55 protein-coding genes (1 of these 55 cut by a window edge) are annotated in these 55,921 nt (G+C 70.4%); 26 read left to right on the forward strand and 29 right to left on the reverse strand.

Annotated elements, in window-relative coordinates:
- Positions 1-55 precede the first annotated feature (55 nt).
- A complete protein-coding gene (locus ACWEIJ_RS21340) occupies positions 56-1,234 on the reverse strand; it encodes an MFS transporter (RefSeq protein WP_449838937.1) in 1,179 nt (392 codons plus the stop codon).
- Between the two features lie 78 nt (positions 1,235-1,312).
- On the opposite strand from ACWEIJ_RS21340, the gene ACWEIJ_RS21345 reads away from it, so the two are divergent.
- Genes ACWEIJ_RS21345 through ACWEIJ_RS21365 form a run of 5 tightly spaced genes read left to right on the forward strand, consistent with a single transcriptional unit; the run spans position 1,313 to position 5,935 of the window.
- Positions 1,313-2,290, forward strand: coding sequence for an ABC transporter substrate-binding protein (locus ACWEIJ_RS21345; RefSeq protein WP_449838938.1), 978 nt, complete (start codon positions 1,313-1,315; stop codon positions 2,288-2,290).
- Entirely contained in the window at positions 2,283-3,344 is a 1,062-nt protein-coding gene (locus ACWEIJ_RS21350; protein ID WP_449838939.1) for a FecCD family ABC transporter permease, read from the forward strand. The genes ACWEIJ_RS21345 and ACWEIJ_RS21350 overlap by 8 nt, the downstream gene beginning before the upstream one ends.
- On the forward strand, positions 3,341-4,096 hold the full coding sequence (locus ACWEIJ_RS21355) for an ABC transporter ATP-binding protein (protein WP_449838940.1): 756 nt from the start codon (positions 3,341-3,343) through the stop codon (positions 4,094-4,096). The genes ACWEIJ_RS21350 and ACWEIJ_RS21355 overlap by 4 nt, the downstream gene beginning before the upstream one ends.
- A gap of 13 nt (positions 4,097-4,109) precedes the next feature.
- Entirely contained in the window at positions 4,110-4,898 is a 789-nt protein-coding gene (locus tag ACWEIJ_RS21360) for a Rossmann-like domain-containing protein (protein ID WP_449838941.1), read from the forward strand.
- A gap of 8 nt (positions 4,899-4,906) precedes the next feature.
- A complete protein-coding gene (locus tag ACWEIJ_RS21365; RefSeq protein WP_449839229.1) occupies positions 4,907-5,935 on the forward strand; it encodes a pyridoxal-phosphate dependent enzyme in 1,029 nt (342 codons plus the stop codon).
- On the opposite strand, the gene ctaD is transcribed toward ACWEIJ_RS21365, so the two are convergent.
- Entirely contained in the window at positions 5,932-7,683 is a 1,752-nt protein-coding gene (ctaD, locus tag ACWEIJ_RS21370) for an aa3-type cytochrome oxidase subunit I (protein WP_449838942.1), read from the reverse strand. The genes ACWEIJ_RS21365 and ctaD overlap by 4 nt on opposite strands.
- Positions 7,684-7,816: 133 nt before the next feature.
- Between ctaD and tal the strand changes: the two genes are divergently transcribed.
- The 3 genes from tal (at position 7,817) to ACWEIJ_RS21385 (ending at position 13,558) form a co-directional block, all read left to right on the forward strand.
- Positions 7,817-8,896, forward strand: a complete 1,080-nt coding sequence (gene tal, locus ACWEIJ_RS21375) for a transaldolase (RefSeq protein WP_449838943.1) — start codon at positions 7,817-7,819, stop codon at positions 8,894-8,896.
- Positions 8,897-8,899: 3 nt separating this feature from the next.
- Complete coding sequence (locus ACWEIJ_RS21380) at positions 8,900-10,732, forward strand: transketolase (RefSeq protein ID WP_449838944.1); 1,833 nt, start codon at positions 8,900-8,902, stop codon at positions 10,730-10,732.
- A 255-nt stretch (positions 10,733-10,987) separates the two neighbouring features.
- Positions 10,988-13,558 (forward strand): ABC transporter substrate-binding protein, encoded by a 2,571-nt coding sequence (locus ACWEIJ_RS21385; RefSeq protein WP_449838945.1) that lies wholly within the window; start codon positions 10,988-10,990, stop codon positions 13,556-13,558.
- A gap of 116 nt (positions 13,559-13,674) precedes the next feature.
- On the opposite strand, the gene tsaA is transcribed toward ACWEIJ_RS21385, so the two are convergent.
- Both tsaA and ACWEIJ_RS21395 read right to left on the reverse strand, forming a co-directional pair.
- A complete protein-coding gene (gene tsaA / locus ACWEIJ_RS21390) occupies positions 13,675-14,070 on the reverse strand; it encodes a tRNA (N6-threonylcarbamoyladenosine(37)-N6)-methyltransferase TrmO (protein WP_449838946.1) in 396 nt (131 codons plus the stop codon).
- A complete protein-coding gene (locus ACWEIJ_RS21395) occupies positions 14,070-15,473 on the reverse strand; it encodes a protein adenylyltransferase SelO (RefSeq protein ID WP_449838947.1) in 1,404 nt (467 codons plus the stop codon). Before ACWEIJ_RS21395 ends, tsaA begins: the two co-directional genes overlap by 1 nt.
- Positions 15,474-15,668: 195 nt before the next feature.
- On the opposite strand from ACWEIJ_RS21395, the gene ACWEIJ_RS21400 reads away from it, so the two are divergent.
- Entirely contained in the window at positions 15,669-16,118 is a 450-nt protein-coding gene (locus tag ACWEIJ_RS21400; protein WP_449838948.1) for a hypothetical protein, read from the forward strand.
- Here ACWEIJ_RS21400 and ACWEIJ_RS21405 read toward each other — a convergent pair.
- Complete coding sequence (locus tag ACWEIJ_RS21405; RefSeq protein ID WP_449838949.1) at positions 16,115-16,849, reverse strand: class I SAM-dependent methyltransferase; 735 nt, start codon at positions 16,847-16,849, stop codon at positions 16,115-16,117. The genes ACWEIJ_RS21400 and ACWEIJ_RS21405 overlap by 4 nt on opposite strands.
- A gap of 77 nt (positions 16,850-16,926) precedes the next feature.
- Between ACWEIJ_RS21405 and ACWEIJ_RS21410 the strand changes: the two genes are divergently transcribed.
- The gene (locus ACWEIJ_RS21410; protein ID WP_449838950.1) at positions 16,927-17,511 is read left to right on the forward strand and encodes a hypothetical protein; all 585 of its coding nucleotides are present in this window, start codon (positions 16,927-16,929) and stop codon (positions 17,509-17,511) included.
- Here the strand turns inward: ACWEIJ_RS21410 and ACWEIJ_RS21415 are convergent, their stop codons facing one another.
- Both ACWEIJ_RS21415 and ACWEIJ_RS21420 read right to left on the reverse strand, forming a co-directional pair.
- Positions 17,512-20,226: a BTAD domain-containing putative transcriptional regulator gene (locus ACWEIJ_RS21415; RefSeq protein ID WP_449838951.1), complete on the reverse strand. Its 2,715-nt coding sequence runs from the start codon at positions 20,224-20,226 to the stop codon at positions 17,512-17,514. It abuts the gene before it with no gap.
- Between the two features lie 121 nt (positions 20,227-20,347).
- Entirely contained in the window at positions 20,348-21,547 is a 1,200-nt protein-coding gene (locus tag ACWEIJ_RS21420) for a cytochrome P450 (protein ID WP_449838952.1), read from the reverse strand.
- Positions 21,548-21,706: 159 nt separating this feature from the next.
- On the opposite strand from ACWEIJ_RS21420, the gene ACWEIJ_RS21425 reads away from it, so the two are divergent.
- Positions 21,707-22,261: a response regulator transcription factor gene (locus ACWEIJ_RS21425; RefSeq protein ID WP_449838953.1), complete on the forward strand. Its 555-nt coding sequence runs from the start codon at positions 21,707-21,709 to the stop codon at positions 22,259-22,261.
- On the opposite strand, the gene ACWEIJ_RS21430 is transcribed toward ACWEIJ_RS21425, so the two are convergent.
- Positions 22,247-22,606 carry an HNH endonuclease gene (locus ACWEIJ_RS21430; protein ID WP_449838954.1) on the reverse strand — a complete coding sequence of 120 codons (360 nt, stop codon included), beginning with the start codon at positions 22,604-22,606 and terminating at the stop codon, positions 22,247-22,249. The two genes, ACWEIJ_RS21425 and ACWEIJ_RS21430, sit on opposite strands and share 15 nt — an antisense overlap.
- Positions 22,590-23,519 (reverse strand): LysR family transcriptional regulator, encoded by a 930-nt coding sequence (locus ACWEIJ_RS21435; protein WP_449838955.1) that lies wholly within the window; start codon positions 23,517-23,519, stop codon positions 22,590-22,592. The genes ACWEIJ_RS21430 and ACWEIJ_RS21435 overlap by 17 nt, the downstream gene beginning before the upstream one ends.
- Before the next feature lie 109 nt (positions 23,520-23,628).
- Here ACWEIJ_RS21435 and ACWEIJ_RS21440 point away from each other — a divergent pair, with 109 nt between their 5' ends.
- Together ACWEIJ_RS21440 and ACWEIJ_RS21445 are read left to right on the forward strand one after the other, a co-directional pair.
- Entirely contained in the window at positions 23,629-24,618 is a 990-nt protein-coding gene (locus ACWEIJ_RS21440) for a TDT family transporter (RefSeq protein WP_449838956.1), read from the forward strand.
- 112 nt (positions 24,619-24,730) lie between these two features.
- Positions 24,731-25,276, forward strand: a complete 546-nt coding sequence (locus tag ACWEIJ_RS21445; protein WP_449838957.1) for a hypothetical protein — start codon at positions 24,731-24,733, stop codon at positions 25,274-25,276.
- Here ACWEIJ_RS21445 and ACWEIJ_RS21450 read toward each other — a convergent pair.
- Positions 25,226-26,077 (reverse strand): alpha/beta fold hydrolase, encoded by an 852-nt coding sequence (locus tag ACWEIJ_RS21450; RefSeq protein WP_449838958.1) that lies wholly within the window; start codon positions 26,075-26,077, stop codon positions 25,226-25,228. The genes ACWEIJ_RS21445 and ACWEIJ_RS21450 overlap by 51 nt on opposite strands.
- A 108-nt stretch (positions 26,078-26,185) precedes the next feature.
- Positions 26,186-27,079 carry an RNA polymerase subunit sigma-70 gene (locus ACWEIJ_RS21455; protein WP_449838959.1) on the reverse strand — a complete coding sequence of 298 codons (894 nt, stop codon included), beginning with the start codon at positions 27,077-27,079 and terminating at the stop codon, positions 26,186-26,188.
- Positions 27,080-27,135: 56 nt separating this feature from the next.
- Between ACWEIJ_RS21455 and ACWEIJ_RS21460 the strand changes: the two genes are divergently transcribed.
- On the forward strand, positions 27,136-27,711 hold the full coding sequence (locus ACWEIJ_RS21460) for a maleylpyruvate isomerase family mycothiol-dependent enzyme (protein ID WP_449838960.1): 576 nt from the start codon (positions 27,136-27,138) through the stop codon (positions 27,709-27,711).
- On the opposite strand, the gene ACWEIJ_RS21465 is transcribed toward ACWEIJ_RS21460, so the two are convergent.
- Positions 27,682-28,158 (reverse strand): MarR family winged helix-turn-helix transcriptional regulator, encoded by a 477-nt coding sequence (locus tag ACWEIJ_RS21465; protein ID WP_449838961.1) that lies wholly within the window; start codon positions 28,156-28,158, stop codon positions 27,682-27,684. The genes ACWEIJ_RS21460 and ACWEIJ_RS21465 overlap by 30 nt on opposite strands.
- 53 nt (positions 28,159-28,211) lie before the next feature.
- On the opposite strand from ACWEIJ_RS21465, the gene ACWEIJ_RS21470 reads away from it, so the two are divergent.
- From ACWEIJ_RS21470 to ACWEIJ_RS21480, 3 genes are all read left to right on the forward strand, one after another.
- Positions 28,212-30,188 (forward strand): MMPL family transporter, encoded by a 1,977-nt coding sequence (locus tag ACWEIJ_RS21470; protein ID WP_449838962.1) that lies wholly within the window; start codon positions 28,212-28,214, stop codon positions 30,186-30,188.
- Positions 30,189-30,203: 15 nt separating this feature from the next.
- Positions 30,204-31,307: a winged helix DNA-binding domain-containing protein gene (locus ACWEIJ_RS21475; protein WP_449838963.1), complete on the forward strand. Its 1,104-nt coding sequence runs from the start codon at positions 30,204-30,206 to the stop codon at positions 31,305-31,307.
- 70 nt (positions 31,308-31,377) lie between these two features.
- Complete coding sequence (locus ACWEIJ_RS21480; protein ID WP_449838964.1) at positions 31,378-32,334, forward strand: zinc metalloprotease; 957 nt, start codon at positions 31,378-31,380, stop codon at positions 32,332-32,334.
- Between the two features lie 43 nt (positions 32,335-32,377).
- Here the strand turns inward: ACWEIJ_RS21480 and ACWEIJ_RS21485 are convergent, their stop codons facing one another.
- The 4 genes from ACWEIJ_RS21485 to ACWEIJ_RS21500 form a co-directional block, all read right to left on the reverse strand.
- Positions 32,378-33,895: a tetratricopeptide repeat protein gene (locus tag ACWEIJ_RS21485; protein ID WP_449838965.1), complete on the reverse strand. Its 1,518-nt coding sequence runs from the start codon at positions 33,893-33,895 to the stop codon at positions 32,378-32,380.
- A gap of 13 nt (positions 33,896-33,908) precedes the next feature.
- Complete coding sequence (locus ACWEIJ_RS21490; protein WP_449838966.1) at positions 33,909-34,613, reverse strand: hypothetical protein; 705 nt, start codon at positions 34,611-34,613, stop codon at positions 33,909-33,911.
- Positions 34,614-34,709: 96 nt separating this feature from the next.
- Complete coding sequence (locus ACWEIJ_RS21495; RefSeq protein ID WP_449838967.1) at positions 34,710-34,865, reverse strand: hypothetical protein; 156 nt, start codon at positions 34,863-34,865, stop codon at positions 34,710-34,712.
- Positions 34,866-34,880: 15 nt separating this feature from the next.
- Positions 34,881-35,480: a uridine kinase gene (locus ACWEIJ_RS21500; RefSeq protein WP_449838968.1), complete on the reverse strand. Its 600-nt coding sequence runs from the start codon at positions 35,478-35,480 to the stop codon at positions 34,881-34,883.
- Positions 35,481-35,607: 127 nt separating this feature from the next.
- Here ACWEIJ_RS21500 and lysA point away from each other — a divergent pair, with 127 nt between their 5' ends.
- Positions 35,608-36,921 (forward strand): diaminopimelate decarboxylase, encoded by a 1,314-nt coding sequence (lysA, locus tag ACWEIJ_RS21505; RefSeq protein WP_449838969.1) that lies wholly within the window; start codon positions 35,608-35,610, stop codon positions 36,919-36,921.
- A gap of 2 nt (positions 36,922-36,923) precedes the next feature.
- Here the strand turns inward: lysA and sph are convergent, their stop codons facing one another.
- The gene (gene sph, locus ACWEIJ_RS21510) at positions 36,924-37,847 is read right to left on the reverse strand and encodes a sphingomyelin phosphodiesterase (protein WP_449838970.1); all 924 of its coding nucleotides are present in this window, start codon (positions 37,845-37,847) and stop codon (positions 36,924-36,926) included.
- 152 nt (positions 37,848-37,999) lie between these two features.
- On the opposite strand from sph, the gene ACWEIJ_RS21515 reads away from it, so the two are divergent.
- On the forward strand, positions 38,000-38,875 hold the full coding sequence (locus tag ACWEIJ_RS21515; RefSeq protein ID WP_449838971.1) for a hypothetical protein: 876 nt from the start codon (positions 38,000-38,002) through the stop codon (positions 38,873-38,875).
- On the opposite strand, the gene ACWEIJ_RS21520 is transcribed toward ACWEIJ_RS21515, so the two are convergent.
- A complete protein-coding gene (locus tag ACWEIJ_RS21520; RefSeq protein WP_449838972.1) occupies positions 38,876-39,463 on the reverse strand; it encodes a bifunctional 4-hydroxy-2-oxoglutarate aldolase/2-dehydro-3-deoxy-phosphogluconate aldolase in 588 nt (195 codons plus the stop codon). It abuts the gene before it with no gap.
- A gap of 83 nt (positions 39,464-39,546) precedes the next feature.
- Here ACWEIJ_RS21520 and ACWEIJ_RS21525 point away from each other — a divergent pair, with 83 nt between their 5' ends.
- The gene (locus ACWEIJ_RS21525) at positions 39,547-40,638 is read left to right on the forward strand and encodes an FAD-dependent oxidoreductase (protein ID WP_449838973.1); all 1,092 of its coding nucleotides are present in this window, start codon (positions 39,547-39,549) and stop codon (positions 40,636-40,638) included.
- Here the strand turns inward: ACWEIJ_RS21525 and ACWEIJ_RS21530 are convergent.
- Positions 40,635-41,702 (reverse strand): ROK family protein, encoded by a 1,068-nt coding sequence (locus tag ACWEIJ_RS21530; RefSeq protein ID WP_449838974.1) that lies wholly within the window; start codon positions 41,700-41,702, stop codon positions 40,635-40,637. The two genes, ACWEIJ_RS21525 and ACWEIJ_RS21530, sit on opposite strands and share 4 nt — an antisense overlap.
- Positions 41,703-41,790: 88 nt before the next feature.
- Between ACWEIJ_RS21530 and ACWEIJ_RS21535 the strand changes: the two genes are divergently transcribed.
- Positions 41,791-42,972 (forward strand): YbiU family protein, encoded by a 1,182-nt coding sequence (locus ACWEIJ_RS21535; RefSeq protein WP_449838975.1) that lies wholly within the window; start codon positions 41,791-41,793, stop codon positions 42,970-42,972.
- Positions 42,973-42,991: 19 nt separating this feature from the next.
- Here the strand turns inward: ACWEIJ_RS21535 and ACWEIJ_RS21540 are convergent, their stop codons facing one another.
- From ACWEIJ_RS21540 to ACWEIJ_RS21565, 6 genes are read right to left on the reverse strand one after another with little or no spacing between them, the layout of a single operon-like run.
- On the reverse strand, positions 42,992-44,242 hold the full coding sequence (locus ACWEIJ_RS21540) for a sensor histidine kinase (protein ID WP_449838976.1): 1,251 nt from the start codon (positions 44,240-44,242) through the stop codon (positions 42,992-42,994).
- Positions 44,239-44,931 carry a response regulator transcription factor gene (locus ACWEIJ_RS21545; RefSeq protein ID WP_449838977.1) on the reverse strand — a complete coding sequence of 231 codons (693 nt, stop codon included), beginning with the start codon at positions 44,929-44,931 and terminating at the stop codon, positions 44,239-44,241. Before ACWEIJ_RS21545 ends, ACWEIJ_RS21540 begins: the two co-directional genes overlap by 4 nt.
- Positions 44,931-45,428 carry a hypothetical protein gene (locus ACWEIJ_RS21550; protein ID WP_449838978.1) on the reverse strand — a complete coding sequence of 166 codons (498 nt, stop codon included), beginning with the start codon at positions 45,426-45,428 and terminating at the stop codon, positions 44,931-44,933. The genes ACWEIJ_RS21545 and ACWEIJ_RS21550 overlap by 1 nt, the downstream gene beginning before the upstream one ends.
- A 12-nt stretch (positions 45,429-45,440) precedes the next feature.
- Positions 45,441-46,634, reverse strand: a complete 1,194-nt coding sequence (locus ACWEIJ_RS21555) for an ABC transporter permease (RefSeq protein ID WP_449838979.1) — start codon at positions 46,632-46,634, stop codon at positions 45,441-45,443.
- Positions 46,631-47,311 (reverse strand): ABC transporter ATP-binding protein, encoded by a 681-nt coding sequence (locus ACWEIJ_RS21560; protein WP_449838980.1) that lies wholly within the window; start codon positions 47,309-47,311, stop codon positions 46,631-46,633. The genes ACWEIJ_RS21555 and ACWEIJ_RS21560 overlap by 4 nt, the downstream gene beginning before the upstream one ends.
- Positions 47,308-48,456 carry an HlyD family efflux transporter periplasmic adaptor subunit gene (locus ACWEIJ_RS21565; RefSeq protein WP_449838981.1) on the reverse strand — a complete coding sequence of 383 codons (1,149 nt, stop codon included), beginning with the start codon at positions 48,454-48,456 and terminating at the stop codon, positions 47,308-47,310. Before ACWEIJ_RS21565 ends, ACWEIJ_RS21560 begins: the two co-directional genes overlap by 4 nt.
- A gap of 134 nt (positions 48,457-48,590) precedes the next feature.
- Here ACWEIJ_RS21565 and ACWEIJ_RS21570 point away from each other — a divergent pair, with 134 nt between their 5' ends.
- Genes ACWEIJ_RS21570 through ACWEIJ_RS21580 form a run of 3 tightly spaced genes read left to right on the forward strand, consistent with a single transcriptional unit; the run spans position 48,591 to position 51,188 of the window.
- On the forward strand, positions 48,591-49,439 hold the full coding sequence (locus tag ACWEIJ_RS21570) for a helix-turn-helix domain-containing protein (protein WP_449838982.1): 849 nt from the start codon (positions 48,591-48,593) through the stop codon (positions 49,437-49,439).
- Positions 49,414-49,587 carry a DUF397 domain-containing protein gene (locus ACWEIJ_RS21575; RefSeq protein WP_449838983.1) on the forward strand — a complete coding sequence of 58 codons (174 nt, stop codon included), beginning with the start codon at positions 49,414-49,416 and terminating at the stop codon, positions 49,585-49,587. Before ACWEIJ_RS21570 ends, ACWEIJ_RS21575 begins: the two co-directional genes overlap by 26 nt.
- Positions 49,588-49,646: 59 nt before the next feature.
- A complete protein-coding gene (locus ACWEIJ_RS21580; RefSeq protein ID WP_449838984.1) occupies positions 49,647-51,188 on the forward strand; it encodes a hypothetical protein in 1,542 nt (513 codons plus the stop codon).
- A 79-nt stretch (positions 51,189-51,267) separates the two neighbouring features.
- Here ACWEIJ_RS21580 and ACWEIJ_RS21585 read toward each other — a convergent pair whose 3' ends face one another.
- The gene (locus tag ACWEIJ_RS21585; protein WP_449838985.1) at positions 51,268-52,047 is read right to left on the reverse strand and encodes a hypothetical protein; all 780 of its coding nucleotides are present in this window, start codon (positions 52,045-52,047) and stop codon (positions 51,268-51,270) included.
- 280 nt (positions 52,048-52,327) lie between these two features.
- Here ACWEIJ_RS21585 and ACWEIJ_RS21590 point away from each other — a divergent pair, with 280 nt between their 5' ends.
- Positions 52,328-52,549 (forward strand): hypothetical protein, encoded by a 222-nt coding sequence (locus tag ACWEIJ_RS21590; protein ID WP_449838986.1) that lies wholly within the window; start codon positions 52,328-52,330, stop codon positions 52,547-52,549.
- Between the two features lies 1 nt (position 52,550).
- Here ACWEIJ_RS21590 and ACWEIJ_RS21595 read toward each other — a convergent pair whose 3' ends face one another.
- Complete coding sequence (locus tag ACWEIJ_RS21595; protein ID WP_449838987.1) at positions 52,551-53,927, reverse strand: FtsW/RodA/SpoVE family cell cycle protein; 1,377 nt, start codon at positions 53,925-53,927, stop codon at positions 52,551-52,553.
- Between the two features lie 280 nt (positions 53,928-54,207).
- Positions 54,208-54,585: a hypothetical protein gene (locus tag ACWEIJ_RS21600; protein ID WP_449838988.1), complete on the reverse strand. Its 378-nt coding sequence runs from the start codon at positions 54,583-54,585 to the stop codon at positions 54,208-54,210.
- 339 nt (positions 54,586-54,924) lie between these two features.
- On the opposite strand from ACWEIJ_RS21600, the gene ACWEIJ_RS21605 reads away from it, so the two are divergent.
- Positions 54,925-55,746, forward strand: a complete 822-nt coding sequence (locus tag ACWEIJ_RS21605) for an RICIN domain-containing protein (protein ID WP_449838989.1) — start codon at positions 54,925-54,927, stop codon at positions 55,744-55,746.
- Positions 55,747-55,748: 2 nt separating this feature from the next.
- Here ACWEIJ_RS21605 and ACWEIJ_RS21610 read toward each other — a convergent pair whose 3' ends face one another.
- Positions 55,749-55,921, reverse strand: the final stretch of a protein-coding gene (locus ACWEIJ_RS21610) for a Na+/H+ antiporter (protein WP_449838990.1). Its footprint extends 1,411 nt past the window's final position; only the last 173 of its 1,584 coding nucleotides appear in the window; the start codon falls outside the window, past its right edge; the stop codon is at positions 55,749-55,751.

Raw genomic sequence — 55,921 nt, forward strand, 5'->3', positions numbered from 1 at the left:
GTGACGGTCGGCAACGTGGGCACGACCGACCAGAGCAGGGTGCGGTTCGGCGACCTCAACGGTGACGGCCGGGACGATCTGATCCGTGTGAACGCCCGAACGCGGCGATGGCAGGGGCGATGAGCGCCAGCCCGACCGGCGCGAGACCGTACGACAGCAGGAAGTCCAAAGAGGACACCCGGGCCAGCTTGGACGGCTCCACCTCGCGCTGCGTCGCGGTGAACCACGGCACGTTGAACAGGTCGATGCCCAGCCCGGCGACCGCGTAGACGGCGATCACGACGAACGGGTGCACCGGCAGCAGCAGCACCAGTGGCGCGAACCCGTACAGCGCCAGGCCGAACAGGCCCGTCCACCCGGCCGCGCGTGGCCGCCACCTGGCCATCAGCACCGCTCCGGCGAGCGCGCCGAGCGTGTAGGCGGTCAGCGCGCCGGCCAGCACGGCTTCGGTGCCGTAGCGGTCGCGGCTGACCAGGGGGAGCACCACGCCGGTGGCCGAGTAGCCGGTGGCGATCACCGCTGACAGCGCGCCCAGGCCTGCCAGGAACCACGGGTGCCTGCGGGCCTCGCGCACGCCGTCGAGGAACTCGGCCACGAATCCCGCACGGTTCGGGGCTTCCGCCTGCGTCACCTGCGCCGTACCACCCGGCGGCACCAGGGCCGCCGCGAGCCACAACAGGCCGATCCCCAGCAGCAGCCCCTGCGTGCTCACCACGAGCGCGAGCAGCGCGGTCAACCCCGGCGCCACCAGCGTCGTCACCCGGATCGACATGGTCATCGCCGCATTGGCCTCCTGTCGCTGCTCCGGCGCGACCACCTCGGCCGTCAGCGCCGAGAACGCGGGCCGGCACGCCCCCTGCCCCGCCCCCATCGCCGCCGCCGCGACCGCCGCGAGCACCAGCGAGTCGCCCACGAACGCGGCGAGCACGGGCGCTGCGACGGCGGAGGTCAGCCCGGACCACAGCACGACCTGGCGGCGCGCGTACCGGTCGGCCAGCACGCCGCTGATCGGCACCGCGGCGAGGAACCCCGTGGTGCGGGCGGCGAGCAGCACGCCCAGTTCGACGGCGGTCAGCGAGCGGGAGAGCACCGCGAGGCCCAGCACGAACGGCAGCGCCCACGTCGCGATGCCCGACGCGGTGGTCGCCGTCCAGAGGCGGAGGAACGCCGTGCTGCGCAATACCGATCGTGCCTTGGCCACCGGACGAGCCGTGTCGTGGACCACGTGCGTCACCTTCCCGGAAGGGCTTGATTTGAAAATGATTGTCGTTACAGTAGCGGACGCCCGACTCGTCACGTTCAGGAGGATCCGATGTCACACCCCGCCCGGCTCGGCCTGGCGCTGGTCGCGGTGCTCACCGCGAGCTGCGCCGCACCGGGAGGCGCACAGGCGCCAACGGCACAGTCGGTGGTGGTGGACAGCTGCGGCAAGCAGCTGACGTTCACCGGCACGCCGCAGCGGGCGGTGGCACTGGACCAGTCGTCCACGGAGACGTTGCTGGCGCTGGGAATGCAGGACCGCATGGCCGGCACGGCGAACATCAAGACCAAGGTGGCGCCGAAGTACGCCGACGCCTACGCGAAGATCCCGGTGCTGTCGCCCAAGATCCTCACCGCCGAGCCGCTCAGGGCGGCCAACCCGGACGTGGTGGTGTCCGGGTTCCGCGAGCTCTTCACCGCCGACCGCGCCGGAACCCGTGACGAGCTGGAAGCCCTTGGCGTGCCGACGTTCGTGAGCGCGGTGAACTGCCCGGACGGCACCACACCGGCGTTCGAGCGGCTGTTCCGCGACTACGAGAACCTCGGAAAGATCTTCGGCGCGACCGAACGGGCGAACCGGCTGGCAACGGAACAACGCGCGACCGTGGCCGAAGTTCAAGCGGTGAAACGGGAACCGGTGAAGGTCGTGTGGGTGTACTCGGTCTTCAAGGGCGTCCCGTACGTGGCCGGCCGGGACGGCATGCCCAGCCAGATCAGCAGGATCGCCGGTGCCGCCAACGTCTTCGACGATCTGCCGCAGGAGTGGCCGGAGGCGTCCTGGGAGGAGATCGCGCGCCGGGATCCGGACGTGATCGTGATCGGTGACCTGTCCGAGCGCGGCAACCTCGGTGACAAGGCGAGCGAGAAGCTCGCGATGATGCGCGAGCACCCGGTCGTGTCGCAGCTGAAAGCGCTGAAGGACAACAAGGTCATCGAGGTGAACGGCATCGAGATGGACCCGTCGGTGCGCACGGTCGACGCCCTGCGCGCGTTCGCCGCCGGACTCGACCGGATCGCCGGCCGTGGCTGAGACCGCCGTCCTCGACGTGGCTGCCGAAAACCCGGTGACTCCCGTTCGACGCGACAAGAGCGTGCTCCTGACCGTGGTGAGTCTCGCGGTTCTGATCGTCTCGCTCGTGCTCGCCGTCGGCATAGGAGTGGCCGCGAGTTGGCCAGAAATTGGCCGCTCGGCAGGCCTGCGCCTCGGTCTGCCGGTGGTGCCGTTGCCACGCCTGCTGGACTCGCTGATCTGGGACCTGCGGCTGCCGCGGGTGCTGCTCGCGGCGCTGGTCGGGGCCGCGCTGGCGGTGTGCGGTGCGGCGCTGCAGAGCGTCACGCGCAACTCGCTCGCCGATCCCTACCTGCTCGGGGTGTCGTCCGGTGCCTCGACCGGTGCCGTGGTCGTCGTGGTGCTCGGGTTCGCCGGCTCGCAGCTCGGCGTGACCGGTGGGGCGCTGGCCGGCGCGCTGGTGGCGTTCGGGCTGCTGATGCTGCTGTTGAGACGAACCGGGCTGGACTCCTCGCGGATCGTGCTGACCGGTGTGGTCGTGGGTCAGCTGTTCGCGGCGCTCACGTCGTTGATCCTGCTGTCGTCCGGGGACGCCGACAGCATCCGCGCGGTCACCAGCTGGCTGCTGGGGTCGCTCGCGTCGGCCCGCTGGACGTCCGTCGCGGTGTGCGCGGTGGTGCTCGCGGTCGGACTGCTCGTGGTGTGGCTGTGCTCGTCGGCGCTGGACGGGTTCGCGTTCGGCGCAGACACCGCGTCCTCGCTGGGCGTCGACGTCCGCACGACGCGGATCGTGCTGCTGGTGGCCACGTCGGTGCTGACCGCGGTGGCGGTCGCGGCGGTGGGCGCGGTCGGGTTCGTCGGGCTGATCGTGCCGCACGGTGTGCGGTTCCTGGTGGGGCCGTTGCACCGCAGGCTGTTGCCGCTGTCGGCGGTGGCCGGCGCGGTGTTCCTGGTCTGGACGGACGCGCTCACCCGCGTGCTCTTCGCGCCGCTGGAGGTGCCGGTGGGCGTGTTCACCGCGCTGCTCGGTGTGCCGCTCTTCCTGCTGGTGCTGCGCAGGAGGGGAGAGCTGTGAGGATCACCGTCGAGCATCTCGGCTGGGGTGTGCCGGGCAAGACGATCGTGGAGGACGTGAGCCTGGCGGTCGGCGAAGGCGAGACCGTGGGGCTGATCGGGCCGAACGGCTCCGGCAAGTCGTCGTTGCTGCGGTGCATCGCGGGTCTGCGCACGCCGACCAGTGGTCTGGTGCGCTACGACGGCGTTGAGATCACGTCGTGGTCCGCCCGCGAACGGGCGCGCAGGCTGGCGTTCGTCGAGCAGACCGCCGACACCGACAGCGATCTGCGCGTGGCCGACGTGGTGATGCTGGGCCGGACCGCCTACCGCTCGCGTTGGCGCGGGCCTGATGCGAACGACCGGTCAATCGTCGAGCAGGCGCTTGACCGGCTCGATCTCGGCGCGTTGGCGGACCGGCCGTGGAAGCAGCTGTCGGGTGGCGAACGGCAACGCACCCACCTGGCCCGCGCGCTCGCGCAACAGACGTCGGGCCTGCTGCTGGACGAGCCGACCAACCATCTCGACGTGCGGCATCAGCTCGACCTGATGGAACTGGCGAGCCGCACGCCGCAGACGGTCGTGGTGGCGCTGCACGACCTCGCACTGGCCGCCCGTTACTGCGACCGGCTGGTGCTGATGCACCGAGGAACGGTCGTCGCGGACGGACCCGCGGAAGAAGTGCTCACCGCGCCACTGCTGCGCGAGGTGTTCGACGTGGACGCCGAGATCGGCCGCGACAGCCTGGGCCACCTGGCTGTCGGCTATCGCTGACAAAGGGGGAGCAATGACCACTGTGGACGATCTGACGACCGAAGTGCTGGCCGGACGGCACGGCCCTGACCCTGCCGAGGTCCCGGCCACGAGCGTGTTCTGGGTGCACCACGGCACGCGGCTGGCCGGCGGGAACGTCACCTACCGCAACCAGTACGTGCTGGCCCGCGTCGGCACGGCGTTCGGGGCGTGCGCGTTCGCGGACGGCGAGGCCGACCCGGCGGTGTGCGCGAACTACTCCGGCGCTCCCGTCGCGCGGCTGCTCACCGAGGCACCGGCACCGGTGCGCGTCGCCGCGCTCGACGCCTACCTCGGGCACGTCCGTCCACATCGGACCGCCGAACGGGTGGTGCTGCCCGCGGGCACCCCGGAGGAGCGGGCGCGGGCCCGTGACGCGGCCGTCGCCGGGCTGCTCGACGTCGAACCGGGCGCCAAGGTCGCGTTGATCGGCGTGGTGAACCCGCTCGTCGCCGCCATCCGCGAGCGCGGCGCCGAGTGCCTGCCGTGCGACCTCCAGCTGCGCACCACCCAGTGGGGCGACCCGGTGACCCCGGACATGCGGGACGTGCTCGGCGTCGCGGACGCCGTCGTCGCCACCGGCATGACGATCGGCAACGGCACGTTCGACGAGATCCTGCGCACCTGCCGGGAAAGGGAGATCCCGCTGGTCGTCTACGCGCAGACCGCGAGCGCCGTCGCCCGTCACTTCCTCGGCGCCGGGGTCACCGCGCTGTCCGCGGAACCGTTCCCGTTCTCGCAGTTCAGCGCCGACGCCACCACCCTGTTCCGCTACCGGACGTGAGAGAAGACGTGGACCACCACATCGCTGACGCGCTCAGCCGCCCTGCCCTGGTGCGCCTCGACTCCCGCACCCTCTGCCTGCGCTTCGAGACGATGAAGGTCGCCTCGGCGCTGGAAGCCGTCCGGTACCTGCTCGAACGCGGCACGATCGCGCACGGGGACACGCTGGTCGACAGCTCCAGCGGCATCTACGCCCACGCCCTGGCGCTCGCGTGCCACCGCTACGGCCTGCACTGCCACATCATCGCCTCCACGACCGTCGACAGGACGCTGCGCACGCAGCTGGAGATCCTCGGCGCCACCGTCGAGCCGATGCCGCCGTGCGCGAGCCTCAAGCTCGACCAGAGCCGCCGGGTGGCACGCGTGCGGGAGATCCTGCGCGACCGCCCGCGGCACCACTGGATGCGCCAGTACCACGACGACGTCCACTACCGCGGCTACCGCCCGATCGCCGACCTCGTCCGGGAACACGTCGACTGCTCAAGGCTCTCCGTCGTGGGCGGCGTCGGCACGGGAGCCTCGACGGGCGCGCTGACCACGTATCTCCGGGAAACCGATCCGGGTGTGGAGCTCGTCGGCGTGCAACCGTTCGACAGCGTCACGTTCGGCAGCGAGCACGTGCACGACCCGGAGATCATCATCGCCGGGATCGGCAGCTCGATCCCGTTCGGCAACGTCGACCACACCCTCTACGACACCGTGCACTGGTTCGGCTTCGACGCGGCACTGGCGGGCGGTGTGGCGCTGCTGCGCGAGCACGCGATCTTCGCCGGGCTCTCCGCCGGCGCCGCCTACCTCGCGGCCAGGTGGGAGCAGCGGCTCGACCCGGACCGCCACGTCGTCGTGCTGGCCCCGGACACCGGTCACCGCTACGTCGACGCGGCCTACTCCCGGCACGCCGAGGCACCGTCGCCGGACGACCTGCGGCCTCTCCAGATCAGCACCTTGGCGGACATGGACCTGCCGTGGTCGCGGATGCACTGGAACCGCGCCGAGGCGCCGCCGAACGCGGCCGTCGCGATGCCGGTGGCGTCCTAGGACTCGCGGTCGGTCGGGGCGAGGGCGTCCTCGGTCGGCTGGTCGGGCGGAGTGTGCTTGCCGCGTCGCGAGAGGGAGAAGTGCGACTCCTCGCGCATCCGCTCGACCATGTGCGGGTAGTGCAGCTCGAACGCGGGCCGTTCCGAGCGGATCCGCGGCAGGTCCAGGAAGTTGTGCCGCGGCGGGGGAGAGGTGGTCGCCCACTCCAGCGAGTTCCCGTAACCCCACGGGTCGTCGCGCCCGGCCGGTTCGCCGTACCGGTAGGAGCGGAACACGTTCCACACGAACGGCAGCACGGACGCGCCGAGCACGAACGCGCTGATCGACGAGATCGTGTTGAGCGTGGTGAACCCGTCGGTCGGCAGGTAGTCGGCGTACCGGCGGGGCATGCCCATGTTGCCGAGCCAGTGCTGGACGAGGAACGTGCCGTGGAAGCCGAGGAACGTGGTCCAGAAGTGCAGCTTGCCCAGCGGTTCGTTGAGCATCCGCCCGGTCATCTTGGGGAACCAGAAGTAGATCCCGGCGTAGGTGGCGAACACGATGGTGCCGAACAGCACGTAGTGGAAGTGCGCGACGACGAAGTACGTGTCGGTGACGTGGAAGTCGATCGGCGGTGAGGCCAGCAGGATGCCGGTCAGGCCGCCGAGCAGGAACGTCACCAGGAACCCGATCGAGAACAGCATCGGCGTCTCGAACGTCAGCTGGCCCCTCCACATCGTGCCGGCCCAGTTGAAGAACTTGATCCCGGTCGGCACCGCGATCAGGAACGTCGTCAGCGAGAAGAACGGCAGCAGCACCGCACCGGTCGCGAACATGTGGTGCGCCCACACCACGACCGACAGCATCGCGATCGCGAACGTCGCGAACACCAGGCCCTTGTAGCCGAACAGCGGTTTGCGGCTGAACACCGGCAGGATCTCGGTGATGATGCCGAAGAACGGCAACGCCACGATGTAGACCTCGGGGTGGCCGAAGAACCAGAACAGGTGCTGCCACAGGATCGCCCCGCCGTTGGCCGGGTCGAACACGTGCGAGCCGAGGTGCCGGTCCGCCGCGAGCGCCAGCAGGGCGGCGGTCAGGATCGGGAACGCCAGCAGGATCAGCACCGCGGTGACCAGGATGTTCCACGTGAAGATCGGCATGCGGAACATCGTCATGCCCGGTGCCCGCAGGCAGACGACCGTGGTGATCATGTTGACCGCGCCGAGGATGGTGCCGAGACCGGACACGACCAGTCCCATGATCCACAGGTCCGGGCCGATGCCGGGGGCGTGCACGGCGCTCGACAGCGGGGTGTAGGCGGTCCAGCCGAAGTCGGCCGCGCCCGCCGGCGTGACGAAGCTGCTCATCACGATCAGGCCGCCGAACAGGAACAACCAGTACGAGAACGCGTTGAGGCGCGGGAACGCGACGTCCGGCGAACCGATCTGCAGCGGCAGGACGTAGTTGGCGAACCCGAACAGGATCGGTGTCGCGTAGAGCAGCAGCATGATCGTGCCGTGCATGGTGAACAGCTGGTTGTACTGCTCGTTCGAGAGGAACTGCAGGCCGGGACGGGCCAGTTCGGCGCGCAGCAGAAGGGCCATCACGCCGCCCGCCATGAAGAAGGCGAACGACGTCACCAGGTAGAGGATCCCGATCTGCTTCGGGTCGGTGGTGCGCAGGAACCCGAGGAACGCGGCGCCCTTGGGACGTCGGCGGGCGACGCCGGGATGCGGTACGACCGGCGTCGGTTTGATGGTCGTCACGGTGGTGACCTGCCTTCGATGGTCGAGGCATGGGCTGTCACACGCGCGGTGTACCCGACGGCCCACCGCCCAAACGGTGTGTCGCTCAGTGCGCCTCGGGTACACGAAAAGTGGCCATCAGAGAGGACCTGCCATGCGCACCGCACTGCACGGTCTGGCCGAGCGCGGCCAGAGCCCGTGGATGGACCAGCTGTCCAGAGACCTGCTGCGGGGAGGTGAGCTGGCCTCCTTGGTCGACGCGGGCGTCCTCGGGGTGACGTCGAACCCGACGATCTTCTCCGACGCCATGAGCGGCGGCGACGCCTACGAGGCCCAGAAGCGCGACCTGCGAGAGGACGACCCGAAGGAGATCTTCCTGGCCCTCGCGACCGAGGACGTTCGCCAGGCCTGCGACCTGCTGGCCGGCAAGGGCACCTCGGAGCGCGACGGCTGGGTGTCGATGGAGGTGGACCCGCGGTTCGCCCACGACACGCAGGCGACGATCGACGAGGCCCGACGGCTGCACGAGCTGATCGACCGGCCGAACCTCTTCGTGAAGATCCCCGGCACTCGGGAAGGCCTGCCGGCGATCGAGGAGGCGATCGCCGCCGGCATCCCGATCAACGTCACCCTGTTGTTCTCGCTGGACCGCCACCGCGAGGCCGCCGAGGCGTACCTGCGCGGCCTGCGCCGGTTGCACGACGGCGGCGGCGACCTGTCGAAGGCCGGGTCCGTGGCGTCGTTCTTCGTGTCCAGAGTGGACACCGAGGCGGACAAGCGCCTGGACGCGTTGCGCGGCCACGAGGTGCTCAAGGGCACCCTGGCGATCGCCAACGCCAAGCTCGCCTACCAGCAGTACCTGGAGATCTTCTCCGGCCAGGCCTGGGAGGAGCTGGCGCGCGCGGGTGCGACGCCGCAGTGGTGCCTGTGGGCGTCCACGTCGACGAAGAACCCGGCGTTCCGCGACACCCGGTACGTCGAGGAGCTGATCGGGCCGGAGACCGTGACCACCATGCCCCGCAAGACGATCGAGGCCTTCCTCGACCACGGCATGGTCGCCGACTCGCTCACCAGGGACGTCGGCGGCGCGCGGCGCGTGCTCGACCGGTTCGCCGAGATCGGCATCAGCTACCGCGACCTCACCGACACCCTCGAACGCGAGGGCGTGCGGAAGTTCGTGGACTCCTACGAGCAGCTCCTCGACCGCCTGACCGCCCAACCAGCCCGGAGGTGACCCTTGCCCGACAACGACTTCCGCCACGAACTCGCCCAGCAGCTCCGGGTCGACTCGGTCCGCGCGAGCGACGCGGGCGGCTCCGGTCATCCGACGTCGTCGATGTCCGCGGCCGACCTGATGGCCGTGCTGCTGCACGGCTACCTGAAGCTCGACTACGCGCACCCGGACAACCCGGCCAACGACCACCTGGTGTTCTCCAAGGGACACGCCTCACCGCTCTACTACGCGATGCTCAAGGCCGCCGGTGCGATCACCGACGAGGAGCTGCTGAGCTTCCGCACGTTCGGCAGCAGGCTCGAAGGCCACCCGACGCCCCGCATCCCGCCGACCGACGTGGCCACCGGCTCGCTCGGCCAGGGCCTGCCGGTCGGCGTCGGCCTCGCGCTGGCCGGCAAGCGCCTCGACCGGCTGCCGTACCGGGTGTGGGTGCTGTGCGGTGACTCGGAGATGGCCGAGGGCTCGATCTGGGAGGCGTTCCAGCACGCCGGCTGGGCCGGGCTCGACAACCTCACCGCGATCATCGACGTGAACCGGCTCGGTCAGACCCGAGAGACGATGCTCGGCTGGGACCTCGACGGCTACGTCGCCCGCGCCGAGGCGTTCGGCTGGAAGGCCATCGCGATCGACGGCCACGACCTCGACGCCGTCGACGCCGCGCTGGCCCAGGCCACCTCCGTGACCGACCGGCCGACCGTGATCATCGCCAAGACGTGCAAGGGCCGCGGCGTGCAGGCGGTCGAGGACCAGCCCGGCAAGCACGGCAAACCCCTGGAGGACCCTGCCGAGGCGATCGAGGAGCTCGGCGGCGCGCGTTCGCTGGCCGTGACGGTCAGGACACCCGCACCGGGCACGCCGCACCGCTTCGCCACCGACGGCGGCACGTTGCCGCGCTGGGAGATCGGCGAGGAGGTCGCGACCCGGCAGGCGTACGGGCGGACGCTGGCGGAGTTGGGCGACCTGCGCGGTGACGTCGTGGTGCTGGACGGCGAGGTGTCGAACTCGACGACGTCCGAGCTGTTCGCCAAGGCGCATCCCGACCGCTACTTCGAGATGTTCATCGCCGAGCAGCAGATGGTCGCCGCCGCGGTGGGCCTGCAGGCCCGCAACTGGGTGCCGTTCGTGTCCACGTTCGGCGCGTTCCTGACGCGTGCGCACGACTTCATCCGCATGGCCGCCGTGTCCCGCGCGGACCTGCGCCTGTGCGGCTCGCACGCCGGGGTGTCGATCGGCGAGGACGGGCCGTCGCAGATGGCGCTGGAGGACATCGCGATGTTCCGCGCCGTCCACGGCAGCACCGTGCTGCACCCGTCCGACGCCAACCAGACCGCCGCGCTGATCGCCGAGATGGCGACGCTGCCCGGCATCTCGTACCTGCGGACGTTGCGGGGCAAGACGCCGGTGCGCACGTCGCCGGACGAGCACATCCGCGTCGGCGGCAGCCGGGTGCTGCGCAACAGCGATCACGACGACCTGACGATCGTGGCCTGCGGGATCACCGTCGGCGAGGCGGAGAAGGCGGCCGGCGTGCTGGACGACGAGGGCATCCGCGCACGGGTGATCGACTGCTACTCGATCAAGCCGATCGACGGGAACACGTTGGTGCAGGCCGCTTCCCAGACGCGAGCCGTGCTGACCGTGGAGGACCACTGGCCCGAGGGCGGGCTGGGGGACGCGGTGCTGGACGCGCTGGCCGCCTGTCCGGACCGGCCGGTCGTGCGGAAGCTCGCGGTGTCGGAGATGCCGGTGTCCGGCAAGCCGGGCGAGCTGCTGCACGCCGCCCACATCGACGCCGAGGCGGTGGTGGAGGCGGCGCGTCAGTTGCTCAAGGACTGAGCGGGCTACAGGGGTTCTGGCATCGGGGGCAACGGATCCGGGTCGGGACCGGGCGGCCGAGGCTGGTCCGGTCCCGGCGGCGGGACGGGTTCTGGTGGTGGCACCGGCTGAGTCATGCCCGCCGGGTACCCACCGTTCGGCGCACTCTCACCAGCGGAGATTCCTCCTGGCCGCGAATTCGCCGGATTCCGCTAATACCCCGAGCATCCCACCCGACAATCGGTCTGTTTGGGACCGGCGGAACGGGGTGGGCAGATGGCGTCCAGGATGGCCTCGCAGGACTGGTACCTCGGTGCGGAGCAGACGCGCGGACTGCACTTCCTGGGCGCGCTGGACCTCCTGGAGCTGCTCGACCACCTGGCGTCCCGGCCGCGCTGGCCCGCGCGGGACGTGCCGCTGCCGATCATCCACCTGCGCCGGCCGCCCGGTGTCGAGAGCCCGCTGGAACCACTGGCCAACCGGCCCGCCACCGCGCACGGGCGCAAGGTGCCCCTCGCCCTGGTCGACGGCGCCGAACCGGAACCGCGCAAGCTGCTCGACGACGCGGTGGGCGGGCTCGCCGAGAAGCGGTTGCGGTTCCCGCACTACGCGCTCGTCGGGTGGCTGCTCGACCTCACGTTGCCCGCCGACGTCCAGGCCGACGACGAACAACGCGAGATCGCCCGCCAGTTCAAGCAGCACCTGCGCCGCCGCGTGCGGATGACCGCCGACGGCGTGCAGGACCTGGCGCAGGACTTCCCGTGGTGGATCCGGCTGGTCATCACCCTGATGCCGCGGCTAGGCCTGGCGCTCATGACGCTGTTGTGGCGGCCGGCGACGTGGGTGGGCGAGCAGTCGTTCGGCGGCAGGTCGCGGCGCGGCCTCTACCGGCTGGCCCGCGCGTTCGTGCGGGAACGGCTCGCCGCGCGTTTTCCGGACGAGGTGAACGACCTGCTGGTGCGCGCGTTCCTGGAGGACCTGAGGCGTTCGCACCGGCGCTGGACGGTGTTCGGCGCGGGCCGCCGGCGCACCGGCTCCCCGTGGCTGCTGATCGACAACGTGTCCCGGGGCGCCGGGCAGTGGCTGGTCGACGCGATCGGCCGCGCCCGCAACACCGTCCACGGTGGACGGTCGTGGCGCACGAACCCGTTGAGCCACCCCGATCCGCTGCTGGTGGTCTCGGCGGACGAGGCGGAGGAGGAACCGGCGACGCACGCGGCGGACGCGCTGCAGGGCTACAAGGACTGGCTGCGGGCCCTGCCGCGGTCCGAGAACTGGGTCATCGCGCTCAACACCGACGCCACCGCGCCCGCGCCAGGAGTGGGCGGTGGCCTCGCCGGTCACCCGTCACTGCGGTTGCGCCGCGCGGTCGCGGCCCCGGTCGTGGTCGCGCTGCTCGCCGGACTGGTCCTCGCCGTGCCGTTCTACAACCACTCGCGCTGCGACCGCTGGTGGTCACTGGCCATCCACGCGCAGCTGGAGCGGGTGGGCGACGAGTGCATCGGGGTGTCGGCGGATCCGTTGCGGCACTTCGTTCCCGACACCGTGCCCGAGGAGGTCCGGCCGGGCCTGGAGGACGTCTACGGCAAGATCATGGCCGAGAACCGCAAGGCCGAAGCCCGCGAGGACGCGATCACGATCGTGTTCCTCAGCGTGCTGACTCCCCGCACCGCCAACAGCTTCGCGGCCCTGGTTGAGGAGCTGCGGGGCGTGTGGGTGGCGCAGAAGACCAGTGACGTGCCGATCCGCCTGCTGCTGGCCAACGGCGGTGAAGGACCGGGCGGCCGGGGCCTCGCGTCCGGCGACCTCGCGGCCGACAAGATCATCGAACTGGCCGCGCGCGACCGCGGCGTGGTCGCGGTGACCGGCCTGTCGATCAGCACCGACACCGCCAAGTCCGTCGTGAAACGGTTGGGCAGCAACGCTTTGCCCGTCATCGGCAGCCTCACGTCCGCCGACGACATGGCGAGCGTCAACGAGTACTACTACCAGGTCGGGCCGAACAACCTGCGCGAGGCGCGGGTCGCCGCCTACTACGCGCAGACGAAGCTCAACGTGACCGACATGGCCATCTTCTACTCCGGTGACCCCACCGACCGCTACAGCCAGAACATGGCCGAGGACGCGCGAACCGCCTTCGCCGAACGGGGAATCGCGGTCAGCCAGTACAAGTCGTACCGGGTCGCGAGCGACGACGAGGGCCTCGCACCGGCCAGCCTCGGACAGGGCGCCTGCCCGGCCGAGGCCAGGCCGGGGTACGCGGTCTTCTACGCCGGCCGCGCGCAGTACCTGGCGGAGTTCCTGCGCGGCATGAACAGCAGGTGCCAGGGCGGCAGCACCCCGCCGGTGCTCGCCAGCGACTCGTCCACCCGGTTCATCCTCGAAGGCACGATGACGCAGTTCCCCAACGTGCGGCTGGACTACCTGTCGTTCGCGAGCCCCGCCGCGTGGACCGACTGCGAGAAGGTGCCGTTCTACAAGAACTACCTCGACGTGTTCCACAAGACGTGCCAGACGTTGAGCGACGGCCGCTCGGCCGCCGCCTACGACGCGATGCAGGTGCTGGCCGAAGGGGTGCGGCAGGTGCGCCGGACCGATCCCGGGGCGCGGGTGCGCGAGGGGCTGCTCGCCGGGATCGGCAGCATCCGGCCGGACAACGCGATCCAGGGCGCGACCGGCAGGATCGGGTTCGGCGCGAGCACGCGGCTGCCGTCCAACAAGGCCGTGATCGTGTTGCAGGGCAAGACGGACACGACCTCGACGCCGCGGTTGCTGTGCGGGGAGCTGCCGTTCCCCGGTGACCTGGTGGTGGCGCCGGACAGCGGCTGCCCGCGCGACCCGCAGTAGGGTCGGCGCAGGCCGGCGCTCGGGGTCGGCTCAGCCGCCCGCGTGCCCCGCGGGTCAGCGGTGGTGTCGCGGCGACCGTCGGCGTGACACCGGCTGCCCGCGCGATCCCCAGCTGGTCAGCGCTCGGAGCCCAGCACCGGCTTCACGTCGACCACCGGCGTGCCGTCGAGCGCCTCCAGGTCACCGACGTGCACCCGCTGCCCGTCGACCGCGAGGATCCGCACCCGGTGCAGGCCGATCGGGTTCGGCCGGTCCTGCGACCGGGTGGAGAACACCCCGGTCCGCGGCCGTTCCGCGTCGTCGCGCGGGTGCACGGCGAGCACGGACCGGTCCGCCCGGTCGAGCCACGTCAGCACGAGCACCTCCTGGCCGGCGGTGAGCTCGGCCATGGCCCGCGCGTACTCCGGCGCGAAGACGATCCAGGACTCCGGCGCGCCCTCGTCGCCCTGCCTGGGCGCGGACGCGCGGTCGGTGAGCGGCGACTCGACGTGGCCGACGGGCTGCAGTTTCATCAGGTTCCGCAGAAGGTCTGGTAGGTGGCGCTGAAGTCCTGCGGCGCGGGCGCGGCGTAGTGCTCCAGCTCTGGGCGTTCCCCGTGAGGCGACGTCACGGCGTCCAGCAACCGTTGCAGCGGCTGGAGGTCACCGGCGGACCCGGCGGCCAGCGCCTCCTCGACGAGGTGGTTGCGAGGAATGTAGACCGGGTTGATCAGCTCCATCGCACCGGCATCCGGTCCGAGCGCGCGCCACCGCTCGATCCACGCGTCGATCCCCGCCAGGTCCAGGAAAAGTGACCGCGCGGGCTCGGCGTCTCCGCGGGCGGCCGCCGCCAGCCGGTGGAAGAACGACGTGAAGTCGACGTGGTTCGCCTGCATCAGCGGGAGCAGGTCCTTCACCAGGGGCTGAACGTCACCGGACACGCCCAGCTTGGCCTGCATCCCGCCAGTCCACGCGCGCTCGAAGTGCCCGTCGAACGTGCCGAGCGCTTCGACCGCCAACGCCACCGCCGCGTCCTCGTCGTCGGCGAACAACGGCAGCAACGCCTCGGCCAGGCGCGCCAGGTTCCACTCGGCGACGACCGGCTGGTTGCCGTAGGCATAGCGGCCGCGGTGGTCGATGGAGCTGTAGACCGTCGCCGGGTCGTAGGCCTCCATGAACGCGCACGGGCCGTAGTCGATGGTCTCGCCGGAGATGGTCATGTTGTCGGTGTTCATCACGCCGTGGATGAAGCCGACGAGCATCCACCGCGCGACCAACGAGGCCTGCGCGGCCACCACCTGCTCGAACAGCTCCAGGTAGGTGCTGCCGGGGTAGTGGCGGGCGATGGCGTGGTCGGCGAGGCGGCGCAGCAGGTCGTGGTCGCCGGTGTTGCGGGCGTACTGGAAACTGCCGACCCGCAGGTGCGAGGACGCGACCCGCGCGAGCACCGCGCCCGGCAGCCGTTCCTCGCGCTGGACGACACCGCCCGTGGCCACGACCGCCAGCGAACGGGTCGTGGGGATGCCGAGCGCGTGCATCGCCTCGCTGAGCACGTATTCGCGCAACATCGGCCCGACCGCGGCCAGCCCGTCGCCGCCGCGAGCGAACGGCGTGCGCCCGGAACCCTTGAGGTGCAGGTCGCGCAGCCTGCCGTCGGTGTCGCGCAGCTCGCCGAGCAGCAGCGCGCGGCCGTCGCCGAGCCTGGGGGAGTAGCCGCCGAACTGGTGTCCCGCGTACGCCTGGGCCACGCCGGGTGCCTCGTTGCCCACCAGGAACCGCAGGCCGTCGGCCCGCAACCAGGCCGGGTCCAGGCCGAGTTCCTTCGCCAGCGGCTCGTTCAGCACGAGCAGGCGCGGTTCGGCGACCCGGGCGGCTTCCCACCGGGCGGCCATCTCCGGCACGGCGGTGGCGAACTCGCTGCTCAGACTGATGCTCACGCCCCAACGTTACCGGCCGTGCCACCTGTTCGAGTGTGATCACGGTCCGCCGGCTACTTCGAACAGGTCTACTTCACCGGCTCTCCACAGCGCCGGTGGCGCTCCGTCCGCGCAGGTCAGGCGCCCGAGACGGCACCGGCATCCCCGTGGCGGCGCGTCTTCGGCGGTCCTGCCGGAAGGCTAGGCTCCCCGGACGTGCGCTACTCCGCCCTCGCGCTGGTCTTCGTTCTGCTCGGCTGCGGTACCTCAGGGACGTCGTCCCTGCCCACGATCACCCCGGCACCGACCTCGGCCTCCTCCTCACCGCTGCCCGGCCTGCAACCCAGGCTCGACGCGGTCGGCACCCTCCTCACGGCCTGCCTGGCCCGCCTGCGGGGAGAGCCGGTCGACCCTGCCGACAACTGCGCCCGCGTGATGCCGGACGTGACAGGCGTGCTCGACGAGGCCGAGAAGCAGTCCGACAAGCTGCCGCCCGTCGGCCGTTCCGCCATCGAGCAGGTGCGCAGGGCGCTCACCGAGATCGGCCCGTGCGAGCCGTGGTTCGCGGCGGGCGGGTCGAGCCCCGACGGTCAGCTGAACGCCCGCTGCGGCAAGGCGTGGGACGAGCTCTTCAAGGGCTACAACGCCTTGCGCAACGCCGCTTAGCGCGCACGACCCGGCAGCGGCCGCAGCTTGAAGATCAGGATGCCCAGGTACCTGTTCATCCACGCCTGCTTGTGCGGGTAACGGCGTGCCGCTTCCTCGCTGAGCTGGGGTTCGGCGGCGGTCTCGATCCACAGTCCCGCCGCGCTGAACACGTTGAGCAGGTCGGACATGGTGTAGGTGCGCTTGGTCAGCGCGATGCGCTCGTTCCAGCCGGTGCGGTAGGTGTAGTCGGTCTTGGAGAAGTACTCCTCGCCCAACGTGGTCCCGTTCCGCTCGGTGCGTTCGAGGGCGTACCGGATCGGCTGGGTCCTGGTCAGCAGGATGAACCCGTCCTGCTTCAACATCCCTCGCGCGGCTCGCAGGGTGTGCACGGGGTCCTCGGCATAGCCGAACGACTGCAGGAACAGGACCCGGTCGAACGTGCGGCCCCTCAGCTGCGGCAACGACTCCGGGTCGGACAGGTCGCCCTGGATGAGCTCGGCACCGGCCGGCGGCGAGGGGATGAAGTTCCCCCCGATGTCGACGCCGGCGGAGGCGACCGCGCCATCGCGGACGAGCTCCGCGAGCTTGCCGCCGTTGCCGCAACCCAGGTCCAGAATCGAGCGTCCGGTGACGTCACCGAGCAGATCGCGCTCGGCCGGCCACTCGACCAGCCGGTCCAGCGAGTCTTCCCGGGCCCGTGCCTGCTCGTAGTCGGGAGCGAGCTCCTGCCACGCCTCACCTGACGTCATGCACGGGAGCGTAGTGCGGCGGCAACCTTCGAGGCCTCCGGATACGTCCTTACGCGGGGACGAGGATCGGGGGAGTCATGCGCGGAGTTGTCCTGCTGGTGTTGCTGCTGCTGGCCGTTGCGTCCTGCGGCAGGAACCAGCCCGAGAGCAGCCACACGTTGCCCTACCTCACGACGGTCACGCCGCCGCCGAACACCACGCCGATGAACGAGCCGTTGGCGGCGGCCGCGCACGTGGTGCAACCGTTGCTGGAGAGGAAGTTCGCGAACACCTACGCCGGGCTGGAGATGCGCAACGACGTGCCGATGCTGGTCGTCCACCGCAAACCGGACCCGAAGCTCGACGCCGAGGTGCGCGAGGTCGCGCCCGGCGTGCGGATCGAGTTCCGCGACGCCAGGTACACGCGCGCCGAGATGAGCGAGCACGTCAGGCGGGTCATGGACGACACCGAGTACTGGAAGGGGCGCGGGATCTCGATCGTGTCCGCCGGTCCGGAGGTCGACGGGTCGGGCGTCCTGGTCGGGGTGGTGGCGCCGCCGCCGGGGAACTTCGCGCGATACCTGGACGAGCACTACCCCGCCATGTCGTTCAAGCTCACCTCGAGCGGTGAGATCAAGGTGGCGCCCTACACCGGTCCTGTACCGGTGTTCCCGACGAAGTAGTCACTCCGGCAGCGGGCCGAACTTCGCCCGCTCCGACTCCACCTCGCCGGGGTTGAGCTCCTCCAGCATCGCGAACCCACGCGCGTACTCCTGCCGCATCCGCGCGAAATCGCCCATTTCACGGCACACGTAGGCGATGCACAGCCGGTCGCGCGCCTCGCGCAGCGAGTTGTTCGTGCGGAGGTGGATCTCCAGCGCCGCCTCGTGGCAGGCGAGTGCGGCCGGGAGGTCGCCCAGGTCCTCGTGCAACCGGCCCAGGTCGCCGAGCGTGGCCGCGTGGATCACCTCGGCGCCCAGGGCGCGGGCGGTCTCGGCGGCCTCGGTGCCGACGGCCAGTGCGTCGCCGAGGCGGTGCATCCGCTTGTAGACGGTGGTCAGGTGGGTCATCGCGAAGACGCGGCCGAGCTGGTTGCCGAGACGGCCGAAGATGGCCAGCGCCCGCAGCAGGTGTTCCTCGGCGGCCTCGGCGTCGCCGGTGCCGCGACCGACATACACGCCGGCCAGGTTGACCAGCGCCTGGCCCTCGCCGTGCGCGTCGGAGATCTCGCGCCACACCGGCAGAGCGCGCTGGAACCAGCGTTCACCCTCGTCGTACGAGCGCTGGACCGAGTGCAGGATGCCGAGGTTGTTGCACAGCACGGCTTCCGCGCGCCGGTTGCCGGACGCGCGGACGGCGTCCAGACCCAGCAGGTACATCGCGATCCCGTCCTCGAAGTGCGCGTCGAACTCGAAGAAGCTCATCAACGCCAGCGGAAGCCGCGCCGCCAGCTCGGCGTTGCCGGTGCCGGACGCGTGCTTGATCGCGGCGATCACGTTGGCGCACTCCTCGCGCAGCCACGCCCGTGCCTCGTCGGCACCCTCGAACGACCGCGGGACCACGTCCGGCTCCGGCTCCGGCAACGGCATCCGCCGCCTGCCGGGGAACAGCAGCCGGTCGGCGGCGTCCGCGCTGTGCAGGTACCAGGACAGCAACCGGTCGACGGCCTGCTCCGGCGACGGTTCGTCCTCCACCGCCTTCTCGTGCGCGTAGGTCCGCAGCAGGTCGTGGAAGCTGTACCGGCGCAACGCGATCTCGTCGACGAGATGGCCCGCGCACAACACGTCGAGCAGCCTGCGCGCGTCCCGCAACGGCAGTCCCGCCAGCGCGGCGGCCGCCCCGAGGGACGGTGCCGGCCCTGGATGCAGGCCGAGCAACCGGAACATCCGCGCCGCCTCGGGCGTCAACGCACGGTAGGACCAGGAGAACGTGGCTCGCACGGCGGTCGTCTCGTCGGCCTCCAGCACGTCCAGCCGTTCGGAGGCGAGCTCCTCGGCCGACGCGGCGAGTGTCCTGTTCGGACTGACGCTCACCCGTTCCGCGGCCACCCGCAACGCCAGCGGCAGCGCGCAGCACAACCGCACGAGCTCGCGGGCGGCCTGAGGTTCCGCGTCGACGCGGTGCCCGATCACCGAGCGCAGCAACGCGAGCGCCTCGGTCTCGGCCAGCACGTCGAGCGTGACCCGGTGCGCGCCGCCGGAGACGACCAGCCCGCTCAACCGGTTGCGGCTCGTCACCAGCACCGCGCTGGACGACCTCCCCGGCAGCAGCGGGCGCACCTGCTCGGCGTTGAAGGCGTTGTCCAGCACCACGAGCACGCGCCGGTCGGCCAGCACGCTGCGGTACGTCGCGGCCAGGTCCTCCGGCAGGTTCTGCTGGTCGGCGCCGAGCCCGGCGAGCAACCGCCGCAGTGCCTCGTCCGGCGGCACCGGCGTGCTGTTCGGCGCGAAGCCCTGCAGGTCGATGAACAGCTGCCCGTCCGGGAACCGGTCCACCAGCAGGTGCGCCACGTGCACGGCCAGCGCGGTCTTGCCGACACCGCCGGTGCCGTCGATCACCGAGATCGCGGCCGTGCCCGGCCCGGACCCGCTCAGCCGCGCGCACAGCTGCGCGATCTCCCCGTCCCTGCCGACGAAACCGATCGTGTCGTGCGTGGTCTGCGCCGGCCGCACGGTCCGCGGAGTCCCTTTGAGGATGCGCTCGTGCTCCTCCTGCAGCTCGGGACCCGGTTCGACACCGAGCTGCGACACCAGCGCCGTCCGGACGTTGCGGAACGCCGCGAGGGCCTCGGCCTGCCGTCCCGACCGGCTCAGCGCGAGCATCAGCAGCCGCACGAGCCGTTCCCGCACGGGATGATCGGCCACGGCACGGGTGAGCGTGTCGACCACCCCGGCGTGCTCGCCGGACTCGATCGCCGCCGCCGCCCAGTCCTCGACCGCGGTCAGCCTGGCCTCCTCCAGCCGGGCGCGCTGCCGTTCGGCGAACGGCCCCGGCACGTCCGCCAACGCCGTACCGCGCCAGATCCGCAGCGCCCGCCGCAGGTCGTCGGACCGTCCACTGTGGCGCAACCGCTCGAACTCGCCGAGGTCGGCCGGCGCGATCAGGCAGGCGTACCCGCTGTCGGTGGTGACGATCAGGCTCCCGGACGCCCGCGCGGGCAGCTCGGGCTCGACCAGCCGCCGCAACGCGCTGATGTAGGTGTGCAGGCTGCCGGAGGCGCTGGACGGCGGGTCGTCGCCCCACACCGCGTCGATCAGCTCGTCGCGCGAGACGGGATGCGGCGAGCGCAGGGCCAGCACGGCGAGCACCGCGCGCTGACGCGGCTGGTAGGGCACGAGGTGCCTGCCGCCGACGGTGATCCGCAGCTCACCGAGTACGTCGACGCGCAGCTCGCCCATGCGGGCAGGGTATGCGCCCGTTCGGCGGGGTGCACCGCCCGCGTGGGCCTGGCGGGTCGGCTCGGCCGCACTCACCGCCGGCTTGGGCCTGGCGGGGCGCAGGCTCGCCTGGTCTGGCGGGTCAGTTCAGCCGGGCCGGCAGCGTCTCCACGGTCCGGCGAGCCACGCTGGCCGAGCTCCACGCCGGCTCACCAGCCGCGGCCAACGTCGGGAACCGGTGCCACAGTCCGGTCACGACGTGCGCCATCTCCGCACGTCCCAGGGTGGTGCCGCAGCAGTTGCCGGTCGTCAGCATCCGGCGCGGATCGCGGCCGGGGTCGAACCGGTCGGGATCGGAGAACACGCGCGGGTCGCGGTTGGCGCCGGCGATCAGCATCCGGACCGGCGCCCCGGCGGGGATCGTCACGCCGCCCAGCGCGACCGGTTCCCTGACCACGCGCGGGATCGGCGGGTAGAGCAGCACGCCGTCGTGCCGCAGGGCCTCGTCGAGGAACCGCTGCACCCGCGCCGGGTCGTCCTCGCACCACGTCCTGTGCTCGGGATGGGCGAGAAACGCCTGGACGGCGCGGTCGATGCCGGAGATCGTGCTCTCGTACCCGGTCATCCACATGATCCACAGGAGCGCGATGAGCAGGTCGTCCTCGTCGTGCGCCTCGGCCAGCCGCGTGACCAGGTCGTCGCGGGGAGCCGCCCGGCGCTTCGCCACCAGCTCGCGGAGGTGGTCGTCGACGGCGTAGCTCGCCCGGTCGGCCGCCAGCACGAGGTCCTCGTCGTCGGACGCCAGGGCTCGCGTCATCAACGAGAAGGCCTCACCGATCCACGCGCGGTCCTCCTCCGGCACGCCGATCCGGTCCGCGAACACGTGTTGGGTGAGCGGCACGGACACCTCGGCGTGCAGGTCGACGGTCTCGCCGGCGACGAGCCGCGGCCCGAGGTCGTCGAAGAGGTTGCCGAGGTGTTCCAGGATCAGCGGCCGCAACCGCGACACCCGCTCGGGCGACATGTCGCGGGCGATCACCGAACGCAGGCGGGCGTAGCAGGGGTGGTTCTTCGCCGTGAGCGCCGAGACGCGCCGGCGCACCGCGGGGTGGCTCCGTTTCCCGTGACCCACCTCACGCCACATCGCCGCCTCGTCCGGTGCCGCGAAGGCGTGCGGGCGTTGCAGGGCGTAGGCGACGTCCTCGTAGCTGCTCAGCAGGTAGAAACCGCAGCTCGTGCGGTGCACGGGGTCGTTTTCGCGCAGCCAGTGCAGGAACGGGTACGGGTCTCGGCGGTGCTCGGGCTTGGCGAGTTCGCCGAGGACGTCGACGATGGCGGACACCGGCAGGCCTCTCAGGTGGCGGGGACCGGGCGACCCTAGGCACACCCCCGCCTCCGTTTGGGGAAAATCGCCCCGGTTGCCGCCGCGCGCTGCCCGATCGGGCAGCGCCGTGGAGACGGCGTGGAGTCTGAATGGAGTCAGCAGCCGAACACTCGGGCCATGGAACGAGTGCGCGTCGGGGTCCACGCGAAGGATTCGGTCACCCGCTGGGGCATCGCGGGCTACCTGCGGCTGCGGCCGGAGGTCCAGGTGCTGGCCGAGCACTCGTCGAGGCACGCGCAGGTCATGCTCGTCGCGGCCGACGGGGCCGGGATGACGGCCGAGCTGCGGGTGATCGCGCAACGGACGTCCGCCCGCGTCGTCCTGATCAGCGACGACCTGCGCGCCCAGGACCTGCCGCGCGTGATCGACCACCGCGTCGTCGCCGTCCTGCCGCGTGCGGATCTCACCTGCGAGAAGCTGGTGTCGGCGGTGCTGGCCGCGCACGAGGGCCGCGTCGAGCTGCCCACCGGTCTCGCGGCGGCCGAGCTGGCGGAGCGCGAACTGGACATGCTGCGGTTGTTCTCCGAGGGCTGGACCACGGCCGAGGTCGCGCGGAAGCTGTCCTACTCGGAGCGAACCGTGAAGAGCGTGGTGCAGCAGGTGCTCACCCGGTACCAGCTGCGCAACCGCACGCACGCGGTGGCGTTCGCGATCAGGTCAGGCGCCATCTGAGAACCGCGCGGTCAGCTCGCGCGAGATCTCGTAGTGCCGCACCAGGAACGCGCGCTCGTCCAGCTTCTTGCGCCGCAGCCATCCCGTCACCTCGGCGTTGCACTTGCTGGCGTTGCACGACCCGCAGGCCGGCACGACGTTGCCGAGCGTGTACCGCCCACCGCGCGAGATCGCCTGCACGCAGTCCTTCTGCAGCGAGGTCGCCGGAGCGGCGCAGTAGGCGCAACCACCCCAGGACGTCTTCAGCGCGTCCCACTGCACGTCGGTGAGGTCGTGCACGACCCGCGCCATCCGCTTCTTGCGCTTGCGGGCCGCGCGAACCTGCCTGCTACCTCCGGTCGGCACGGTTCGTGAGACTACGGGTCGCGATGGTCAACAGGTCGGAGGCTGGCCCCCGGGGTGTCCTGCCCGCCGGCCACACCGCCCGCAACGCCCGGTGCAGGTCCAGATCGCTCACCTCGATGCGCACCAGTGCGCGGGTCACGAGATCGGCCTGCACGGCGTGCACGCTGAGCACCGCGGGCCCGATCCCGCCGATCGCCGCGGCCTTGATCGCCGTGGTGGACGACATCTCCAGCAACGGTTCCGCGTTCGCCTCGACGCCCGCGGCCCTGAGCGCGTGCTCCCAGGCCTGCCGCGTGCCGGAGCCGGGTTCCCGGCTCACCAACGGGGTCGCGGCGGCCTTGCCGGCGGTCACCCTGCGGCGCCTCGCCCACGGGTGGCCCGGCGCGACGACCAGCACCAGCTCGTCCTTCGCCACGACCCGGCCGGTCAGCCCGGACGGCACGTCGGTCGACTCGATGAACCCCAGATCGGCCCGCTCGGCCAGCACCTGCTCGGCGACGTGCACCGAGTTGCCGGCCGTCAGCACGGTCGCGGTGTCCGGGCTGACCGTCCGCAACGCGATCAGCCACGCGGGCAGCAGGTACTCGGCCACGGTGAGGCTCGCGGCGACCCGGAGCTGGCTGTGGCGGTCCGCGCGCAGGCTGGTGATGCCCGCGTCGAGGTCGACGGCCCGCGCGAGCACCGGAGCCGCCCACCCGGCCACGAGCTGACCGGCCGTGGTGAGCCGGGCGCCGCGCGGCGTGCGGTCGAGCAGGGACACGCCGACCCGGCCTTCGAGCACGCGCAGGCGTTCGCTCGCCGCGGGCTGGGACATGCCGTGGGCCTGCGCCGCCCGGCCGATGCTGCCCAGCTCGGCCACGCTCAGCAGCAGGTCGAAGCTGGTCAGGTCGGTGACCCTGGACGGCAGAGGCATAGGGACAGCCTATGTGCTCATCGGACATCGGTGCCTACCGAGGTCCGGAGATCACGAGGATTGTCGTGTCGTGACCGCTCTCGCACCTCACCCACACCGTGCCCCCGAGGTGCGACGAGCGGCGCCCTTCGGCCCGAACCTCTTCGCCTCCGTCATGGGCACCGGGATCGTCGCCACCGCCGCCGCCGCGATGCCCGGCCTGCGCACCCCCGCCACGCTGGTGTGGGCGCTCGACGCCCTGCTGCTGGGCTTCCTGGTCGTGTTCGCGGGCCGGCGCTGGACCCTCTCGACCGTCCGCGACCAGCTCGCGGACCCGGTGATGGCGCAGTTCTGGGGCGCACCGCCGATGGCGTTGATGACCGTCGGCACCGGCGCGTTGCTGCTCGGCTCCGACTGGATCGGCCTGCCCGCCGCACTGGCCCTCGACTGGACGCTGTGGACGCTCGGCACCGCGCTGGGCCTGGCGACCTCGGTGCTGGTGCCGTTGCGGATGATCGGCAGCGGCGAGCGCGCGTTCGGCGGCTGGCTGATGCCCGTGGTGCCGCCGATGGTGTCCGCCGCGTCGGGTGCCCTGCTGGCCCACCACCTCCCGGAAGGCCAGTTCCGGCAGGCGATGGTGCTCGCCTGCTACGCCCTGTTCGGCATCAGCCTGTTCGCCACGGTCGTGATCGTGCCGCAGATCTGGCAGCGCCTCGTCCAGCACGGCCTGGGCGCGGCCTCCACGGTGCCGACGCTGTGGATCGTGCTGGGTCCGCTGGGCCAGTCGATCACCGCCGCCAACCTGCTGGCCGGCGTGCCCGTGCTGCCTGGCCAGACCGCGTTCGGCCTCCTGTACGGCACGGTCACTTGGGGTTTCGCCCTCCTCTGGCTGGCCATCGCCGCCGCCGCGACCGTGCGGACCGCACGCCGCGGCCTGCCGTTCGCGTTGACGTGGTGGAGCTTCGTGTTCCCCCTGGGCACGTTGGTGACCGGCACGAACGCCCTGGCGTCGCACTTCCCGTCTCCGATGTTCACCGGCGTCGCTGTCGTGCTCTACGGCGCCCTCGTGCTCGCCTGGATCACCGTGGCGATGCGCACGGCGCGTTCCTTCGCGAAATAGTCTCCACGCGTACGCAATCTGACGTACGCGAGATCAGAACGTGAGCGGATGATGCCCGCCCTCGTGGCCGCGAGAGTAAGACGCGACACCACGAGAGAAGGAGCGAACCGCGATGACTACCACCCGCAAGCTCAGCGGCCGCACCCGCAAGGTCGTGCTGCTCGTGCACGTCCTGTCGGCGGCGGCGTGGCTCGGCATCGACCTGGCGCTGGGCATCCTCGTCGTGCTCGCACTGTCCACAAGCGACACCACCACGGCCGGGATCGCGGTCCAGGCGGTCGACCTGTTCGCGATCTGGCCGATGTTCGGCGCCAGCGTCGTGTGCATGGTCTCGGGTGTGGTCCTCGGCGTGGGCAGCAAGTACGGGCTCGTGAAGTACTGGTGGGTGGCCGTCAAGCTGGTCATGAACGTCGGCATGTCGTTGCTCATCGCGTTCGCGCTGCGGCCGGGGGTGCAGGAGGCGGCACGCATCGGCGCACGCCTGCTGGCGGGCGACCCCGCGGCGGTGATCCCGTCCGGCCTGCTGCACCCGGTCGTGGTCGCTCCGACGTTGCTGCTGTTCGCCTACATCCTGTCGGTCTTCAAGCCGTGGGGGCGCATCCGCCGGTCACCGCAGCCAGTCCAGCGCGAGCGCCGCGACCTCGTCGGGGCGGTCTAGCTGCAGGAAGTGCCCGGCGTCCGCCACGATCTCGACCCGCGAACCGGGGGCGAGAGCCGCGGCGGCGCCGGCGTAGTTGTCGGGCGTGATGCACCCGTCGCGGGCGCCGGCGAGCACCAGCATCGGGACTCCGGCCGGCTTCTCGGAGATCTTCGCCGGCTCCGCCAGCGCGGGATCGTGCAGCGAGCGGTCGAAGTTCGCCCGGTACAGCTTCAGGGCGTTCGCGCGCAGAGCGGGATCCGCGTACATCTCGTGGACGTGCGCGGGCACGTCCAGTCCTGGCGACCACGTCCGCCACAGGTGGTCGATCAGCCTGGCGTTCAGCAGCTCCTCGGCGATCCCGGGCACCTGGAACAGGAAGAGGTAGAAGAACCGTTGCTGCTGCTCGGGATCGTCGAAGATGGTCCGCAGCGCGGCAGGGGGTGGCACCGACATCGTGATCACGCGGCGGACCCGTTCCGGCCACACCGCCGCGAGCCGCCCGGCCACGCCGGCGCCGATGTCGTGCCCGATCACGTCCAGCGGTTCGGCGGAGAGCGCCGCGTTCACCGCGGCGGCGTCGGCGGCGAGCGTGAGCCCGTCACCGAACGGCATCCGGTCGAACGTCGACGGGTGGTGCCCGCGCAGGAACGGCGCCACCACCCGGCGCCCGGCGGCGACCAGGTGCGCGGCGAGCGGTCCGAACGACGCGGGGTGGTCCGGAAAGCCGTGCCAGCACACGACGATCGGCCCCTCACCCGCGGTCAGCGCCGGGAACGGACCGCGCTCGGTCTCGACGACGATCTCTTCGAAGAAGCTCATCAGAAGTCCACCCTCATCACGAAACGTCGTTTGGCCGGATGGGTGACCTGGGCGAACCCGGCCTCCTCGAACACCCTCCGCACGTGCTCGACGGTCGCCGCCGCGAGCTCAGGCGAACAGCGGCAGCAGTTCCGGCACGTTGAGGAACGTCGTGGTGTTCGTGATCAGCCCGTCGCGGACGTCGACGAACACCAGCGCGAACGGCCGGTCCATCCCCGGTCGCATCTGCCAGTACGCGGGCGAGGCGTTCGCCCGCACCGGCACCAGCCAGGCGCCGGCGCAGGACGCGTTCGGGTCGTTCCACGCGGCCTCGATCGCCGCACGGCCCCGCAGCCACCAGCTGAACGGCGGCATCGACATGGTGGCGTCCTCGTGCAGCAACGCCACCAGCGTGCGCACGTCGTGCCGGTCGAACGCCTCGCAGTACCGGCTGAGCAACGACTTCTGCACGGGATCGGCGGGGTTCAGGGGCTCGCCGGGATCGACGGCGCGCAACGTGGCGCGCGCCCGTTGCAACGCGCTGTTGGCCGAAGCCACCGAGATGTCCAGCAGGGCGGCGACCTCGGCGGCCTGCCACGCCAGCACGTCCCGCAGGATCAGCACGACGCGCTGCCGCGGCGGCAGGTGCTGCAGTGCGGCCACGAACGCGAGCCGCACGGTCTCCTTGCGGATGGCCTGGTCCTCGGGCAGCACCAGCGCGTCGGGCACGGGCTGCACGAACACCCGCTCCGGCAACGGTTCCCCGATCTGGCCGCCGGAAGGTCCCAGGTCGACGGCCAGCGCCCGGCGCTGGGCGGACCGCTGCATGTCGATGCAGATGTTCGTGGCGATGCGGTAGAGCCATGTCCGCAGTGAGCCGCGTGCGGAGTCGAAGCTGTCGTAGGCCTTCCACGCGCGCACGAGGGTCTCCTGCACGGCGTCCTCGGCCTCGAAACCGGAGCCGAGCACGCGGTAGCAGTAGCCGGTCAGCTCGACCCGGAACGGCTCCAGCGTCTCGATCACGCCACGGACCCTACGCGGACCGATGAGTTTTCGCGGCCCGGCCCGTAAGAACGGGCATGACCGAAGAAATCAGGGCCGCGGTGGCGGCAGAACGACGTGACCAGGCCGAACTCCTCTCCGGACTCACGCAGGAGCAGTGGGACGCGCCGAGCCTGTGCGAGGGCTGGCGCGTCAAGGAGGTCGTCGCCCACACGACGCTGCCGTTCCACAGCTCGCGCGGCCGGGTGCTGCTGGAGATGATCAAGTCCGCCGGCCGGTTCAACCACGCCTCCGACCGCATGGCCAGGCAGGACGCCAGGAGACTGTCCACCGACGACCTCGTCAGCACGCTGAAGTCCAACATCGACAACCCCTGGACCCCGCCGGGTGGCGGCCACGTGGGCGCTCTCTCGCACGACGTCATCCACGGCCTGGACATCACCGTCGCGCTCGGACTCGGCCGCGAGGTGCCGCACGACCGGCTCCGGATCGTCCTCGACGGCATGACCGCGCGCAGCGTGAAGTACTTCGGTGCCGACCTCCAGGGCAAGCGCCTGGAGGCCACCGATCTGGACTGGTCGTTCGGTGAGGGCGAGCCGGTCCGGCGGCCGGCCCAGGAGCTGCTACTTCTCGTGTGCGGGCGCCGGATCTGAGGTCACCGCCGCACGCACCCGCGCGGTCGCCTCGGTCGTCGTGGTCAGGAACCCGGCCACGACCGCACGGTCCGCGTCGCTCAGCCGCGCCCACGCCGAGGAGTACTCGCGGGCGAGCGGCTGGAAGAACGTCGACGCCAGCGCCGTCGCCGCGTCGAGCACCCGCAGCTCGACCCGGCGGCGGTCCTCGGGACTGCGGTCGCGGACGACGTGACCGGCGCGTTCCAGCCGGTCCAGCACGGACGTCGTGGCCGACGCGCTCAGGTTCAGCGCCTTGGCGAGCGCGCCCGGTGTCATGGGGGAGCGGGTCGTCATGATCAGGTTCAGCGCCGTCATGTCGGTGGGGTGCAGCTCGTGGGCCGCGCTGAAGATCTCCAGGAACCGGTTCGACTCCATCACCAGCGCCCGCACCAGCATGCTCAGGTCGTAGTCACTTGCCTCGCTCACGTCCCAAGCATACAGTTCGGCCATCGAATCATTCGACGATCGAAGGAACGCTGATGAGAGTCCTGGCCGGGGTCCTGCTCGTCGCCTGGCTCGCGCTGGGCGGCTTCACCGGGCCGTACGCGGGCAAGCTCTCGGAGGTCGCGAAGAACGACAGCAGCGCGTTCCTGCCGAACTCGGCCGAGTCGACGCAGGTCGCCGAGCTGCAGAAGAAGTTCCAGCGCAGCAACGCGATCCCGGCGATCGTGCTGGTCGAACGCAAGGGCGGGCTGACCGAGCAGGACCGGAAGTTCCTGGCCGACCGGGGCGGGGGCTTCCAGGCCTCGCCGGTCATCCCCGCGCCGAACGACGCCGAGGCCGCGCAGATCGTCGTGCTGCTCGACCCGGCGAAGAAGGTCCGCGACGCGGTCCTGCGGCTGCGGGACGGCACGCGCGGTGCCCCGCCGGGCCTGACCGTGCTGGTCACCGGACCGGCCGCGCAGGTCGCCGACCTCGTCGAGGCGTTCGGCGGCATCGACGGGTTGCTGCTGGTCGTCGCGGGTGCGGTGGTCGCGTTGATCCTGCTCGTGGTCTACCGGAGCCCGCTGCTGCCGCTCGTGGTGCTGGTGTCGGCGGTGTTCGCGCTCGGCCTGGCGAGCTTCGTCGTGTACCTGTTGGCGAAGAACGACGTGCTGGCGCTGAACGGCCAAAGCCAGGGCATTCTCTCGATCCTCGTGTTCGGCGCGGCGACGGACTACGCGTTGCTGCTGGTGGCGAGATTCCGCGAGGAGCTGCGCGACACCGGGGACCGGTTCGCGGCCGTCCGCACGGCCTGGCGCGGCACGGCCGAGCCGATCGCGGCGTCGGCGGGCACGGTGATCCTCGGTGTGCTGTGCCTGCTGTTCAGCGATCTGGACTCGAACAAGGGACTCGGACCCGTGGCGGCCATCGGCATCGCGGCCGCGTTGCTGACCACGATGACGTTCCTGCCCGCGGTGCTGGCGTTGCTCGGGCGGGCCGCGTTCTGGCCGTTCGCACCGAAGCTCGGTTCGCCGCACCCGGAGACCAGCGGGCTGTGGGGCCGCACGGCCGATCTGGTGCGCCGCAAGCCCCGCGCGATCTGGGTCGTCACGACGCTGGTGCTGCTCGCGGGTGCCGCGTTCCTGCCGCAGCTCAAGGCGTCCGGCACAGCGCAGTCCGACGTGTTCCTGACCAAGGTCGAGTCCGTCACCGGGCAGGAGGTGCTGTCGCGGCACTTCCCGGGCGGCACCGGGTCGCCGACGGTGATCATCGCCGCCGAGAGCGCGACGGCCGACGTCCTGCAGAGGTCCGAAGTGGACGGCGTCGCGGACGTGCGGCCCACCGGCACGGCCGACGGCCTGGTCCGCGTCGAGGCCACGCTGACCGACGCGCCGGACTCGGACGCCGCGGTGGCGACGGTCGAGCGCATCCGTGCGGCGGTGCACGGGATCGGCGAGGCGAAGGTCGGCGGGCAGACCGCGACGTTGCTGGACACCAGGAAGACCTCGGAGCACGACCGGTTGCTGATCATCCCGATCGTGCTGCTGGTGATCTTCCTCGTGCTCGCGCTGCTGCTGAGGTCGTTGCTGGCGCCGATCCTGCTGATCGCCACGGTCGTGCTGTCGTTCGCGGCCACGATGGGCGTGTCGGCGCTGGTGTTCAACCACGTCCTCGGCTTTCCCGGCGCCGACCCGGTGGTGCCGCTGTTCGGCTTCGTGTTCCTGGTGGCGCTGGGCATCGATTACAACATCTTCCTGATGACCCGCGTCCGCGAGGAGATCCGGCGGCTCGGCACGGTCGAGGGCACGGTGCGGGGGCTCAGCCTGACCGGCGGCGTGATCACGTCGGCCGGCGTGGTGCTGGCCGCGACGTTCGCCGCGCTCGCCGTGCTGCCGATCCTGTTCCTGACGCAGATCGCGTTCATCGTCGCGTTCGGCGTCCTGCTGGACACGTTGCTGGTGCGGTCGTTGCTGGTGCCCGCGTTGTCGGTGGACATCGGCGGCCGAATCTGGTGGCCGTCGAAGCTGCGATGAACCAGGATCAACGGCATGACCTACACCGCACGTCAGCTCAATCGCGCCACGCTCGAACGGCAGATGCTGCTGGAGCGAGAGCCGGTCGACGTGCTGACGGCGGTGGAGAGGATCGTCGCGATCCAGGCGCAGGAACCCGCGTCGCCGTATCTCGCGCTGTGGAACCGGATCGAGGGCTTCGACCCGGCCGAGCTGGACGCCGCGTTCGCGAGCGGTGCGGTCCGCAAGGCGTCGCTGATGCGGATCACCCTGCACGCGGTCACGGCCGCCGACCACGAGGTGTTCCACCACGCGATGCTGCCCGTGCTGCGCGCCTCCCGGTTGCACGACAAGCGGTTCAAGGGCATGGACCTCACGATCGAGCAGGCCGACGCGCTGCTCGCGCACGTGCTGGAGTTCGCGCGGGAGCCGCGCGAGAAGGCCGAGATCGAGGCGTTGCTGCACTCCCACGTCGGCGACGTCGGGCAACCCGGCGTCTGGTGGGCGCTGCGGACGTACGGCGGCCTGGTGCACGCCCCTACCGGTGGGCCGTGGTCGTTCGGGCCGCGGCCGTCCTACCTGTCCGTGACGACGTCGCCGCGGGAACGGCTGGAGTGCCTCGCGGAGCTGCTCCGGCGTTACCTCAGCGGGTTCGGGCCCGCGACCGTGCCGGACATGAACCAGTTCACCATGCTGCCGCGCGCCTCGATCCGGGAGGCGCTGGAGCTGCTCGACGTGGTGCGCGACGGCGCCTACTTCGACCTTCCACATCGGACGGTCCCGGACGCCGACGTCCCGGCACCGCCGCGCTTGATGCCCATGTGGGACAGCACGTTGCTCGCTTACGCCGACCGCAGCCGGATCATTCCCGAGCAGTACCGCAAGCTCGTCATCCGCAACAACGGCGACACACTGCCGACACTTCTCGTTGACGGTCACGTGGCAGGTGTCTGGCGTCCCAACGAGAACGGCGGCATCGAGGCGAGCGCCTTCCACGCTCTTGCCGAGGACCAGTGGGCCGGTCTCGCGGAGGAGGCAAGGGCGCTGCACAAGTTCCTCGGCGACCGGGAACCGCAGGTCTACCGGCGTTTCAACCGGTGGTGGGCCGGCCTGCCCGTCGATGACGTTCGAATTCTGTGAATACGTCAAGATCCACAAAGGACCCATGCGTGAGTCACTATTCCTCCACCCTGCATGGAGGAAAGGCTCAATGTCCCAAACGAAAAAGCGCGTCCCCGCGGCCCTCGCGGCCGGTCTCCTGGCGGCGGGCGCGGTCACGCTGCTCGGCGGTTCTCCTGCCACCGCCGCAGCCGGCTCGACTTCCTGCGCTGACGAACACGCATCGGCACGTGCGCTGCCCGGCAGCCACGGCCACGAGCGCAACGAGGTCTCCGACGCCGAAGCCGCGCGCATCAACGCGGACCTGAAGCAGAAGGTGAAGCAGCAGGCGAGCGCCCGCACCGACCTCTCGGCGCTGGCCACGGGCGGCACCATCCCGGTGGTGTTCCACGTCATCTACTCCTCGGAGACCACTGCCGGGGGCTACATCGACGAGGCCACCATCAAGAAGCAGATCGCGGTCCTCAACAAGGGCTTCGCGGGCGGGGAGTCGAGCGCGGCCGCGAACACGGGCTTCACGTTCGTGCTGAAGGGGTTCGACTACACGAAGAACAGCAACTGGTTCAACAACGTCGACACCGAGTCCGTCGAGCGCGAGATGAAGACCGCCACCCGCGTCGGTGGGGCGAGCACGCTGAACCTGTGGTCCACCAACACCAGCTACCTCGGCTTCGCGACGTTCCCGAGCTCGTACGCGAGCGACCCGAAGATGGACGGCGTGGTCTTCCAGTACACGAGCGTTCCCGGCGGTTCGGCGACGAACTACAACCTGGGCAAGACCGTCACGCACGAGACCGGTCACTGGATGGGCCTGTGGCACACCTTCCAGGGTGGCTGCAAGTCGCCCGGTGACGAGGTCTCGGACACCCCCGCGCAGGCCAGCGCCAGCTCGGGCTGCCCGACCGGCCGCGACTCCTGCACGGCGCCGGGCGTCGACCCGATCCACAACTACATGGACTACTCCTACGACAGTTGCTACAACCAGTTCACGCCCGGCCAGAACGCCCGCATGCAGAGCGCCTGGACGGCGTACCGCAGCGGTAAGTGATCTGAGGTGAGGGAAGGGCGTCGCTCCCGGGCGGCGCCCCTTTCTACTCGATCTGCGCGGCAACGGCCCTGGCGTGGTCCAGTTCCCGTCGGTAGCGACCGGGATTCACGGCGACGAGCTCTTCGTGCAGCGCGATGGACTCGGTGATCGCGGGCTCGGCTTCTGCTCGTTCGCCGCGCAGGAGCCGGATCCGCGCGTGGTCGGTGAGCGCGTCGGCCAGCAGGTAGGCGTACCCGGACGGGTTCTCCGCGTACCACTCGCGGTACTCGGCGACCGCCCGCAGCGACGCCTCCAGCGCGACGCCGAGATCGCCCAGCTGAGCTGAGGCGACGGCGAAGGTGTTGCGCGCCCTGGCTTTGTCCTGCGGCGTCTCGTACAGGTCGAGGCCTTTCCGTGCCGCGGCCACGGCCTCGCGGTGGTCGCCGCGACTGATCAGCACACTGGCCCGGTTGCCCCAGGCCCGCGCCAGCTCGTGACGGGCGAGGTCGTCGCCGGGATACCTGGAGGCGAGCGCGATGGCCTCGTCGCTGGCCGCGAGCGACTCGTCGAGCCTGCCCGTGTCGTGCAGCCGGTCGCTCAGCGAGACGAGCGCGAGAGCGAGCCGCACCTCCATCTTCGTCCTGAGCTCCGGCCGCTCGGCCTCCGCGGCGAGGGCGCGGTAGCGGTCCGCTGCCTCCTCTGCCGGTGCCAGCGCCTCCTCGTCGAGTCCCAGGTCGTGCAGCCGGTTGCCGTGGTTGTGCAGCGCACCGGCGAGGTGGTTGCGGAGCTCCCACCTGCCCGTGCGCTTCGCGCCTTCCCGGAAGATCGCGACGGCCTCGGCGTGGGACGCGCGGGCGTCGTCGAACCGTCCGGCTCGCAGCTGCAGGAGACTCAGCTCGTCCAGCACGTTGTAGCTGGTCGTGGCCGCGTCGGGCCGCCGTCGCCAGAACGCGGCGGCCTCTGCGGCGTGCTCGATCGCCTGCTCGTGCTGACCGATCTTCGCCAGGCGCCTCGCGTACTCCAGCAGGGCGTGCGCGAGGGGATAGCCCTCCGGTGGCCCGTCCTTCACCGGCTTCTGCCCGCGTCGTTCGGCGACCGCCTCGGCGGTGTTGCGCGCGGCCTCCTCGTACCGGCCGAGCTTGTCGAGCACGTGGCTCACCCAGTACCGGGCGTCGTTGGCGGTCACGACGTGGTACCCGCCGGCCGCGGCGAGCTGGACGGCGAGCGAGCGCTCCGCCCGTGCGAACCTGAGCGCGTCCTCGAACAGCTCCTGCCGGACGAGGTTGGCGCGGATCGAGCTCAGCACCCGCAGCACCTGCGGCAGATCGCCCGCCTCCCGGTGCAGCTCCAGCAACTCGTGCTGGACGCGCAGCGCCAGGTCGTCCCACCCGCAGTCCTCGAACGTCTCCGCCAGGAAGTGCAGCGCCGTCGGCAACGCGTCGCGCTGCGGCCACGTCTCGCGCGGGGTGTCCCGCAGCTCCTCCACGATCGGGAACTGCACCCGCATGATCCGGTACGGGTCCGGGTAGCAGTTCCTGGCTTCGCGGTGCCACGTGTCCTCGCGGCGCACTCGCTCGATCACTCGCGAGTGGATATCACGCCGTGCGCACCTCGGGGACGGTCTTGACCACATCCGCCGCCGATGCTTCCGACGCGAGCCGCTCACGCATGGTGCCGCCCTCGGGAGTGCCCACCGGCGACGGCAGCTTGCCCAGCAGGTACGCGGCGTGGCTCACCGCGAGCAGCACCAGGAACGTGCCCGAGAACGCCGGCAGCCCACCGATGCCCGCCGGGTTGTCGACCGCCTTGAGCGCCGACACCGCCTGCGCGACGTAGGCCAGCACCAGCAGCACCGTGATGACGAGGTTCTGGAACTTCGCCAGGTCGATCGACCGCCCGGCCGACGCACCCTCCTCGACCGTGAGCATCTCCGTCAACCGCCCGCCCTCCGCGCCCATGGGGTAGGCGGCCACGCACTCCGGCCGGTTCGTGTTCTTGACGACCTTGACGGCCGCCGCCACGACGGCCGACCCGAGCGAGATGCTGAGCAGCTTCAGCACCTGGTCCGGGATCCCGAACCCGGCCACGTCGACCTGCCCGGCCGCGAACCGCCCGAACGCCATGCCGCTGACCAGCGAGAGCAGCGTGACCATCCAGATCATCAGCTGCAGCCGCGACAGGCTGTACCGGCCGCGCGAGTCGCGCAGGACGTTCTGCGCGCCGAGACGGCTGGGGACCACCACCGCGAGCAGCACGATGACGAGAGCGGACACGACCCAAGCCCAGAACGTGGTCGCCATGGCGGCCTCCTCGCTACGCCGTTCGGACGCTGTGGCCAGTACGTCGCTGCGAAGTGACCAGGCGTTATCACGCCGGGTAACGATTTGGCGGTCGATCTACCAGTGGCAGGCGGTGTCGGGCTCGCAGCAGGGCGCCAGGAACCGGCAGCTCGGGCAGATCCACTTGGACCCGTTGCCGTAGGGGCGCAGGTCGTCGGACTCGCACTGCGGGCACTGGGGGAGCTGCGCGGGCTTTTTGGCGGACTCGGTCACGCGCGCCACCGTACTTCAGCTGTGGTCGATCACGAGGGCGGCGCGACCGGCCGGATCGCACTTCGCCAAGTACAACCGTTGCCCCTCGACGTACCGGCGGTTGCGGGGATCGTCCGGATCGGACGGACAGCCGTCCCGGACCGCCATCCGCGCGAAGGACACGGCGAAGTCGACGGACAGGAACACCGAGAAGTCCCAGTGGTCCACGAGCTCGTCGCGGTGCAGGAAGATGCCGTCCACCAACAGGATCGCGGGCTCTGACACGATCTCGAACGGTGCGTCCACATAGGCGTCGGAACTCAGGTCGTGGCTCGCCCGCCGGAACGGCTGCCCGGCGGCGAACGGGACGAGCAGGTGCTCGGCGAACCGCTCGTAGTCGTAGCTGTCCAGGAAGAAGCCCTCCGGAGACGTCCGGCCGCGCCGCCAGCGAATCGCGCGCGGGTGGTGGAAGTCGTCCACGGACGCCCGAACCACCGTCCGGCCCCGCGCACGCAGCACTTCGGCCAGGGCGTCGGCGAACGTCGTCTTCCCCGCGCCGTCGACACCGTCGACGGCGACCAGTCCCGACGCGGGCAGGCGGTCGGCGACCGCGGCAAGCACCTCAGTTCGCGGCACGCGCCCGACGATCTCACATGACCTGGGTCACCACCGTCGTCAGGATCGCGTCAAGGTGGGCGTTCGCGGTGTCAGGGTCTCGTCCGGGCGCTGGGCGGGCTTGCTCGACCGGGCGTGCAATCGGGTCATGACACTCGCGGAGTTGCTGCCCAGCATCGGATGCGCCACCGAGCCGGTGCTGGAAGAGGGCCTGTGGCCGGACGGCACCACGCTGTCCGGCTCGGACCTCGTCATCGGTGGAGTCCCCGCGACACGGCTGGCGGCCCAGTTCGGCACGCCGTGCCAGGTGCTGGACGAGCCGACCGTCCGGCGTCGAGCCGCCGCGTTCGTCTCCGCGCTGCCGGACGCGGAGATCGTGTTCGCGGGCAAGTCGTTGCCGTGTCCCGAGGTCTACCGCTGGATGGCCGCGCTGGGCCTGTCGCTGGACGTGTCCTCGGCCGGCGAGCTCGCACTGGCCCGCGCCGCCGGGTTCCCCGGCTCGCGAATCATCATGCACGGCAACGTGAAGACCGGCGAGGACCTCAAGGCCGCCCTGGGGCACGGGGTCTCGCGGATCGTCGTCGACTCGTTCGACGAGATCGCCCAGCTCGGCGCTCTCGCGCGGCACGGCCAGGAGGTCATGATCCGCGTGACGCCGGGCGTGGACGCGCACACCCACGCGGCGATCGCGACCGGGGTGGAGGACCAGAAGTTCGGCTTCTCGCTGGCCTCCGGCGCCGCGCTGGAGGCCGTCCTGCGGGTCGTCGAGCAACCTTCGTTGCGCCTGGCCGGCCTGCACTGCCACCTCGGCTCGCAGGTCCGGCACGTGGCGTCGTACGAGGAGACCGTGCGGCGCATGGCCGGCCTGATCGCCTCGTGCGGCGTGCGGATCGAACAGCTCGACCTGGGCGGCGGCTTCTGCGCGCCCTACCTGCCGGGCGAACCGTCGTTCGACCTCTTCGGCTTCGCGCAACGGGTTCGCGGCACGTTGAACTACGAATGCGCGCTGCACCGCGTGCCGGTCCCCCGCCTGCTCGTGGAACCGGGCCGGTCGATCGTCGCGCAGGCCGGCGTGACGCTGTACCGGGTGTGCGCGGTCAAGCGCGGCCCGCACCGCACCTTTGTGGCCGTCGACGGCGGCATGAGCGACAACCCGCGTCCGGCCCTCTACGGCGCCAAGTACGCGGTCCGGCTCGTCGGCCGCGGCGGCAGGCTCCGGCCGGTGACCGTCGTCGGGCGGCACTGCGAGGCCGGCGACGTGCTGGCCGAGGACGTGCCGCTGCCCGCCGACGTGCGGGCGGGCGACCTGCTCGCGGTGCCGGTGACGGGGGCGTACCACCACGCGTTGGCCTCGAACTACAACCAGGTGTGCCGGCCGCCGGTCGTGGCGGTGCGGGACGGGGTGGCGCGGCCGATCGTGCGCCGGGAGACGGAGGAGGACCTGCTGCGCCGCTACGTCTAGGCTCAGCCGGCGAACACGGGGTAGTGGTCGGACAGGTCCGTGTAGGTGTACTTGCGTCCCCAAGAGCTGACCGACCACTCCGGACTCTTCACCCGCCGCGTTTCGTCGCGCAGCACGGGACCCTGGATCGTCAGCACGTAGTCGAGGTGTTCGGACGCGTACTGCGGCCCGTACTGGTCGCGGCAGATGCTGTTGTCCGCGCAGTCCCACGAGAACGGGTGCCCGACGACCTCCGGTGTGACCGCGCCGAGCTCACCGACCATGCGCGGGAACTCGTCGCTCGCCTTGACGACGTTCATGTCGCCCGCCACGTACACCGGCTCGGCCGCGGGGATGTTCCGCGCGGTCAGGAACGCCCTGAGCTCGGCCCGCTGCTTGGTCCGGTAGCCCGCCGGGGCGCCGGTGCAGCTGGAGTCCTCGGCCTGCGTGTGCGTGCCGATCACGTGGATCGGCCCGGTCGGCGCCTCGATCCGCACGTACGCGAAACCCTTGTTGGAGAACCAGTCCGCGCCGCACGCGTCGTGGTAGACGTGCTGGATCCGGGTGGTGATGGGCCACCGGCTCAGCACCGCGACACCACCGTCCTCCGGTGTCGAGGAGCGGTAGGCGCCCGAGGTGGCGTCCCAGCCGGCGGTGCCGCGGCCGAGGACCGGCGTCTGGTACGGGTAGGTGTCGCGGAGGTTGGCCAGCAGCCGGTCGGAGGCGGCGTTGTCGAACGCCTCCTGCAGCACCACGACGTCCTGGCCGTTCAGCACGCCGGTGCTGTCGATCAGGTCGGCGCGCGTCAGCTGTCCCCAGTTCGGGTAGAGGTTGCGGGACAGCATGAAGACGTTGTACGTGGCGATCTTCGGGGCGGCGGGGGCCGCGACCGCGGGGGTGGCGGAGATCGTGAGCGCGACGGCGGTGGCGAGCGTGATCAGGCGCATGAGGCCCGATGGTGAAGGACGTGAGAATCCTTCACAACCGGGCAGTCGTGTCGTATCGATCAAGCCTTGATGAACTTCAGCGCGACCGGATCCGGTCAGTGGCCGGATCCGGTCGTTCCGCCGGTGCCTGATTCCCGCTTACCTTGTCCGCCATGGGATTGCGCAGGTTGCTGATCGCCGCCGCGGTGGGCCTGTCCGCGTTGCTCGTCGTGCCGCCGCCGGCCGGTGCGGTTGAACGGTGCCCGAAGTGGGAGCGCAAGGTCTTCGCCATCACGGCGACGGGTGGCCTCGTGCAGCACACGTTCTGCGTCGACGCCACGCGAAAGAGCACTTCGCGCTGGACCGGCGAACGGGTCATCGCCACCGGCGGCTGGTCCGACACGGCCACGGTGTTCTGGTCGGGCAAGGGGCACGACTTCGGCGGCGTGTACTACCGCGTCTCCGCCTCCACCGGGACGCTCTTCTGGTCGAACAACCTCACTTCGTGGCGGAAGATCGGCGCCGACCGCGACTGGCGCGCCTACACGTCGCTGCTCTCCACCGAGCCAGGCGTCATCTACGGCACGGACGCGTCCGGGACGCTGCGCAGGTGGACGCACCTGGGCTGGCAGGACGGCTCGGACCAGTGGGGCGCCGAGGTCCCGGTGTCCGGCCTCGCGGGCGCCAGGTTGCTCGGCTCGACCGCGGACGGGTTCGTCGGCATGACCGCGGCGCCGAACGTCGTGCAGGTGTGGACGCTTGGCCTGACCAGCAAGTTCCGCATCTTCGTGCCACCGGTGGTCGAGTTGAGCCGGCTGGTGGCGTTCGACATGGAACAGCGGTATCCGAACTCGGCGTTCGGGCTGACGGCCGACGGCAAGATCGTCGTGTTGGTGCCGAACGGATGCGCGCAGGGCGATCGGTTGTGGCAGGCCGACGACCAGACCGGAGGCGGCTACCGCCTGATCTTCCTCGGCGCCTTCGTGCCCTACGGCGGCGGACCGGTGGAGTGGCAGTGCGGGAACACGCCACCTGGCCCGGTGAACTAGTCACCTCAGCAGTGCCTTGATCTCCTCCAGCGGCGTGCGGGCGAGGGCCGACCCGACCCCGCACGCCACCGCGCCCGCCTCCAGCCACGCGGGCACATCGGCCGGTGCGACGCCACCGGTCGGCACGAGCGGCGCGTACGGCAGCACCGCGAGAACGTCCCTGACCCACTGAGGCGTCGGCGCCGGGAAGACCTTCACCGCGTCGGCACCGGCCTCCAGCGCCCGCACGACCTCGGACACCGTTCCGGCGCCCGGCAGCACGGCCGCGCCGTACCGGTGGCCCGCGCGGATCACCGCCGCGTCCAGGTTCGGCGCCACCAGGAACTGCGCGCCCGCGCGGATCGCCGCCACCGCGGACGCCTCGTCCAGCACGGAACCCGCGCCGATCGTGGCGTCCGGGTGGTCCGCGCGCAGCTGCCGGATCGCGTCCAGCGCACCGGGGTTCGTCAACGGCAGCTCCAGGGCCGAAAGACCGGCGTCCAGCAGTGGAACGGCGGCCTGAACAGCGGAGGAGGCGTCGCCGGTGCGGATGATCGCGATGATGCCCTGCCGCACGACTGCCCGGGTGATCTCGTACCGGTAGCTCACGCGCACCAGCCTGACAGGCCCTGTCAGGGGAGTACCAGCGGTGTGTGCGCCCGGTGCCAGCGGGCCCGATCAGTGTTCGTCTCATGCAAAGCCCAGTAACGATCATCGGCGCCGGTCTCGGCGGTCTCACCCTCGCCCGCGTGCTGCACGTCAACGGCATCCCGTCCGTCGTCCACGAGGCGGAGGAGTCGCCGACGGCACGGACGCAGGGCGGAATGCTCGACATCCACGACTACAACGGCCAGCTCGCCGTCGAGGCCGCGGACCTGATGGAGGAGTTCCGCGGCCTGGTCCTGGAGGGACGCGAGGCGATGCGCGTCCTGAGCTCCGACGGCAGCGTCCTGCTGGACAAGTCCGACGACGGCACCGGTGGGCGGCCCGAGGTGCAGCGCGCCGAACTGCGGCAGATGCTGCTCGACTCGCTGCCCGCGGGCACCGTCCGGTGGGGTCACAAGGTGACCTCCGTCCGCGGCCGTGAGGTCACGTTCGCCGACGGCAGCAAGGTCGAAGCGGAACTGCTGGTCGGCGCGGACGGCGCGTGGTCGAAGGTCCGTCCCGTTCTGACCGACATCACGCCCGAGTACGGCGGCGTGACGTTCATCGAGACGTACGTCTACAACGCCGATACCGAGCACCCGGCCGTCGCGAAGGCCGTCGGCGGCGGCTCGATGTTCGCGCCCGGCCAGGGCAAGGGCATCTTCGCGCACCGCGAGCGCGGCGACACCCTGCACGCCTACGTCGAGTTCAACCGGCCGCTGGAGTGGTTCGACACCTTCGACGTCACGGACCCCGCGCAGGTCGCGGCGCACTTCGAGGGCTGGGCGCCCGAGCTGACGGCGTTGATCACCGAGACCGACACCACGCCGGTGTTCCGCCCGCACTTCGCGTTGCCGCTCGGACTTCGCTGGGACCGGGTGGTGCCGGGCGTGACGCTGCTCGGGGACGCCGCCCACCTGGCCGTCGCGAACGGTGAGGGCGCCAACCTCGCGATGCTGGACGGCGCCGAGCTGGCCAAGGCGCTCGTCGCTCACCCCGGCGACGTCGAGGCGGCGCTGAGCGAGTACGAGGAGGCCATGTTCGTGCGCACGGTCAAGACCATCGGCGACACCGGCCAGATGGTTCAGAGCCTGTTCGGTGACGATGCCCCGGAGAAGCTGCTGGAGCTGCTCGACTAGCGCGAGGCCTCGACGAGCGCCGCCCTCACGAGTGAGAGGGCGGCCGCTCGGGCGCCTGCCAACGACGGCTCGGCCACCGAGGCCGCCACCACCTCGACCTGGCGTGGCAACCGCGCGCACTCGGCCCGGATCGGGTCCAGCAACGCAGGCCCCCACGACCCGCCGACCACCACGATCTCGGGGTCCGCGAGCGTCACCAACGCCGTGATCACCCCACCGATCGCCCGTGCCGGCGCGACGGGATCCGCGGCGAGCAGCCGGGCCACGTCGATCGCGGTCGACCCCGGCTGCCGCAATCCCAGCTCACCGAACACCTCGATGAACGGCGTGGCCCCCGACGGCCCGACCGTGATCAGGTGCGCGATCTCGCCGGCCAGGCCCGAGTGCCCGCGCCGCACCTCGCCGTCGCTGACGAGCGCGCAGCCCAGGCCCTCGCCCAGGTGCAGGTAGGCGAAGTCCGCGACGCCCAGCACGGCGTGTTCGGCCTGCGCGGCCCAGTTCACGTCGTTGTCCACGATCACCGGCCCGTGCAGCAACGGGCTCAGCACCGCGACCGGATCCAGCTCGCCCACCAGGAACGGCGAGTCGGGCAGCCCGACGAGCCTGCCGGTGCGCCGGTCCACGGGGTCGGCCGCGCTCACTGTGCAGAGCCGGACGTGGTGCGCCGCAACGGTTTCCGCGGCGATCGACGGCAGCACCGCCGGTACCTCGGCCGGTGAGCCGATCGGGTGGTGGGTGCGGCCGACGGTGTCGCCGTAGGCGTCGACGCACTCGGCCGTGACGCCGCTCGGCGCAATGGTCATGACCAGCGCGACGCCGACGTCGGGCGCGAGGCTGTAGAACGACCCGACCCGGCCCTTGCCGCGCCCGCCCGCGGTGCGTTCGCCGGTGTCGGCGACCAGGCCGAGCTCCTCCAGGCGGCGCATGCTCTCGCTCACGGTCGGCTTCGACAGCCCCGTGGCGGCGGCCAGCTCGGCGCGGGTCAGCTTGCGCGAGGTCATCAACGACCGCAGCACGTGCTCGTCGGAGATCGAGCGCAGCAGCTCCTGGGACGGCTTGGTCACGCCGCGCATTCTAGTTAGGGGGCTTGCCTACAAAGCGGCGACACGCCTATGGTTCCAAGTTAGGAGGGTTTACTGGAAGGAGTTCGACGTGCTGAACTGGGAGACCGCACCCGCTGACCTGCCCAAAGCCATCCGCGAGGTCAAGAAGGCGATCCGGGCGAACATCGAGGCGTCGGGCCGGACCGTCGAGCAGGTGTTCGCGGTCGTCGAAGAGCAGATCCGCCGCGAGGTCGACGACGTCAGGGCGGGCCAGGCGTGGCCGGTGATCGACTACGCCGACCTCGACGCCGCGCCGGCAGACCTGGTCAAGCGCCGCGGCTGCGTCGTGATCCGCAACCACTTCGACCGCGAGCAGGCGCTGGCGTGGGACAGGTCCATCGTGGACTACGTCGAGAGCAACGCGTTCTTCGAGAACTACCGCGGCCCCGGCGACGACTTCTTCGGCAGCGTCGGCTCCAAGCCCGAGATCTACCCGATCTACTGGTCGCCCGCGCAGGTCGAAGCCCGCCGGCACGAGCGCATGGCGAAGGTGCAACGGTTCCTGAACGGCCTGTGGCGCAGCGACGGCTGGTTCGACCCTGACCGCGACGTCCACTACCCGGACCGCATCCGCCGCCGTCCACCCGGCACGAACTCCAACGGCCTCGGCACCCACCTCGACCCCGGCACCCTCGACCTGTGGATGACCAGCGAGTACCAGCAGGCGTTCCGCCACCTGTTCAACGGCACGGTCGAGCAGTACGACCCGTGGGACGCCGCCCACCGCACGACCGGCCCGCAGTACCCGGGAACCACGATGTGCTCGGTGTTCCGCACCTTCCAGGGCTGGACCGCGCTCTCGGACATGGACCACGACCAGGGCGTCCTGCACACCGTCCCGATCCCCGGCGCCATGGCGTACCTGATGCTGCGCCCACTGCTCGACGACGTGCCGGACGACGACATGTGCGGCGTGACCGTCAACCAGGTCTTCCCGGTGAGCGAGAAGTGGCACCCGCTGCTGCTGGAGGCGTTGAGCGGCATCCCGGACGTTCGCGCGGGCGACTCCGTCTGGTGGCACTGCGACCTGATCCACAGCGTCGCGCCGGTGGAGAACCAGTGGGGCTGGGGCAACGTCATGTACATCCCGGCCGCGCCCTGGTGCCCGCGCAACGAGCGGTACGCCGCCGAGATCGAGGAAGCCTTCCGGACGGGTTCGAGCCCGAGCGACTTCCCGGAGGAGCACTACGAACGGGATTGGCCCAACCGCGCCCGCCCGGTGGCGTCCTGAACGCCGCAGCCAGACCCGATCACGTCCTCAGGATCACCCGGAACACCGCGCCCTCACCCGGCGCGGTGTCCAGCTCGATCCGCCACCCGTGCGCCGCCACCAGCGCGGCCACGATCGCGAGCCCCAGCCCCGTTCCGCCGGGCCCGCGCGCGGAATCCGCCCGGTAGAACCGCTCGAACACCCGCGAAGCCTGCTCTGCGGGCATCCCGGGCCCGTGATCAGCCACCTCGATCGCCCGGTCGGTCAGCCGCACCTCGATCGGCGACCCGGCCGGCGTGTGCCGCAACGCGTTGTCGAGCAGGTTGGTCAGCACCTGCCGCACCTTGGCATCGTCCCCCTGCACCAGAACCGGCCCGGACGGCAACGCCAGCGACACCGTCCGTTCCGGATCCCGCACCCGAGCCTCGTGCACGGCGTCGGTCACCAGCACCACCAGGTCCACAGTGGACAACACCAGCGGCTGCTCGGAGTCCAGCCTGGCGAGCTGCAGCAGGTCGTCGACCAGCAAGCCCATCCGCTGCGCCTGGTCCTCGATGCGCCGCAACACCTCGGCGGCGTCCGTGGCGGCACCCTGCCGGTACAGCTCGGCGTACCCGCGGATCGACGTCAACGGCGTGCGCAGCTCGTGCGAGGCGTCCGCGACGAACTGCCGCATCCGGTTCTCCGACGAGACCCGCACCGCGAACGCCTGCTCGATCTGCCCGAGCATGGTGTTCAACGCCGACGCCAGCCGCCCGACCTCGCTGCCGGGCCGCCGCACCGGCACGCGCCGGGACAGGTCGCCCGCCGCGATCTCCCCGGCCACCTGCTCGACCTCCTCCAACGCTCGCGTCGACGACCTGACCAGCAGATAGCCGGCCATCCCGACGAGGACGAGCGCGCCGAAGCTGATCAGCAGGAAAGCCGACCGCAGGTCGTTGACCGCCCTGTTCACCTCGGACTGGTCCGTCGCCACGATCAGCTCGGTGTCGTCGAACAACCGCATCACGACCCGATGCGTGCCCACGGTCAGGTGCTCACCAGACGTCATGGCGCCGTAGCCGGGCAGCCCGGCGATCGGCGTGCCGGACACGATGCCGGACGCGTCCCGCACGATCATGTTCTCCCGCACGGGAAACGGTCGCGGCGCGTTCACGATCCGGTCCAGCCGCGCGTCCAGCTGGCCGAGCAGGTAGCGCTCCATCACCTGCGAGCCGACGAGCCACGTGCCGAACAGGCCCGCGGCCGCCAGGGTGACCAGCACGACCACCAGTCTTGCGCGCAACGTCATGGTCGGATCATGTATCCGAGACCGCGCACGGTGTGGATCAACCGCGGCGCGTCGGCGTCGATCTTGCGGCGCAGGTACGAGATGTACGACTCGACCACGCCGACGTCACCGTCGAAGTCGTGCGACCACACCTGGTCGAGGATCTGCGCCTTCGACAGCACCCGGCCGCTGTTGCGCATCAGGTAGTGCAGCAGCCGGAACTCCGTCGGCGACAGCTCCACGATCCGCGAGCCGCGCCGCACGATGTGGCTCTCCACGTCCAGCGACAGGTCACCGCAGGTCAGCTGCTCGCTCTCGTGCCCAGGCCGGGTGCGGCGCAGCACCGCGGTGACCCGCGCGATGACCTCCTCCAGGCTGAACGGCTTGGTGATGTACCCGTCGCCGCCGATGGTCAGCCCGGTGATCCGGTCGTCGGAGCCGTCGCGCGCGGTCAGGTAGATCACCGGCACCTGAACCCCGCCCGAGCGCAACCGCCGCACGACCTCGAAGCCGTCGCGGTCGGGCAGCATCACGTCGAGCAGCACCAGGTCGGGGGACTCCGAGCGGGCGGCCGTCAGCGCCTCGCCGCCGGTCGCCGCGCTCGACACGGTGAAACCCGCGAACCGCAGGCTCGCGCACAGCAGTTCGCGGATGCTGGGTTCGTCCTCGACGACGAGCAACCGGCCACGTTCCACCGGTGAATCCTGCATCACCCGGTCGTCGGGCGCTGCGTGATGGTCTGCCCGGTCACCGTGCCGTCCGAGCCCGCCTGGCCCTGCACGACGACCTGCTGACCGGCCTTGAGGTCACCGAGCTTGCCCTCCGAGGTGATCTCCACCTTCGTCGAGTCCGAAGTGGACACCTTGACGATCTGGCCGTTCTGCGTCTTCACGTACACGGTGGTGCCGTCGACGTGGTCGATCGTGCCGATGGTGCCGCGCCCGAACCCGCCGCCCGGCCGTTGCTGCGCGCCGGAAGGGGGAGTGCTGCCGTCACCGCGGCCGGGGAACTGGCGTCCGGCGGCGTTCTGGCGGTTCGGGGTCTGCGTGGAGCCGAAGGACTTCTGCACGAACACCCCGCCGACGAACGCGACGATCGCGAGCACCGCGACGCCGAGGATCATCGTGGTCTTGCCGACGCCGCTCTTGCGCTCCTTCAGCTGGGTCGTGATGTCGTTCTCAAGCGGCTGGTCGAGTGGGTTGGTCACGTCCGGAACTCCTTATTCGTGCCTGAGGGCTTCGATGGGGCGGAGCTTCGCCGCGCGCGAAGCCGGGTAACTGCCGAAGAAGAGGCCGATCAGCGCCGACACCGCGAACGCGAGCAGCACCGAGGACGGCACGAGCACCGGTTTGATGCCGGCGATGGTGAACTGGCTGCCGATCATGCCCGCGGCGACGCCGAGCGCGCCGCCGAAGAGGCTGAGCAGCGTGGCCTCGATCAGGAACTGGCCGAGGATCGACGACCGCGGCGCGCCGACGGCCTTGCGGATGCCGATCTCGCGGATCCGCTCGGTGACGGTGACCAGCATGATGTTCGTGATGCCGATGCCGCCGACCAGCAACGAGATCGCGGCCACCGACGCGAGCAGCACGGTGAACGTCTCGGTCGTCGCGGTGCGCGCGGTGAGCAGCTGGTCCTGGCTGAGGATCCGGTAGTCGGCGGTCGTGCCGGTGATCTTGTGCCGGCCGTTGAGGATCGTCGTGACCTGGGCCTGGGCGTTCGGCAGCGCGTCGGCGGACTGCGCCTGCACGACGATCTGGGTGAGGCTGCCGTAGCCGGTCAGCGCGTTCTGCGTGGTCGTCAGCGGTGCCACGGCCATGTCGTCGGCGTCCTGCAACCCGCTGGAACCCTTGGCCGCCAGCACTCCCACCACGGTGAACGGGATGTTGTTGACCAACATCGACTTGCCGATCGGGTCGGTGCCGGGGAAGAGCTGGGTGGCGACGGTCGCGCCGATCACCACGACCTTGCGGGCCTGCTGCACGTCGTTGTCGGAGAACAGGCTGCCCTGCGCCACCGCGCTGTTCGTGGTGCTGAAGTAGTGCGGGTCGCTGCCGATGAACTGGCTGATCGCGTAGGTCGTGTCGCCGTAGCCGGCGGTGGCCTGCGCGGTCACGACGGGCGAGGCGTACTTGACGTCGGGGGAGTCCGCGCCGACCAGTGCCGCCGCGTCCGCAGTGGTCAGCGGCTTGGCGGTGCTGCCGGGCTGGGCGCGCTGCGGGCTGATCGTCAGGATGTTCGTGCCGAGTCCGGCGATGCTCTGCTGCACCGCGCTGGACGCGCCGTTGCCGACCGCGATCAGCAGGATCACCGACGCGACACCGATCAGGATGCCGAGCGTGGTGAGGCCGGAACGCATCTTGTTCGCCGTCAGGCCGCGCACGGCGAAGGCGGCGATCTCGAAGAGTCTCACACCAGCACCCCCGCAACCTGGCCGTCCACCACGCGGACCGTGCGCGTCGCGTGTGCTGCGACGTCGTCCTCGTGCGTGATCAGCACGACCGTGCGGCCGCTGGCGTGCAGGCGGTCGAGGATGCCCATGACCTCACGGCTGGAGTCGGTGTCCAGGTTTCCGGTCGGCTCGTCGGCGAGCACGATCGCGGGCGATGTGACCAGCGCACGCGCGATGGCGACACGTTGTTGTTGACCGCCGGACAGCTCGTTGGGCTTGTGGTGAATGCGTTCTTTCAAGCCAACGAGATCCAGCGCGGCGAGCGCGCGCTCGCGACGTTGGGCACGCCGAACTCCCGCGTACACCAGCGGGAGCTCGACGTTCGCCAGTGCCGTGGTGCGCGGCACCAAGTTGAACGACTGGAAGACGAACCCGATCTTCCGGTTGCGCAGCAACGAGAGCTGCTCCTCGTCGAACTCGCCGGTGTCGATGCCGTCCAGCAGGTACTTGCCGGACGTCGGCACGTCGAGGCAGCCGAGGATGTTGAGCAGCGTCGACTTGCCCGACCCGGACGCGCCCATGATCGCGAGGTACTCGCCCTTCTGGACGGTCAGGTCGAGGCCGCGCAGCGCGTGCACGGCGGTGTCGCCGGTGCCGTACGTCTTGCGGAGGTTCCGGACCTCGATGACCGGGCTCATCGACCGGTCCCGGTGAAGCCGCCGCCGTTGCGGTTGCCGCCGCCGGTGCCGGGGAAGTTGCCGGTGCCCTGCTGCTGGCGGTTCGTGTTGGTCGACGTGCTGACCTGAGGCAACACGACTTCCTCGCCCGCGGTCAGGCCGGACTTGATCTCCACGTACTGGTCGCCGCGCACGCCGATCTCAACCGTTTTGCGCGTTTCCGCGCCGTTCTCCATCACCTGGACCGAGCTCTGGCCGTTGACCGTCTGCACGGCTGCCGCGGGCACGGCGAGGACGTTGCTCGCCGAGTTGACCGTGATCTCCACGCTCGACGACTGACCTGGCCGCAGGCCGTCCGGCACCTTGGTCAGCGAGAGGGTGACGCCGTACTGGACGACGTTGTTCGAGGTCGTGGGGGTGAGGTCGACCTGGGCGACCTTGGCGGCGATCGGCTGGGACTGCATCGCGTTGACCGTGACGGTCGCGGCCTGGTCGGCCTTGAGCTTGCTGACGTCGGACTCAGACACGTTCGCGTGCACGACGAGGTTCTTCAGGTCGGTGACGACGACGAACCCGGACGTCGAGGAACTGCTGCTGTTGCTGTTGCTGCTGCTGTTCGACGAGCTGGAGCTGTTGGCGTTGCTGGAGGAGTTGCCGCTGCCGACCTTCTGCCCGACGGACCCGGTGATCGACGTGATCGTGCCGTCGCCGGGTGCGGTGAGCACGGTCGCGGCGAGGGTGTCCTGGGCCTGCTGGAGCGCGAGCTGCGCCTGCCGGTACGCGGTGAGCAGGGCGGTCGTACCGGTGCCCTTGGCGAGGGCGGCGTCGAGGTTGCCCTGCGCGATGTCGACCTGCAGCTGAGCCTGCGTCGGGTCGAGCTTGGCGAGCTGCTGGCCCTTGGTGACCGCGTCGCCGACCTTGACGTCGATCTCGGTGACCGTGCCGCTGGCGCCGAACGAGGCGGCGGCGCTGAACGAGCTCTGCACGGTCCCTGAAGCCGTGACCACCTCGCTGACGTCGCGGTTCTGGGCCGCGGCCGTGTGGGCGGTGGTGGGCTGGGCGTTGCCGGAGGAGCCGAAGAACACCAGGTAGCCGGCCACGCCGGCACCGAGGAGCACCACCACCAGCAGTCCGTTGATCAACAAGGATCTGCGACGTCGAGTCATGGGCACGGATCGTCGTCCGCCAAGCTGTAGCCCGGCTGCGAGTTTCCTGGCAGTTTCCTGATGATCAGCCGAGGGGCCGTTTTCACCCGAACGAGCAGGTTCGTGCTCGAAGAGCAAGCCCTAGCGTCGAGGCCATGGCCACGACCACTCCCTCCACTGCTTACAGCAGGGACCTGGGCGACGAACTACGCCGTTTGCGTGAAACCTGCACGGGCCTGACGGGCAACGCGCTCGCGGTGCGGCTCGGCTGGGACCCCAGCAAGGTCTCGACGATCGAGCACGGCAAGTACCGCGCCAGCGAGATCGACCTCGTCCAGTACCTGACGATGTGCGGCAAGGACATCGACTTCTTCGAAGACTTCAAGCGCAGGTGGCGCAACGCCTTCGACGAGTACATCGTGCAGGTCTCGGACAACCTCCGGACGCTCGCACGCGCGGAGTCCACCGCCAAGTCGATCATCAGCTACGACCCGCAGGCCATCCCGGGCCTGATCCAGACCCCGGAGTACGCCGACGCTCTCTACCGGATGGGCGGGTACATCCCCGAGGCGCGCATCGCCGCTGTCGTCCAGTTCCGGATGGACCGCCAGGCGATCCTGCGCCGCCACAACCGGCCGGCTTGCCTGTTCTACATCCACGAACACGCGTTGCAGACGCAGGTGGGCGACGCGCGGATCATGGAGGACCAGTACGCGCGCCTGCTGTTCAGCACGCAGATGGTCAGGATCGTGCCCGCAGACGCGCCGTTGGTGGCCACCGGTTGTGTGCTGTGGGAATACGAGAAGGAGAAGCCGATCGCCTTCACCTCCACCGACCTCGCGAAGCTGTTCGTGCAGGATCCCGGCGCCATCGCCCGAATCAGGCTGCTGTTCGACCGTTTGGCCGAGGTCGCCTTGGATGAGGAACAATCGCGGAGCAAGCTGGCGGAGTACGTCAGCCGACCGCGAGAGGAACTCGATGATCCAGGAACGCGCTTGGCGTAAGAGCAGCTACAGCGGCGCGACCGAGGACGACAACTGCGTCGAGGTGTCGCTGACGTCCGACGCTCTCGTCCGCGACTCCAAGAACCCGTCCGGAGGCGTCCTGACCTTCACTTCGGCCGCCTGGAAGAACTTCCTCGAATCCCGTTGAACCGAAGCCCGTCTCACCACGTGTTCCCGCCGTCGAACGGGAGCTGAGGGGGACGGGCCATGGACAACCGGACGGTGTTGCTGCCACGCCAGGGTCAGGTCGTGCAGCTGCGGCAGCCCAAGCCGCTGCGCGTGGACGTCGCGGGCGGCGGCCCGGTCGGTCTGGCCTTCGCGTGCACGCTGAAGTCGTTGCTGGGCGGCCAGGTCTCGGTGCGCGTTCACGACCGCCGCTGGATGCGGAAGGGTGATCGGGTCGTCTGGCGTGGCGCCGCCGAGGGCAACAACCGCCGCGAGCAGGTCGTGACGCTGCAGAGCAACGTCTGGGCGGCGCTGCCTTCCGTTGTGCGGCAACGGCTTTTCGCGCCCGGCAAGTTCTCCGAGATGTGGCCGCTCGGTCCGGACTCCCCGGAGTCCAAAGGCCGCCCGCGCAACATCAAGATCCGCTGGATCGAGGACGCGCTGCTCGACCTCGCCCAGGACACCCACGACATCGAACTCGTCCCCGCCGCCTATGTGAAGCCGGAGCGCTGGGACGGCCTGCACGTGCTCGCGATCGCCGACGGCGCCCGTTCCGCGACCCGCGACTCACTGTCGGAGTTCTTCGGCACGCCGAGCCGCGAACTGTTCTCAGTGGACGGTTCGCCGCTGGACGAGCACGTCCTCGGCATCCGCGTGAACGCCAAGGTGCCCGACGAGCACACCGTGCCGTTGACCGTGGGACAGAACAGGTTCCTCTTCAACTCGCTCGGCGGCGGCTTCATCAACATGCGCCTGACCGCCGAGGAGGCCTCCGAGATCGTCGCGCTCGGCGAGAACGGCCCGGTCTCGTGCATCGGCAGGTTAGGCTGCACCATGCGTCCCGCGGGCGGGCGTTTCGTCTGCGACCGCCACCGCGCCGTCTTCAAGCCGTCCGTCGACAAGCTCTCCTACCTGTGGCCCCGGATTCTCGACGGCCTGCGCTTCTTCGGCGTCGGCGCGGCGGACGTCGTGGGCATCACCTCGTTCACGCTCGGCATGACGCAGATGTCGAAGTTCACCGCCCAACTCGCGCCCTCGACGTTCGGGTTTCTCCTGGGCGACGCGGCGAATTCGCTGCACTTCTGGCCGGGTCGCGGCCTGAACACGGGCCTGAAGAGCGCTCTCTCGCTGGCCGTGAACCTGCAGAAGCGCTGGCGCGGCTCGGCTTTCCGCGCTGCCGACTTCGCGCGGCACGAGGGGATCATGCAGCAGCTGCAGTACCGCGAGAAGTCCCGCGCGTGGACCACCATGCTGATGCCCGACTCCGAGGGCGTGCCGCGCGGCATCGAGGACCGGATTCGCGAGGGTCTGCAGGGTCCGTTCGACCGGGCCGCGCTGGTCCGCACGCTGTTCGAGCGCGTGATCGACATCAAGAAGCGCCTCGCCGACCGGATGGGGTCGCTCGCGACCGACGAGTGGTACTACGGCCGCATCAACGCGCTCGACACCCGCACCCTGAAGGTCATGGTGGAGTCCGGCGCCTGGATCACCCGCGAGATCGGCGGTGAGGAGGTCGAGATCCCGTCGGCCGTGCCGTCCGCGACCGTCGAACCGGTCCGGCGCGGGCTGTCCCTGGTCAGCTGAGCCGAGTGCGCGGGCGCTTCACCAAGCGCGGTCAGTGGGTGGCTCGGGACGTTGCGGGGGAATGTCCCGAGCCGCACCACTAGCTCGGGTAGACCTTCCACGTGTGGTCCGGCTGGTACACCGCGGTCATTCGGAAGCCGCCAGCCGGGAAATTGATGCTCGCGAAGTTCTTGATCGACCCGATGTCCAGGACCTCGCCCTGCTGGAACGAGCCCGCTGTCAGGCAGTAGTTGGGGTGGAGCGTGAGGTCGAGGGGCCGGCGGGCCTGCGCCTGGATGGCGTAAGCGGGGGAACCGCTCATCCCGATGCCGACCGCGGCCTGGTCCGGCGGGATGTAGCCGTCCTCGGAGAAGTACAGCGTGCCAAGCCGCGCGCCCTTCGTGGGCGTGGACGCGAACCTGTACTCGCCGCTCTCTTCCTGGAAGAACCCGATCTGGTTACCGGCCTCTTCCGGGGTCGCCACCTTCAGCACGCCTGGGTCCGCGGGCCAGGTCTCGGAGGCCTTGAAGAGGACACCGGGCGCCAGCAAACCGGTCTCGGCCCAGACGAACGAGTAGTCGGTGGTCCAGCTGTACGACAACGCGGCATTCGGGCCGACAGGCTTGGACAACCACGCCAGTGGCATGGCGTCTGCGACACCGATGTCGGGATCCTCCTGGTACACGCACATGTCGGCCGAGCTGTCCGATTTGTTGATCACGGCGAGCTGGTATCGCCTGGCCGAAGGGTCGGTCTTGTTCCGCAGGACGGCCGGTGCCGCGCTCGCCACACCGCCCAAGCTGGTGCCGACCAGTGCCGTGCCGACGGCGGCCCCCAGGACGGCAAGGCTCTGCCTCCTGCTGATTCTGGACTCTGCCATGTTTCCTCCCGGACGCGGTGTGATCCGAGGCAAGGATCAGGTACGGAACTGGAAGGAAACCTTGTCGTTTTCTAGGCGGTTTCGAGGAGTTGCCTGCGCAGCCCGCGGCGTCGGTCAGTGCCTTGCCGCGGGCGAACTCCAACTCCACGTCAGGGCCGGTCGGCCCGAACGCCACGGGTGGTACGGCGAACAGTGCCGCTGCTCCCTCCAGCGCCGCGGGCGGGTGTGGATTTCGGCCCCGTCAGCCAAGCTGCCACTCGATCGTGGCAAGCTGATCTTCATGAGGCGAACCTTGACCACGGCCGTGGTCGCTCTCGGTGTGCTGGTGGCCGGTGCGGGCACGGCAGCAGCGCAGGACCCCTACGCCAAGTACCCCACCGAGTCCGCCTGCCGGACCGCGGGCTTCCAGTACGTGTTGTCCGGCCAGGCCTTCCGCTACGAGTGCAGCGGTCCGCACGCGGGCAGCTCGGCGAGCCAGAAGTGGTGGCTCTACCTCATCTGAGTCACGACGTCGTACGCACCATGACCGTTTCCGCGCCCGCGAGGGGAATCCGCGGTGGAGGAGCCTGCACCGCGACCGCGGGCCGGCGCGCGGCGTCGGAAACGCGCAGCAGCAAAGCCACCAGCATGTAGTTGGCCAGCAGCGACGACCCGCCCTTGGACAGGAACGGCGCGGTGATCCCGGTCTCCGGGATGAACTTCGTGGCGCCACCCACCACCACGAACACCTGCAGGATGATGGTGAAGGAAAGGCCGCCGGCGAGCAGTTTGCCGAAGTTGTCCCGCACCGTGAGGGCGCTGCGCATGCCCAGGATCGCCAGCAGCAAATAGGTCAGCAGCAACGCGCTGAGCCCGATCAGCCCGAGCTCCTCGCCGAACGCGACGGTGATGAAGTCGGTGTTGGCCTCCGGCACCAGGTCCGGGTGGCCGACGCCCAGGCCGGTTCCGGAAATGCCTCCGGCGGCGAGCGCGAAGATGGCCCGCGCCATCTGGTAGCCCTTGCCGTAGTAGTCGGCGAACGGGTCGACCCAGTTGGTCACCCGCACCCGGACGTGCGAGAAGAGGTGGTAGGCGACGACACACCCGACGCTGAACAGGACCATCCCGACGGCCACCCAGCCGATTCGTCCGGTCGCCACGTACAACATGGCCAGGACGATTCCGAAGAACAGCAGTGACGCGCCGAGCTCTTTCTCCAGGGCGAGCACGCCGATGGACACGCCCCAGGCGGCCAGCAGCGGCCCGAGATCCCGCAGTCGCGGGAGTTGGACACCGGCGACGCGCCGCCCGGCGACCACGAACAGTTCGCGCTTGGCGACCAGGAACGCGGCGAAGAAGACGATCAGCAGGATCTTCGCGAACTCTCCTGGCTGAATGCTGAGACCGCCCACCCGGACCCACACCTTGGCGCCCTGCACCTCGGAGATCGAACTGGGCAGGACGCCCGGCAGGATCAACGCGACCAGCCCGGCGAGCCCGCAGGTGTAGCCGTACTTGGCGAGCACCCGGTGGTCCTTGAGCACGGCGAGCACGACCAGGAAGAACACCAGCGCGACGGCGGTCCAGGCGACCTGCCTCGGCGCCGCCGGCTCGGTCACGTCGGGCGCGAGGTCCAGCCGGTAGATCATCACCAGACCGAGACCGTTGAGCAGCGCGACGCACGGCAGGATCAACGGGTCGGCATAGGGCGCCCAGCGCCGCACGGCCAGATGCGCCACCCCGAACACCGCGAGGAACGCGAGGCCGAGCCACACCGCGGTCATCGTGAGCGGATGGTGCGTGTTGATCTCGACCAGCACGAACGCCGCCGTCACGATCAACGCGGCGAACACCAGCATCAGCAGTTCGACCCCACGCCGAACGCCCCCAGACGCGTCCATCACACCCCTCCGTCGACAGTCACGGGCCGAAGCCCGTCACTGAAGCTGACAGGTTCGGCGTCTCCCGGCTGTCAAGTGGCGCAATGTCCGCTCGTCCCAGTGTTGCAGGTAACTCGCCCAGGTGCTCAGTCCTCGTCGACCTCGCGGCGGGACAGCCGCACCTCCTCGTTGACGGCTTCCCGGATCACCCGCGAGATCGGCGGCGAGGAGGTCGTGGTCAGTCAACTCTCCAGGCAGGCCACGCCGTCCTCGGCGGTGGCGTGGCCTGCCTGGCCGATGGTCAGCAGGGCTCGGTAGCGCCGCCGTCGTCGAGGTAGCGGCCGTAGATCCAGCCGATGCTGGCACCGTTCTGGTCGCGCACCCAGGTCCACTTGTTGCCGTAGTCGTTCACGGCGACGCAGTCGTAGTCCACCGTGGCACGCTCGGGAACCTTGCCCACGACCTGGCAGTCCCCGTACGGGCCGGTGTGCACGGCAGCACCGCCGGACTTCGTCACCTTGCCCGATCCGTTGTCGTAGTTGTGGTGCGGCCAGTACGCGTTCCCGCACGTGACGGCGGCCGGTCCGAGGTCGGCGGCCTGCGCCGGCGGTCCCGCGGCGGTCGCCACGAGCGCGGTACCGGCAAGGGTGGCTCCTGCAATGAGTGCGCGCAAATACATGTGCTCTTCTCCATTCGGGTGAAGCGTCATTTCGGCCGGTTTTGGAATGTGACTGCGAAGCAATCCCGGCGACGCGATGTCAGCTTGGCAAGACGGCCGACCTGCGCCAAGCGATTCGCGGCGTCCCGGACGGTCGGGGCAAATCTTGCCTGGTCAGGTGGCATCTGTCCGAACGGTCGGACAAGATCCCCTGACCAGCCGACGCCGTGGGGACTTCTGGTCCGCCACGATGAGATGGTGACTCGTCATCGCGTCCAGCCGGAATCAGCGCGGGATGTCGCGGAGTTCTGCGCCCTCCTGCGGGCGCTCAAAAAGAATTCGGGACGAACCCTGCGACAATTGGAAGAACATGCGGCCGAGTGCGGCGAAGTCCTGCCCCGCAGCACCGTCGCCGACATGATGCGCCGTGAAGCACTTCCCCGCCCGGAGCTGCTGGCGGCGTTCGTGCGGGCGTGCGGCGACGGGCAGCACCTGGCGGCATGGCTGAGCGCCAGGGAACGCCTGGCCGTAGGGCCGTACCTCGACGCGGAGCCGGTGGAGGCGCCATCGGAAGCACCATCAGGACGGCGGAAGCGGTGGCTCGCCGCCACGACGGCGGTGGTCGTGGTGGTGATCGCCGCGGTCGTCGCCACGGTTCTGCTCGGCGGTTCCTCCGGACCAACGGCGTTGCCGTCCAACGGCTGGTATCTGCTGCGCCCGGGCCACATCGCCGATCGCGGTCTCTGCGTGGGGGAGGGCAGCGAACGCAACAAGCGCACCGATCGTGAGCTCGCCGTTCAGCGACCGTGCGCGAACCTGGTGCCGGACACGTATCTCGAAGCCGTCGGCACCGGGGTGTACCTGATCAAGTGGCATCACCCGGTGAAGGGCTGGGGCTGTCTGTCCGTGGACGAGGCCTCGCTCGACGACGGCATGCTGCTGGCTCCCAGGAACTGCACATCGGCGGCCAACCAGCGGTTCCTGTTCCAGCCGGTCTCCGCTCCCGTGCCGAACGGTTTCGTGCTGCGGCCGGTGCACAGCGGCAAGTGCGTGGGTCTGCTCGGCGGTCCGTCCGACGTCGACGCCGGGGCCGAACTGTCCCAGGAGACCTGCTCCGGTCAGGCCGACCAGGAGTTCCTCCTGGAACCGGTCGAACACGCGCAGGTCGAACCGTCGAGCTGAGCTCAGTCCTCGTCGACCTCGCGCCGGGACAGCCGCACCTCCTCGATGTCGAGCTTGCGCTGCACCGTGCGCAGCACGATGTCGTCGATGGCCCGCTCGTCGCGCAACCGCACCACGGTCGCCCGTTTGTGCGCGATCAGCTCCAGCCGCAGCGCCGTGTACTCGCCCTCGGACT

This window comes from Lentzea sp. NPDC004789 (genome assembly GCF_053601075.1).

Bases quoted from the DNA above. Each gene is read 5' to 3' on its own strand.
- ACWEIJ_RS21345 (WP_449838938.1), top strand. From the start codon at position 1,313: ATGTCACACCCCGCCCGGCTCGGCCTGGCGCTGGTCGCGGTGCTCACC.
- ACWEIJ_RS21360 (WP_449838941.1), top strand. From the start codon at position 4,110: ATGACCACTGTGGACGATCTGACGACCGAAGTGCTGGCCGGACGGCAC.
- tal (WP_449838943.1), top strand. From the start codon at position 7,817: ATGCGCACCGCACTGCACGGTCTGGCCGAGCGCGGCCAGAGCCCGTGG.
- ACWEIJ_RS21385 (WP_449838945.1), top strand. From the start codon at position 10,988: ATGGCGTCCAGGATGGCCTCGCAGGACTGGTACCTCGGTGCGGAGCAG.
- tsaA (WP_449838946.1), bottom strand. From the start codon at position 14,070: ATGAAACTGCAGCCCGTCGGCCACGTCGAGTCGCCGCTCACCGACCGC.
- ACWEIJ_RS21405 (WP_449838949.1), bottom strand. From the start codon at position 16,849: ATGACGTCAGGTGAGGCGTGGCAGGAGCTCGCTCCCGACTACGAGCAG.
- ACWEIJ_RS21410 (WP_449838950.1), top strand. From the start codon at position 16,927: ATGCGCGGAGTTGTCCTGCTGGTGTTGCTGCTGCTGGCCGTTGCGTCC.
- ACWEIJ_RS21415 (WP_449838951.1), bottom strand. From the start codon at position 20,226: ATGGGCGAGCTGCGCGTCGACGTACTCGGTGAGCTGCGGATCACCGTC.
- ACWEIJ_RS21425 (WP_449838953.1), top strand. From the start codon at position 21,707: ATGGAACGAGTGCGCGTCGGGGTCCACGCGAAGGATTCGGTCACCCGC.
- ACWEIJ_RS21435 (WP_449838955.1), bottom strand. From the start codon at position 23,519: ATGCCTCTGCCGTCCAGGGTCACCGACCTGACCAGCTTCGACCTGCTG.
- ACWEIJ_RS21445 (WP_449838957.1), top strand. From the start codon at position 24,731: ATGACTACCACCCGCAAGCTCAGCGGCCGCACCCGCAAGGTCGTGCTG.
- ACWEIJ_RS21450 (WP_449838958.1), bottom strand. From the start codon at position 26,077: ATGAGCTTCTTCGAAGAGATCGTCGTCGAGACCGAGCGCGGTCCGTTC.
- ACWEIJ_RS21460 (WP_449838960.1), top strand. From the start codon at position 27,136: ATGACCGAAGAAATCAGGGCCGCGGTGGCGGCAGAACGACGTGACCAG.
- ACWEIJ_RS21470 (WP_449838962.1), top strand. From the start codon at position 28,212: ATGAGAGTCCTGGCCGGGGTCCTGCTCGTCGCCTGGCTCGCGCTGGGC.
- ACWEIJ_RS21475 (WP_449838963.1), top strand. From the start codon at position 30,204: ATGACCTACACCGCACGTCAGCTCAATCGCGCCACGCTCGAACGGCAG.
- ACWEIJ_RS21480 (WP_449838964.1), top strand. From the start codon at position 31,378: ATGTCCCAAACGAAAAAGCGCGTCCCCGCGGCCCTCGCGGCCGGTCTC.
- ACWEIJ_RS21490 (WP_449838966.1), bottom strand. From the start codon at position 34,613: ATGGCGACCACGTTCTGGGCTTGGGTCGTGTCCGCTCTCGTCATCGTG.
- lysA (WP_449838969.1), top strand. From the start codon at position 35,608: ATGACACTCGCGGAGTTGCTGCCCAGCATCGGATGCGCCACCGAGCCG.
- sph (WP_449838970.1), bottom strand. From the start codon at position 37,847: ATGCGCCTGATCACGCTCGCCACCGCCGTCGCGCTCACGATCTCCGCC.
- ACWEIJ_RS21515 (WP_449838971.1), top strand. From the start codon at position 38,000: ATGGGATTGCGCAGGTTGCTGATCGCCGCCGCGGTGGGCCTGTCCGCG.
- ACWEIJ_RS21525 (WP_449838973.1), top strand. From the start codon at position 39,547: ATGCAAAGCCCAGTAACGATCATCGGCGCCGGTCTCGGCGGTCTCACC.
- ACWEIJ_RS21540 (WP_449838976.1), bottom strand. From the start codon at position 44,242: ATGACGTTGCGCGCAAGACTGGTGGTCGTGCTGGTCACCCTGGCGGCC.
- ACWEIJ_RS21545 (WP_449838977.1), bottom strand. From the start codon at position 44,931: ATGCAGGATTCACCGGTGGAACGTGGCCGGTTGCTCGTCGTCGAGGAC.
- ACWEIJ_RS21560 (WP_449838980.1), bottom strand. From the start codon at position 47,311: ATGAGCCCGGTCATCGAGGTCCGGAACCTCCGCAAGACGTACGGCACC.
- ACWEIJ_RS21565 (WP_449838981.1), bottom strand. From the start codon at position 48,456: ATGACTCGACGTCGCAGATCCTTGTTGATCAACGGACTGCTGGTGGTG.
- ACWEIJ_RS21570 (WP_449838982.1), top strand. From the start codon at position 48,591: ATGGCCACGACCACTCCCTCCACTGCTTACAGCAGGGACCTGGGCGAC.
- ACWEIJ_RS21575 (WP_449838983.1), top strand. From the start codon at position 49,414: ATGATCCAGGAACGCGCTTGGCGTAAGAGCAGCTACAGCGGCGCGACC.
- ACWEIJ_RS21580 (WP_449838984.1), top strand. From the start codon at position 49,647: ATGGACAACCGGACGGTGTTGCTGCCACGCCAGGGTCAGGTCGTGCAG.
- ACWEIJ_RS21585 (WP_449838985.1), bottom strand. From the start codon at position 52,047: ATGGCAGAGTCCAGAATCAGCAGGAGGCAGAGCCTTGCCGTCCTGGGG.
- ACWEIJ_RS21590 (WP_449838986.1), top strand. From the start codon at position 52,328: ATGAGGCGAACCTTGACCACGGCCGTGGTCGCTCTCGGTGTGCTGGTG.
- ACWEIJ_RS21595 (WP_449838987.1), bottom strand. From the start codon at position 53,927: ATGGACGCGTCTGGGGGCGTTCGGCGTGGGGTCGAACTGCTGATGCTG.
- ACWEIJ_RS21600 (WP_449838988.1), bottom strand. From the start codon at position 54,585: ATGTATTTGCGCGCACTCATTGCAGGAGCCACCCTTGCCGGTACCGCG.